Raw genomic sequence first — 57671 nt, forward strand, 5'->3', positions numbered from 1 at the left:
AGCGTGCTGGGCCACGACGGCTGGGCCGCCGCCGGCCTGCCGCCCATGCGCGGCTGGCGCGAGGCCCTCCACGCGGCCTGGCCCACCCTGCGTTGACTCGTGGCGGGGGCGCCCCCACGCCCCCGCCGCCGGGGGGGCCCCCCTTCTCCGTTACCTGCCCTTGGTCTGGAGGGCGGTCATCGGGCCGTAGAGGTCGACCAGGCGGTCGAACTCGGCGGGGTCGTGGAAGCGCGCGGCGCCGCGGCCGAAGTCCTTGGCGACCTCGACGCAGAAGCGCGCGGCGGCGTCGACGCTGTACAGGTCGGTGGCGCCGGTGGCCGATCCCGCGACGGGCGCGTCCGTGGTGATCGCGACGCCGACGACCGGGGCCTTGGTGGCGGTCGCGGGCTGCAGGATCGAGTTCACGTGGTACACGCCGTTGCCGTACGGGGTGATGTCCTGCATCGACAGCGGCAGCACGACCGGGGACCGGCCGGTGACCCGCTGCTGGACGGCGAGGAGGTCCTCGCTGATCCGCAGGATCCAGCCCTCCTTGACGGTCGGCGAGATCGCGAAGCCGACGTGGTTGACGACCCGGTTGCCCTTGGTGGTGTCGACCGCCAGGATCGCGTCGGCCGTGGCGTCGACCTCGTGGACGTTCATGTCCTCGATCTCGACGGGCGAGTCCATGAACGGGACGGGGTCGTGCGGCTGGGTGGGCGCGTCCGGGCAGATGTGCGTGCCGATCACGACGTCGCCGTCCAGGACGTCGCCGCGCCGCCGCATCTGGGCGAGCTTGGCGGCGACGGTCACGGCGGTGAGGGCGCCGTCCCCGTCGGAGACGAAGCCGATCTGCTCGGGCCTGGCGCCCAGGCCGCCGAGCCGGCCGACGACGCTGAGCGTGGGCGCGTCGCCGCCGGCGGCGCGGCCCCGGGAGCCGGGGATCACCGCGCGGACGAAGTCGGTCTTGCCCTTGTTCCCGGTGACCGGCGTGACGACCGGGTCCTGGACGCCGTGCCGGCGCAGGAACTCGGCGACGGCCTCGCCGTTCACCGCCGGGTCGTCCAGCAGGTCGAACGCCTCCAGCACGTGGGTCCAGCTCATCTATGCGTCTCCTTCTCTAAAGCGTGTACGAGGCCGTCAGCCCTGCGGCGAGCACGGCGTCCACGACCGGGACGCCGTCCCGGTGAACCCCGGGATCGTCGCTGGTGACGACGCGGACGATCCCGATCACCGGTGCACCTCCCCGGCGAGCCGGGCGACGACCGTGCGGGCGAGCAGGACGGGCACGCCCGCCGCCCGCGCCGCGGCCGCGCGCATCTCCTCCGTGTAGCCCATGCAGTCGAGGACGATCCACCGCGCGCCGCCCGCCGCGAGGCCCTCCGCGGCGGCCGCCACGGCGCCGGCCGCACCCCCGGCGTACGGGGTGGCGGCGGCGACGCGGACCTCCCCCGCGACGCCGGCCCATTTCGTCCGGCTCATCCCCTCCTGCTCGGGCAGCGGGCACACGATCCCGACCGCGTCGGCCGGGTCGCACAGGCCCGCGACGCCGTGCGTGAGGAGGCGTTCGGCGAACAGCAGCGGGCGCCGGTGCCGCAGCGGCGGGAACTCCCCCGTGCACACGACCAGCGTGGCGTCCACGCCGCGCTCTTCGAGCCACGCGACGGCCGCCTCGACGCGCCCGATCGTCCGGTCGTGGTCGAGGACGACCGAGGACCCGTCGGCGAGCCGCGTCGTGAGGACGTGCGCGGCGCCCGGGGCCGGGGCCAGCGCGGCGATCTCGCCGCCGCCCAGCCCGTCCAGGGCGCCGCGCTCGATCACCGAGGCCGGTCCCGCGCCCAGGTGGGGCAGCATCTCGGGCACCATGTCGTCGCGCGGCGACTGCCCGATCGTGACCAGTCCCAGCACCGTCAGCTCCCGTCCCGCGCGGCCATGTCCAGGAGCCGGCCGAGCACGGCGGGGCCCTCCTTGAGCCCGTCGTGCTCGTACTCGTTGGTGATCCACGGCGTGAGCCCGCGGACCGCCGCGGCCGTCTCCAGCGAGTACTCGCGCGGGACGAACATGTCGCCGTGGTACACCGCCGCGTACACGGGCACGTCGTTGCTCCGCAACCGGCCGAGGTCGTACAGCAGCGGCCAGTCGGCCTTCTCCGCGAGGAGGTGCGCCGCCTCGCGGAGCGGGACGAGCGCCGGGTCCTCGTCGAAGTGGAACGGGAAGAACATCTCGCCCGTGAACGCGAACGGCACGTCGCCGCTCAGCCCGAACTCCGGCCGCTCCCGGTAGGCGCGCTCGGCCGCCCACCGGGTCGCGCCGCCCTGGGCGTAGATCAGCTCCTGGAAGACCGCGTACAGGGGACGCGGCGCGACGCTCACGGCGTCCTGCACGCCCGCGAGGAACGTGTCGGACAGTTCCGGCCCGTTGGCCCCCGTCACGAACGCCTCCTCAAGGAGGAAGTGCAGGGAGTCGAAGCCGGAACGGGTGCCGAGGCCGAGGCCGAGCGACTGGAAGCGGCGCGGGCTGAGCCGTTCACCGGTCGGCAGCCGCACGTCGCGGTCGCGCAGGTGCTCGGCGATCCGCGCGCACAGCTCGCGGTCGCCGGGGTGGCGGGCGAAGTACGCCTCGTTCTTCTCCAGCGTCCGGTCGAACGTGAGCCTGTAGACGTCCTCGGCCGTGCCGGTGAGCGTCGGCAGCCCGCCGGTGACGAACGACCGCCGCAGGCCCTCGGGGGCCAGCGACAGGTACGTCATCGTGATGAAGCCGCCGTAGCTCTGCCCGAGCGTGGACCACGGCCGGCCGCCGTTGATCTCGTGCCGGAGCGCCTCCGCGTCCCGGACGATCGAGTCCGCGCGGAAGTGCGCCAGGTAGGCGGCCTGCTCGGCGGGGCCGCCGGCGGAGGCGAGCGTCTGCCGGTTGACCGGCGTCGAACGGCCCGTGCCGCGCTGGTCGAGCAGCACGACGCGGTGCTCCTCCAGCGCCCGGCCGATCCAGCCGCCCCGGCCCGGCGGCCGCAGCGCCTTCCCGCCCGGCCCGCCCTGGAGGAACAGCAGCCGGGGCAGGCCGGCGTCCGCCTTGGCCGCGGCCACGACCTCGCGCGCGAACACCTCGATCCGCGGCCCGTCGGGACGGTCGTGGTCGAGCGGGACCTCGATGACGTGGTCGGTGTAGACCAGGCCGTTCTGGCGGAACGTTCCAACGATCATCAGTAGCCCGGGATGCCGAGGCGGTGGCAGATCTCGACCAGCTCCGGATGCACGTACCGGCCCTCGATCTCGATCGCCTCGCCGTCCAGGTGGATGCTCGGGTTGAGCATGCTGCCGTCGGTGTGCGCGGGCGCGATGAACGGGGCGCCGCCGATCCAGGCGCCCTTGGTGCCGAGGCCCAGCTCGACGCAGCCGAAGATGCGCTCGTCCTCGACGATGCGGCCGGTCGGCCGCGTCACGCCGGGGTTGAACCCGAGCGACCAGTGCGCGATCCGGTACATGTTCCGGCCCTGCTCCTCGTCCTCGGCGTTGCGCGCCTGGTCCTCCATCCAGCGGCGGAAGACCGTCGCGTCGGTGCCGTCGCCCTCGATCGAGGTGACGGTGCCCTCGCTGACCTCCATCCGGATGGGGTCGCGGATCAGGCCGAGGTCGTTCGGCGGCCACACCGCGCCGTCGAAGACGAGCACGCCCTCCTGGGTCTCCTCCAGCGGGTTCCAGGAGATCTGGCCGGCCAGCATCACCGTCTCGCCGGGCTTCTCGGCCGGCTTGCCGCGCAGGTTGATCGGCCGGCCGCCGTTGCGTGCGCGCAGGTCGGTGCCCGCCGGGGTGGTGATCCGTACCTCGTCGGCGCTCTCCAGCAGCCGCACCAGCGCCTTGCCGAGGTCGATCGTGCCCTGGAAGTCGACCCGGGCGACGGTGTCGACGAGCATCTGCACGTCCATGCCGGTCAGGTTGGCGTAACGGGTGCCCTGCGCCATCGCCGCGCGGAACGCGTCGGAGTGCATGATGTACGCCAGCGCGTACTCGATCCACACCTGCGAGCGGGCCACCGCGCCCGCGACCGGCCCCGGCGGCTCCATCGCCGAGGACGGCCGGGTCGGGTACCAGACCACCGTCGGGGTCGCCCCGGCCGCCGCCACCGCCTGCGCGGTCAGCTCCACCACCCGGTGGTCGGTGGAGGTGTCACCGGTGATCACCACGTCCTCGCCCGGCTTGACGAGCATGATCTCCTCGACGAGCTTGCGGGCGCCGAGCGCCGCCTCGTACGAGAGGTATTCGGGCCGGGACTCGATCCGGCTGGTGACTTCCATTCAGTGCTATCCCTTCACTACGCGGCTGACATCGGTGAGCGAGCTTCCGGCGATCAGTCCGGAGCCGATCAGGTTGAGCTCCCCGCTCGCCTCCGGCCCGCGGACCCGGCCCCAGATGATCCGGAAGGCCAGCGCGCCGAGCACGAACCAGCAGGCGTACGGGGTGAGGATCAGCAGGCCGGTGGCCAGCAGGACGCCCATCTGGCGCTCCGGGCCGCCGATCAGCTGGATCAGCGCGCCGGGGATCGCCCAGATGAGGATGTTGGTGAGCGTGGAGGTGTCGGTGAGGCCCCCGGCGACGGTGTCGGCGTACACCTTCGACACCGGCGGGATCTCGTTGCCCTCGAAGTACGACCGCCAGGTCAGCGCGACCACGGCGAGCGCGACGCCGAAGCCGACCAGCTGGGCGATGTACTGCTGCTTGCGGCCGGCCTTCTCGACCAGCTTGTACGGGGTGCCGCCCTGGCGCAGGATCCAGCCGGCCTTGAGGTCGTACCCCATGTCGGCGAACGCGGGTCCGGTCGAGGCGACGTAGGCGACGAACAGCGCCAGCGGCACCGTCGGGATCCCGATGACCAGGCCCAGCACCATGAAGATCAGCGTGACGGCGAACGCCGGGAACCAGCCGGAGTGCATCGCGGCCAGGCCGACGATCAGCTGGTGGACGAGGGCCGCGAAGCCGGCCAGCACGCACCAGCCGATCAGCTGGATCACCGACAGCTCGCCGAGGATGCCGCCGGCCAGGCCGACGGTGAGCGCGCCGATGAAGAACAGCACGTACCCCTCGGTCAGCGCCCGGCGCAGCCCGCGCTCGTCGACGGTGCCCTCCATCGCCTCGGGCTGCTCGGCGCCCACGGCGGTCTCGCCCGCGGTCCTGCCCTTCTCCGGCGACCGGCGGAGCAGCAGGATGATCGCCTGAACCAGCGCGATCAGGCCGGCGCCGACCATGAAGCCGTGCGGGATGTACATGTCGTTCAGGTCGACGTCGAACCATTCCTTGCCGTACTGGTTGACGCCCAGCCCGACGCCGAACATGGCCAGCGCCCAGATGTTGCCGATCAGCGCGACACCGGCGGCCGAGAACGGCAGCGCGTGGCCCGCGAGCTTGACGAACGAGCCGAGGAAGCCGACCAGGCCGCCGATGCCGAGGACCACGGCCTTCCGGCCGCCCTCGTCGCCGGCCACGATCGTCTCGGCGGCGGCGACGCCGGGCGGCCAGGTGGACCGGGCCGGGAAGAGCTTGGAGTCGAAGATCCGGTACAGCACCCAGGAGTCGACGAACAGGCCGATCGCCGCGCCCAGCAGCATCGGCCACACCAGGTCGGAGCGGCCCAGGACGAACGGCACCGCGATCGGCACCAGCAGCGAGTTCGCGGCGGCGAACGTCGCGCCGGAGATCGCGCTCTGCACGAGGTTCTGCCGGTGCACCGACCGCATCTCGCGGAGCCTGCGCGCGGGCACCCGCGCGACCAGCATCGCGATCAGCGCGCCGATGACCGAGGTGTTGGCGGAGATGCCGAGCGTGGTCACCAGGTGCAGGCCGATGAACGCGCCGAGCACCGACAGCACGACGGTGAGGATGAGGGTGACCGGCTCGAACGCGCGCGGATGCGACTCCGCGCCGTGCAGCCCGGCCCCCTTCAGCGATGGCGTGATGGACAAGGTGCTTCCTCGCTACTCTTCGGCCCCGCCGTCGAGCAGGCGGCTCAGCGTCTCCGCTGTTCCCCGTACCCGCGAGACGGTGGTGTCGATCTTCTCGGTGACACTCTGGTGCGGGCCGATCACGACCAGCGAGCCGATCACCTGGCCGGCGGCGAACACCGGCGCCGCGACGGAGGTGACGTTCAGGTCGTACTCGCCGTGCGATACCGCGACCCGCTCCGCCCGGATCCGGGCGTACAGCTCGAACAGCTCAGCGGGGTCGACGATCGTCTCGTCGCTGAACCTCTCCAGCGGGCCGGCGCCGAGGAGGCGGCGGGCCTCCTCGTCCGGGTAGAACGCGAAGATCGCGTGCCCGGCGGCGCCGCCGTGCGCCGGGATCGTCTCGCCGACGGTGGCCGAGTAACGCATCGGCCCGTCGGCGTCGATCGCCAGCGCCGTCCGGTACGCGGCGCCGTGCGGAACGTTCAGGATGGCGCTCTCCCCCAGCTCCTGCGCCAGGGCGGTGAGCAGCGGCCGCGCGGCCGCCTCCAGGGACCCGCCCCGCTCGGCGGACCGGGCGAGCACGCCGATCGTGGCGCCGAGCCGGTACCGGCGGGTCTGCGGGTCGGCCAGGACGAAGCCGCGGTGCGCGAGCGTCGTCAGCAGCCGGTGCGTGACGGCCTTGTCCAGCTCCAGCTCGCGGGCCAGCTCGCTGACCCCCCACTCGGACCGGCGCCGGAACGCCAGCAGCACGAGCAGGCCCCGATCCAGCGTCTTGGCCGTACCGCGACCCGGCTCGCCCACGAGACCACCCCTCACGTTGCGATAATCGCAACACCGTTGCAAATTCTGAGCCGAGAATATCCCCCGTCATCCGAAATCGGTCAACCCTTACGGGCAAGGAAACCTGTTTTTTACACAGTCGACCTGCGGGACCTCAGCGCAGCAGCAGCGCCCGGCGCCCCGAGACCGGGTCCTCGGCGAGCAGCACGAACCTCGCCAGCACGGCCAGCGCGAGCAGGCACGCCCCCATCTCCAGGCCCTCCTCGACGCTCGTCCCGACCGCGTAGACGGCGTCCGCCCCCTGCCGCCGCGCCCACCCGTTGAACGCCTCGACAACGAGCGCCCCCGCCAGGTACGCCGCCAGCGCGCCGAGCATCCCGTACCGCAGATCACCGGGCAGGCGCCGCGCCCACAGCACCGCGCCGGCCACGCCGGCGGCCGCGCCCAGCGCCCCCGGCAGCACCCAGGCGTACGTCGGCAGGGCGATCCCGAGCCCGGCCGCCCACTCCCGACCCGGCCCGGCGAGCCGCTCGTGCACCTGCGCGGTCTCGTCGACGCTCAGCCAGGCCGCGGCCGCCGCGAGCGCCAGCCACGCGGCCCGCCCCGGCCGCGCGCCCCGGCCACTGAGACCCGCCGCGAGCAGCGCCGTCCCCGCCACCGAGAGCAGCAGCGCGCCGTTCCACCAGGTCGCCAGGTTGCCTTCCGCGCCGACGTTGAAGACCAGCCGGAGCGCCGGGACGGGCCGCACGTACTCGTGGTAGCTCCGGACCGCGAGATCCACGGCGACCAGGCACCCGGTGGCGGCGGCCGCGAGCGCCAGCGCCTTCCACACGCCCCGATGCTGCCGCACCGCCGGATACGCCGCCCCCGCCCGCAAGACGGAAATCTGCTGATCTGTCATGGCGCGCGAACCTAGGCCCGCGGCATGAGGACGCCCCGCCTCCAGACGCCGAGCACGCCCGCTCCCACCGACGGAACCGCACATCCGCGCCGCTAACGCGACCGCCCAGATGAAGCTTCTCTAATCCACCCTTAATCCACCCGCCCGCCACCCGCCCGGCGCCACCCCGCACGTTGACTCGTGGCGTGTCCGCCTCCGGCGGCCCCGCGGAAGGCGGGACACGCCACGAGTCAACACGGCGGGCGGCGGGCGGGGACGCGGCAGAGGCGGAAGCCGACGTTGGGGGTCTGGCGCCAGGTCGGGTCGCCGCTCCGGTGGTCGGTGGAGGTCGGGCGCGACATCCGGAACGAGACGGTGACGGCCTCGGCGCAGTCGGCCCAGGAGCCGCCGCGCAGCACCCGTTCGGGACCGGTGTCCGGGCCCGCCGGGTCGGCCTCGGGCGAGTGCCGGTAGTACTCGGCGTCGTAGCGGTCGGCCGTCCACTCCCAGACACAGCCCGCCATCGCGTACAGGCCGTACCCGTTGGGCGGCTTCTCCCGTACGGGCCGGATCGAGAACTCGTCGAAGCGGCCGAAGTCGCAGCGCTCAGGGGTCGGCGGCTCGTCGCCCCAGGGGTACCGGCGGCCGGGCAGCCCGCCGCGCGCGGCCCGTTCCCACTCGGCCTCGGTGGGCAGGCGGTAGCGGACCTCGGCGGTGGACAGCCTCTCGCCGAGGGCCACGGCGTCGTCCCAGGAGACGCTGACCATGGGCTTGCGCTCGTACCCCCAGGGATCGTCCGACTCCCGGGGCGGTTGGCCGAAGAAGCCGTGCCTCTCCTCCGCGGGCACGTGGGCATGCCAGTCGAGGGCGCGGGTGGTGGCGTCCTCGCAGTACTGGAGGCGGATCTTCAGCGAGTTGACGAGGCCGAAGTCGTTCGCGGGCGGCTCCTCCGGCATTCCCTTCGGGGGCGGGGACCAGCCCATGAGGGCGCAGTACGCCGACCAGCCGACCGGGGCGTCGGTGATCCAGTAGTCGCCGAGCCGGACGGGATGGACGGGGCGCTCGTCCGGGTCGCCGGTCTCCGAGCCCATCAGGAACGTCCCGGCCGGGACGTAGCGGAACGCCAGCCCGTGCTCGGTGATCGCCAGCCGGTCGAGGAGGGCCGCGCGGGCGGCGGCCACGTCCGCGTCGCCGGGATCGAGGGCGTACGCCCGGTCGTACTCCGCCGCGGCCGCGCGCAGGTCGCCCGCGTCCTCCAGCTCGCGGGCGGTACGGGCCGGGTCGCCGCTCACCGGCCGCACCCGCCGGCGTTGACGTCCAGGATGACCAGCGGGTTCCGGTCGCCGATCCCGGCGTGCTCGGTGATCCACGGGTCGGGCGCGTTGACCGAGCCGTTGAACGCCTGCGCGCGGGCCCGGCAGCCGCCCGCGAAGACGGCGCCGCCGGTCGGGTCGTCGGACGGCAGCGACCGGATCTCCCGGAAGCGCCGGCTGCGATGCCAGATCTCCGCGAGCGGCCGGTCCCGCACGTTCGCCGCCACGAACTCCGGGCCCAGGAAGCTGCACGGGTTGACCTCGCCGGACACCGAGATCGAGCAGACCGAGTTGCCCGCGCCGCAGCCGTGGTTCTTCTGCACGACCGACTGCGTCTCCCGGCGGGCGCGCGGGCTGAACGGGTCGATGTGGTGCAGCTCGACCGGCGCGTTCGCCTCCATCGAGGCCAGCTGGTTCAGCGCGGTGCTGTACTCGGCGAACGTCGGCATCAGCTCCCGGTGCCGTTCGGCGACGCCCACCGGGTACAGCGGCCGGAACACGGCGGTGTCGGCGCCGACCTCGTGCGCCAGCCGGGCGCAGTCCTCGATCTCGGCGAGGTTGCTCCGCATGATCGTGAACGCGAGCGTGAAGCGGGAGTGCTCGCGCAGCACCGCGAGCCGGTCCATGACCCTGTCGAACGTGCCCGCGCCGCGGACCCGGTCGTTCACCTCGGCGGTGGCGCCCTCCAGGCTGACGTTCAGCCAGACCAGCTCGCGCTCGCCGAACGCCCGCGCGATCTCCTCGGTGATCAGCAGCCCGTTGGTGGTGACGCACGGCGCGAGGCCGTGCTCCAGCGCCAGGTCGATGATCTGGAAGAGGTCCTTGCGCAGCAGCGGCTCGCCGCCGGTGAGGCCGAGCCGGAAGCTGCCGAGCGCGGCCATCTCGCCGAACAGCCGGTCGATCTCGGCCAGGCCCAGCCGCTTCTCCCGGCGCGGCAGGTCGCCCGCGAAGCAGTGGGTGCAGCCGAGGTTGCAGGCGGCCACGACCTCCAGGTGCACGGCCAGCGGCCCGGTCAGATGGTCGGCGGGCACCTCGACGTCGTGCAGGACGGTCCCGGCGAACCGGCCGTCCACCGTGAAGAAGCCCATGTCATAGAAGTGCTCGTAGAAGCGGACGAGCCGGTCGGCCTCGCCGTCGTCGGCGACGCCCGCGAGCACCCGGTCGATCGGGACGTCCCGCAGCCGGATGAGCAGGGCGGTGGTCTCCGCGTCGAACGGCAGGTAGCGCGAGGTGCGGCGGTCGAAGACGAGGCAGCCGAAGTACTGCGGGACCAGGACGAGCGGGGCGCGTTCAGGCATCGCCGCCCTCCCCGGTCCGGGTCTCGGGGCCGGTCAGCTCGAACTCCGTGCGGATCCAGGCGCGGGTGCCGCCCTCGATGCCGAGGGGCGCGGCGCCCAGCCGCTCCAGCCACTCGAACCGGTACCTGTCCATGTCGCGCTTCGGGTCCTCCGGCGGGCGCCGCTCCTCCCGCAGGTCCATCGGCGGCCAGCCCGCGTCGTCGAAGCCGGGGCGCGTCCAGGAGGCGTCCGCGGGCTCGTCGAGGGTGTACGTCCAGGAGGCGTCCGCGACGGTCAGCAGCGAGAACGGCGCCTCCCGCGGCCCCCGGGCGTTCACGGGCCCCCGCTCCTTCGGCGGCGGGTACAGCGCGGCGAAGCTCAGCACGGTGTACGCCGGATCGGTGCCGGTGACCGTGAAGCTCAGGACGTGCTTCCCGAACGGCACCAGCGGCCGCGCCGACGGCAGCGGCGCGCCGTCCAGCCGGATCTCGCACTCGCCGTTCACGTACATGTTCATGTGGAGGGGGATGCCGGCGCGCGGATCGCGCCACCGGAGCACGACCCCGCCGCATCCGGCGGGGATCTCGCAGTGGCCGTACTCTTCGAGGACGTACAGCGGTGAGGTCTTTGAGTAGCGGGCCAGCGAATTCAGCTTGAGCTCGCGTTCGTCCACCCGCCCACCCTAACGGCCGCGGAACGGGCGGATGATCAGGCTGATTCGGTGCGCAGGAGGCGCAGGAACGCCTTGATCCCGGAGATCACCTCCTGGTTGTCGGTCAGCTGGGAGACGGTGTCCTCGAAGCGGCGGCCGAGGGCGTCGATCCGGCGCTCCAGTTCGCGGGTCCCCTGGGACGCGGTGATGTCCACGGCCTCCAAGCGGTGCTCCAGGGTGCGGTCGGCCTCGTGGAGCTGCTCGGCCGCCAGGCGCATCGCTTCGAGGCGGCCTTCGGCGAACTCCAGCCGGGTGCGCAGCGCGAGGACGTCGTCGCGGGGGTGCCGCGCCTCGTGGTCCATGGTGCGCAGCCGGTCGCGGAGGTGGGCGAACCAGGCGTGCGACGGCCGGAAGAGCGTGCTGAGCAGGTAGAAGCCGGCGAAGTAGTAGCCGGTCGACTCGCCGGAGAAGTAGGTGACCGCGGCGACGGCCGCGGCGGTGACCAGGTGCGCGCCGATCGCGGCCGTCCGGGCGCGGGAGGCGATCCGCCGCGCCTCGGCCTCGTGGCCGTCCGGGATCTCCAGGCCGCGGTCCCTGCTGGTGCGGATGTCCTGGAGCACCCGGCGGGCGCGGAAGTGCACGTTCCACGGAACGGTCAGCAGGAGCAGCAGCCACGCGAGCCCGAGCCCCACGGCGGCGACCGAGAGCAGCACCGCGGCCGGGACGTCGGTCACGACGACGAGCGCGGCCGCGCCCACGGCGGCCGCGGCGAGCAGGGCGAAGGCGAGCAGGTCACGGAACATCGGCGGTTTCCTGTCGGAGGGGACGGGTGCGTCCCATCGTCGGGTCCGGCCCGGTGCCGCCGGATGGGTTCGGCTACTCGGTTCGGCGTGAGTACGGGGTGAGTAGCCGTTCGGCGGCGAGGCGCTCCTTGGGCCCGCCCCATCGAGGGCCCCCGCCGCGCCGACCGAGGCACCTGCGCGGTCTCCTCCTGGGTACGACCGGCCCGCCGGCCGCCGTGTTGACTCGTGGCGTGTCCATCTTCCGCGCGCCCGCCGGGGGGTGGACACGCCACGAGTCAACGGGGGCCGGCCTGCGCGGGCCTGTTTCAGAAGGCCAGGTCTCGCCTGCGGAAGGTGGTCAGGCCGGCCGCCGCCAGGACTACCGCGGCGGCGGTGAGGGCGGCGATCGGGAGGAGGGCCGGGTCGGCGGCCGGAAGCGCCGGGGTGTGGCTGAACGGCGAGAGGTTCGTGACCCACTGCGGGAGCTCCAGGATCGGGCCGAGCTGGCCGATCAGCAGGCAGAGCCCGAGGGCCGCCCAGGAGATCGCGGCCGAGCGGTGCGGCAGCAGCCCGATCATCGCCACGACGAAACCCGCCAGGGACAGCGTCGCGGGCAGCTGGACGAGGGCGGCCCCGGTCAGGGCCCCGACGCGGTCCGGGGAACCGGCCGCCGCCGCGTACGCCAGGCCGTTCGCCAGCCCGGTGACCAGCAGGACCGCGGCGGTGCCGAGCACGGCGCAGGTGATGTGGGCGAGCATCCAGCGGTGGCGGCTCACGGCGCCGGCCAGCACCGACTCCAGCGGCCCGGTCTCCTCGGCGCGCATCCGCAGCAGCGCCTGGACGGTGTACCCCGCGATGATCACGCCGGTGAGTCCCATCATGGCGGCGAAGAACGCGTCGACCAGGTCCCCGCTGCCGCCCAGGCGGCCGACGACGTCCGCCAGTTCGGCGCTGCTGCCCAGCACCTCCTCGGCCTCGGCGCCGACCGCGCCCAGGGCCAGGCCCATGACCAGCATCCCGGCCGCCCAGCCGTACAGGACCCCGCGCTGCAGCCGCCACGCCAGGCCGAGCGGGCTCAGCAGGGCGCGGGCGGCGGTGGCCGGGCCGCGGCGGACCGGCAGCATGCCGGTGCCCACGTCGCGGTGGTCGGTGAGCGCGAACGCGGTCCGTACCAGGACGGCCAGGAGCACGGCCTGCATGGCCAGCGGCCACAGGTCGTCGGCGGCGAACGGCCGCACCCGCTGCGCCCAGCCGATCGGCGACAGCCAGGACGGCCACAGGCTGGTGACGGTGCCGTTCTCCACCGGCGCGAGCCCGTCGCCGGCGGCGCGCAGCAGGAACGCCAGGCCGAGGACGGCGGCCGCGGTGCCGCCGGCGGCGCGGGCGCTCTCGGCGATCTGCGCGGTCACGGCCGCGACGCCCGCGAACACCGCGCCGGTCGACCCGACGGCCGCGCCGAGGACGAGCGATCCGGCGAGCGGGACGCCCGCCGCAGCCGTACCGGCGGCGAGCAGGACCGCCAGCAGCACGTCGGCGCCCAGCGTGACCAGGAGGGCCGCGGTCAGGCCCGCGTGCCGGCCGACGACGGCGGAGCCGATCATCTCGGCGCGGCCGGTCTCCTCGTTCTGCCGGGTGTGCCGGACGACCGCGAAGACGCTCATCAGCGCGGCGAGCACGGCGAGGATGCTGAACGTCTCGGCGACGACGATGCCGCCCACGCTCGCCTCGGGGATGATGCCGTTGAAGACGCGGGAGACGGCGCTGGTGATGTTCGTCCGCGCGTACGCCGCCTGCTCGCTCTCGCTCTTGTAGAGGCCGGCGACGCTGGACGCGGACACGCCCGCGACCGCCGTCAGCCCGAGCAGCCACAGCGGCAGCCGGACGCGGTCGCGGCGCAGCGCCAGCCGGGCCAGCCGGAGCGTTCCGGTGAACGTGCTCATCGCGCCGCCTCCACCGGCTCGCGGCCCGGCTCCCCGTAGTGGCGCATGAACAGCTCCTCCAGCGTCGGCGGATTGCTGGTCAGCGCGCGGACGCCGAACCCGGCCAGGTGCCGGTGCACCTCCGCCATCGCCGCCGCCTCCACCTCGAAGCTCGCCGCGGTGCCGTCGGTGCTCAGGCCGTGGACGCCGGGCAGCCCGTCCAGCCCGGTGACGGGGCGCTCGGTCTCGACCGTCACCGCGGTACGGGTCAGGTGGCGCAGCTCGTCCAGCGTGCCGGACTCGACCGTGTAGCCGTCCCGGATGATCGAGACGCGGTCGCAGAGCTTCTCCACCTCGGCGAGGATGTGGCTGGACAGCAGCACCGTGCCGCCCTTCTCCCTGGCCTCGGCGACGCAGTCCTGGAAGACCGACTCCATCAGCGGGTCGAGGCCGGAGGTGGGCTCGTCCAGGACGTACAGCTCCACGTCGGACGCGAACGCCGCCACCAGCGCGACCTTCTGCCGGTTGCCCTTGGAGTAGGTGCGGCACCGCTTCGTCGGGTCGAGCCGGAAGCGGTCGAGGAGCTCGTCGCGGCGGGCGCGGTCGAGGCCGCCGCGCAGCGCGCCGAGCAGGTCGATCGCCTCGCCGCCGGACAGGTTGCCCCAGAGGTTGACCTCGCCCGGCACGTACGCCAGGTGCCGGTGCAGCGCCACGGCGTCCTTCCAGGGGTCGCCGCCGAGCAGCCTGACCGTGCCGGAGTCGCGGCGCAGCAGCCCCAGCAGGACCCGGATCGTGGTGGACTTGCCGGCGCCGTTCGGGCCGAGGAAGCCGTGCACCTCGCCGGTGCGGACGGTGAGGTCCAGCCGGTCGAGCGCCCGGACGTCGCCGAAGCTCTTGCTCAGATCGATGATGCGGATCGCGTCGGACATGGCGGTGGTCCCCGTCGCCCTTCTCGCTCGTCCCCTGGCCTTCCCCGGGAGGCCCCGGTCCTGACCGTCGGTCAGGACCTCGATCGTAGGACATGTCCGTCGCGCCGCCAAGGGCCCCCGGCCCCGCGGCCCGGCCGGTCTAGGCTGGACGGGTGGACGACAAGAGGTCCCCGGACACCCGCGCCCGCATCCTGGAGACGGCCCTGGACCTGTTCTCCGAGCGCGGCTACCAGGACAGTTCGATGCAGGAGATCGCGCTCCGGCTGGAGATCACGAAGGCCACCGTCTTCTACCACTTCCCGTCCAAGGCGCTGCTGCTGGCGACGCTGTGCGAGCCGCTGGCCGAGGAGCTGGAGGAGGTCGTCGGGAAGGCCGCGGCGCTGGACGACCTGGTGGCGACCCGCCGCCACCTGATCGAGGGGATGCTGGACGTCTACATCCGGCACCGCCGGGTGCTGCGCCTCCTGCTGCAGGACCTGACGCTGATCGCGCACGAGCACGCGTTCGCCAAGATGGTGAAGGTCGTCCAGCGGATGCACCAGGTGTTCGCGGGGCCGTCCGAGGACGTCAGCGTCCGGGTGCGGGCCGTGCAGATCTTCGCGATGCTGAGCGACCCGGTGATGTTCTTCGACGAGCTGCCGGCCGAGCGGCTGCGCGCGGAGATCCTGGCCGGGGTGTGGACGCTGCTCGACGATCCGTACACGTCGGGCCTGGTCACGCGGGAGGAGGCCGGCCTCGGCGGCGGCGACGGCCGTCCCGGCGGCCGCGCGCCCCGGCGGGCCGGCCGGCCGAGAGTGATGGACGAGGCGAAGGCGGCCCGGGCCCGGCGCATGTACGCCGAGGGCACCCACAGCGTCGGCGCGATCGCCGAGCACCTGGGCGTGTCCCGGGCCACCGTGTACCGCCACCTTCAGGACGGGCCCCGATCGCCCTGAGTTTCGCGACACTTATGAGACACTTTATTGAGACGGATTCTGCGACAGCCGTCCCGCGCGCCCGCCCGCCCCGTGCCGCGACGGGCCGGCGCTCAGACCGGTGAGGCCGCCGGGGGCTGGGCCGAGTGCCGCTCGGGCGCGCGCCGGACCGTGAAGAACCCGACCAGCGCGGCCAGCGCGGCGATGCCCTCGCCCACCAGGCTGATCGTCTTCTCCCCGTACCAGGCCGGATCGTGCATCTTCGGGATCGGCCCGATCTGCCCGGGGTCGACGAAGTAGTAGAGCAGGAGCGCCCCGACGGCGCTCGCGGCGACCAGGAAGGCCACCGCGTACGTCCACCGGCGCGCCCAGCACAGCACCAGCAGGCCCGCGGCCGCCGCCACGACCGCCTGCGCCCGGAACAGGTCGTCCCCGGCGATGGTCCCCGGCGCGGCGCCGCCACCGGGTGCCATGTCGGGCGCGAACCGCCAGTGGACGATCGCGTCGGCCGCCAGCCCGGCGGCCACGAGCACACGAAGCAGAATCCCCATACCCCTTGCACGGACGCGCGCCCCGAACGGATCAAAACGGCCGCGAGAAAGCATGGAGGATCCGCGAGCGCGGCGAGCGGCCCCGCTCGACGAGGACCGGCTCGAGAAGCTCCCTCATGACGCTCTCCTGAGAGCCGGGACGCCGCACCGGCAGTGCGTCCGACGCCACAGACGGAACGGGCCGCGCAGCCGCATCCTGAAACGGATGCGGAATCTGACACGGCGGGAACGCGAGCTGCGCGAGGCGTTCCAGGACGGCCGCCGGCTCGTCCTCGGGGCCGAGAACGCCGAGCACGGGTCCAGCTGGGGCCCCGACCGCGTGATCAGGGCCGAAGTGATCAGGGAGCTGCTGACCGCGACGCCGGCCGCGCGCGGCGGCGGAGTGCCCGCGGTACGGCTCGTCGGCGCGCGGGTCACGGGCCGGCTCGACCTGAGGTTCGCGACCGTCGCGCATCCGCTGAGCCTGCGGTCCTGCTACTTCGACTCCAAGCTCGACCTGCACGGCGTCCGCTGCCGCGAGATCGACCTGACCGGCTCGCACCTGCCCGGCGGGCTGCGGCTGTCGACGGCCGAGATCGACGGGCATCTGCTGCTCAAGGACGCCTGGATCGACAGGTCCGTGCGGATGATCGCCACGCATGTGGCGGGCGCGCTGTTCATGAACGGCGCGCGGCTGAGCGGCGGCCGGACGCGGTCGACCGAGCCGGCGTTCGAGGCCGACATGCTCCGCCTGGACGCCGACATGCTGTGCAAGGACGGCTTCCGGGCCCGCGGTGAGGTGCGGCTGCCCGGGGCGACGATCGGCGACACGATCCGCTTCGACGGCGCGCGGCTCCGGAACGGCGACGGCTGCGCCCTCAACCTCGCCCGCGTCACGGTCGGCGGCGACCTGCTCGGGCAGGGGTCGTTCGACGTGAAGGGCGAGGTCGACCTCGAAGGCGCGCAGGTCCAGGGACGCCTGTGCCTGGAGGGCGCCCGGATCCGGCGCCGCCGCGGGCACGCCCTGGCCGCCGACCGGGTGGTCGTGCGCGGCGAGCTGCGGCTGGCGCGGCTCCGCGCCGAAGGCGGGGTACGGCTCCTCAACGCCCAGGTCAGCGGTCCGGTCAACCTCGACATGGCCGACATCAGGAACCCGGGCGGGGTGGCCGTCCACGCCAGCGGCATCACGGCCGACGGGATGTACTGCCGCACGGGCTTCACCACGGAGGGCGAGATCCGGCTCTCCGGCGCGCGCATCACCGGGCCGCTCGACTTCCGCGGCGCGGTCCTGGACGACGGCGGCGGGCTGAGCCTCGGCTGCTGGTACGTGCGCGCCCGCGAGCTGATCCTGCTGCTCGACAGGCGGGTGAACGGCCGCGTCGACCTGCGCTACGCCGAACTGGGCCTGTTCAACTACTCCCCCAGGGCGCTGCCCGCCGAGCTGCGGCTGGACGGGCTCGCGTACAACGCGATCGCGCCCGCCGGGCAGGTCCGCGACGGCCTCGGCCTGCTCGCCCTCGAACCCTTCGGGTTCCGCCCCCAGCCGTACGAGCAGCTCGCGCGGACGTACCGGGCGATGGGGCACGACGCGTACGCCCGCGAGGTCCTGCTCGCCAAGGAGCGGCGCCGCCGGTCCGGGCTGCCCCGCCCGGCGCGGCTGTGGGGCCACCTCCAGGACGCCGTCATCGGCTACGGCTACAAGCCCGTCCGCGCCGCGGCCTGGCTCGCCGCCCTGGTCATCGTCGGCACGGTCCTGTTCCAGGCGTCGCCGCCCCGCGCGGTGGACCCGAACCGGGCGCCGGCGTTCAGCGCGTTCGTCTACACGATCGACCTGATGGTGCCGGTCATCGACTTCGGCCAGCGCAAGGCGTACCTGTCCCCCAGCGGCTGGCAGCAGGCCGTCACCTACGGCCTCGTCGCCCTCGGCTGGATCCTCGCCACGACCATCGCCGCCGGCCTGACCCGCGCCCTGAGGCGCCAGTGACGCCCCCGGGACGAGCCGGCCGGGGCCGCCGAGCAGGTCGACGGGCGCGGCCGGCCCGTGCGGCTCAGAGGGCGCCGAGCCGGGTGACGGCCGGGCGGGATTCGAGGTGGAGGCGGGCGATGTCGAGCCCCTCGTCGCCCAGCACCACCAGGAGCCTGCCGGCGGAGACCGCGTAGACGACGATGTGCCCGCGCTGGCAGCGGGTCACGACCTCGCGCAGCTCGCCCATGCCGACCTCGTTCCCGGTGCTCTTGCCGAGCCCCAGCGCCGCGGCGGCGAGCGCGGCCAGGACGTCCGGGCGCACCTCGGCGGTGTCGGACGCGATCAGCATCCCGTCGACCGTCGCGACCGCGCTGTCGGTCACCCCCGTGACCTTGTCGCGCAGCGCGTGGAGCTCCGCGAGCACCGCTTCCCTGCTCATCCCCGATCTCTTCCTTCTCTTCGCCGGCCGCGGCTTTCCTAGAGGGCCAGATGGGCGTCGACGTTGCGGAGCGTGTGCCGCGCGAGCGCGAGATTCGAGCGGGAACGGTCCAGCGCGAGATACAGGAACAGCCGGCTCGCCCCCCGGTCGAGCAGCCTGATCAGGTGGTACTGCCGCTCCAGCGTGATCAGCACGTCCTCGATGGAGTCCTCGATCCGCAGCGCCTCCAGCGCCCGCGCCTTGGCCCGCAGCACCTCGGTGTTCGCCGCCGCGGCGATCTCCAGGTCGAGCTCGCGGCCGCCCCCGACCGAGCCGAGCGACATGCCGCTCTCGTAGTCGACCAGCGCGGCCCCGATCGCCCCGTCGATGGTCATGGCCTCGCTGAGCGCAGCTTCGATGTTCACCCGGACCCTCTCGCCATGATGGGTACGCCCGCGTTCCCCGGAATCCCAATGCGGACGATCTTGCTGATCAGGGTCAACATACCGGTACAACTAAGGGCGACGGAACGCTGACCATCGGCCCCCCGGCCCCGGTTTGGACGGACGACGTGACCGCACCTTCCCCGCCCCCGGCCTCCCCCGCCGCGGCGCCGTCCGGGCGCACGGGCGTACTCGACTCGGCGCTGCTGCGGCGCGGCCAGGAACGCTTCACCGGAACGCTCCTGATCGAGGGCGGGCAGAACGGGACCGTCACGATGCGGGACGGCCTGGTCGTGGCGGCCGGCACGCCCGCCGCGCCCGGCCCCGAATCGCTGCTGCTGCGGTCCGGGCGGATCTCCGAGGCGGACTGGACGGCCGCGTTCGACGCCGCCGCCCCGCGCGGCCGCCTGCCCGCCGAACTCGTCGAGCGCGGCCTGCTCGGCGACGCGGGGCTCCAGGTCCTGACCCAGGTCGCCGTCGTGGACGCCGCCTTCGCGATGGCCCTGTGCGGCGTGCGCACCTGCACCGCCCGCCCGGACACCGGCCCCGGCGGCGGCACGCCCGGTCCGGTGCTGCCGGCCGAGCCGGGCCTGGACACCGGCCGCCTCGTACGCGAGATCGCCCGGCGGCTGGGCGCGGCCGTCCACTGGCGGGACCTCGGCGTGGAGATCCACACGCGCCCGCACCCGGCGGCCGAACCCGGGGCCCCGTCCGCGGACGCGCCCGTGGAGCAGGGCGGGCCGCGAGGCGCCGTGCTGGCCAAGGTCAACGGGCGCCGCACCGCACGCGACATCGCCTTCACCCTGGGCCGCGGCCTCTACCCGGTGATGGCCGACCTGGCGACGCTCGCGGAGGACGGCCTGATCCGCTACGGGACCCCGCGGGCCGCCGCCTCCCTCACCCTGGCCGGACACCTCGTACCGGAGCCGGAAGAGGCCCCGCCGCCGGAAGCGGAGCCGACGCCAGGAGGGCTGCCGCGGCGGCTCCGCGGTACGAGCGGCATCCACCTCGTCCTGCCCTGGAACGGCGACGAGGCGGCCCGCCCCTAGAGGCCGGCCGCTCCGGCCTCACAGCCTGCCGCGGCGCCTCCGCGTCAGCCATCGCGCGAGCCCGTGCGTCGCGCCGAGTGCCGCCGCGGTGAGCGCGATGCCCGCGACGGCGTCGTACGGCCGGGCGGGGCGCAGCACCCCGGCCCGCCGCAGCCTGCCGCGGGCCCACAGCGTGAACGGGATGACGATGAGCGGCGAGGTGGCGGCGCCGGGGGTGTAGCCGCGGACGGCGGCGGACTGGGCGAGATGCCCGGCCCCGTGCAGCCCGAACGCGAGCAGGACGCCCTGGTACGCGGCCGACCGCCCGCCGGTGCGGTGGCCGGCGGCGGCCGCCGCGGCGATCAGGACGCCCATCCCCGAGACGGCGATCGCGAACTCGCGGCCGTCGATGGACTCCAGCCGGTCCCAGACCCGCGCGGGGACCTCCGGATGCTGTTCCCGGAGTTCGGGCACCCGGGAACGCACCCAGCGCGGCACCATGATCACTTCTTCGGCGTCGTGGAGGGCCCAGGCCGCGAGGAGGCCGTAGGTGACGCGGCGGTCGACGTCGCTCATGCCCGGGAGTGTGCCAGTACGGGGTGGTCAGGGCCGGTGATCCGGAAGGACTGGACGGGCGGGGCGGTGCCACGGTCGCCCACCGGCCGGACGGCACGAACGATCACCGGGGACTCCGGGTCCGGGGACCCCGGTGCGGGCGGGGCGGGGTGACAGGACGGGCCGGGTCGTCCACACTGGCTTGCCGGTGGGCGCCGCTGGACCGGTAGATTTCAGGGGCCGGTCTTCTTTGCCCTGTTTTTCACAGCCTCCTTAGGTCCGCAGTGGCAGGGTGTGACTTTTCGTGGTGTCGTCGAGCCCGGAGCGAGTGAGGAAACATGTCCGAGGATGACAAGCCCCGGGGTGAGCGCGCGGTCAAGGCCAAGCTGCCGGCCGCCAAGAACATCCGCAGCCCGGAGTTCAAGCCGCACGGGATCAGCGGCGGCAACCGCAGCCGCGGTCCGCGCCCCTCGGGCAAGACCGCCGCGCAGGCCAAGAAGCAGCGGCGGATCGTCATCGCGCTGACGGTGGTGGCCGTGCTCGCGATCGCCGGGGGCACCACGTACTACCTGACCCGGCCCAGGCCCGTCCCCACGGCCACCGGCGCGTTCGGCCAGGCGCCCAAGGTCACCTTCCCGGACGACCTGGAGCCCACCGGCAAGCTGGAGGTCCACACCACGATCCGGGGCAAGGGCCCCAAGGTCGCCAATGGCGACACCGCGATGGTGAAGTTCGCCTTCTACAAGATGCCTCCGGGCGGCGACCAGTCCAGCGCCAGCCCGAGCGCGGAGCCCAGCGAGAGCCCCGCGGCCAAGAAGGACGGGGGCGCCGAGACCCCGATCAACTCGTCCTACCAGCAGCCGGCCGGCCAGCAGGCGGTGCCGATGACCGTCGGCAAGACCGACCTCAAGGGCCTGGACAGGGCGCTGGTCGGCGCGGCCACCGGCAGCCGGCTGGTCGTGGAGATCCCGCCGAAGGAGGGCTTCGGCGACAAGGGCCAGCAGATCGGCCTCGGCCCGAACGACGCGATCGTCTTCGTGGTGGACGTCCTGGCCAACTACGCCAAGGACGCGCAGGCCCAGGGCGCCGCGAAGAAGCCCGAGGGCAAGGACCTCCCCGAGGTCGGCGCCGTGGAGGCCGGCAAGGGCCCGAAGGTCACCATCCCCAAGGCCGACCCGCCGGAGAAGATGCGGGTCGAGACCCTGGTCGAGGGCACCGGCCCGGAGACCACCAAGAACGACACCGCGATCGTCAAGTACAAGGGCCTGCTCTGGCGCAACGGCAAGGAGTTCGACTCGAACTGGAACTCCGCGCCCACGCCGTTCCCGCTCAACTCCACCGAGGGGATGACGGGCTTCTTCAAGGGCCTGCAAGGCAAGAAGGTCGGCAGCCGGGTGATGCTGATCCTGCCGCCCAAGGACGGGTACGGCAAGGAAGGCAACCCGCAGGCCGGGATCAAGGGCGACGACTACACCGTCTTCGTGGTGGACATCCTCGGCACCATGCCCAAGTGACGGGTCTCTGACGGCGTACGGACGGCGGGGCATCCACCCGGATGGCCCGCCGTTCGGCATTCCGGCTCGCGAACCGTTCACTTCGCGATATCGATGACGACAACCGTTCGGGCGTCCAGTTCGTCCTTCTAATGGGGAGCCATGGGAGTGTGCATTGACCCGCCGAAACCATCGAACCCCTCGGGTATCGTCGGTCACGGAACAATCACGGGGGGCTTGTGAGCAGTAGCGACGACGAGCCGGAGGGCCGCGTGCCCGACGGGACACGGGAGGCCGGTTCCGCGGTCGAGACCGGTGACGCGCCGCCCCCGTTGAATGGAACCACCCCAGATTCCGACAAATCCCATCAATCTGAGAATGACGGCAGCGCCGCGAACATGAACGAGAACGGCGTCCCGAGCGCCAGCGAAACCGACGACGAAACGCCCCGAACGGAGAACGCCGAGGTCGAGGCCGCCGAGACCGAACGGGCCGAGACCGAAGAGGCCGAGGAGGCAGAGGCCGAGACCGCCGAGGTCGAGGCCGCCGCGCCCGCGACCCCGGAGCCCGCCGCCACGGAGCCGGTGGCCGCCGAGGCAGAGCCGGCGGCAGACGAGGCGGACGGCACCGAGCCCGCGAGCACAGCGGCCGCAGGCGCCGAATCCCCGGACGCCGAGCCCGCGAGCGCCGAGGTGGCGGACGGCGAGCCCGGCGGCGCGGAGGTCCTGAGCGCCGAGGCCGGACGCGTCGAGCCCGCCGGCGCCGGATCCGCGGACGCCGAGCCCGTGCCCGACTCCCCCGCCGCACCCCTCGCCGCCGGGACCGTCCCCTCCGAGACGGTCCCCGCCGGGAACGTCCCGTCCGAGAGCGCCTCCCCCGAGGCCGCGTCCCCCGACACCGGCGCGTCTGTGATCACCCGCGCCGAGAGCGTCCTCCCCGAGGACGGGAGCCCCGCCGCGAAGGCCGACGAGACCGCCGCCCTCCCGGCGGCGGCAGCGGCGGCCGCCGGGACCGGCACCGCCAAGGCCGGCGGCAAGCACGGCGGCGGTGGCGGCGGGAAGTCGTCCAACGGCAGGGGCAAGGGGAAGAAGGAGCGCAGCAGGCCCGCACGGTACGCGCGGCGGGCGCTGTTCGTCCTGCTCGGGTTCATCGGGTTCTGCGTGGTCGGGTTCGGGGTGGCGTACCTCTTCACGCCGGTCCCCTCCCCCCAGGAGGAGGCCGTAGCGCAGGGGCCGACGTTCTACTACGCCGACGGCAAGACGGTGATCGCCAAGACCGGTGTCAACCGGGACGCGGTGCCGATCAAGCAGATCCCCGAGGGCGTCCGGGAGGCGGTGATCGCCGCCGAGAACAAGAGCTTCTACGAGGACCCGGGCGTCTCGGTCCGCGGCACGATGCGGGCGTTCTGGTCCACGGCCACCGGCGAGCAGCTGCAGGGCGGGTCGACCATCACCCAGCAGATGGTCCGCAACTACTACGGCGGCATCGGCAAGGAGCGCTCGGTCACCCGCAAGCTCAAGGAGATCATGGTCTCCCTGAAGGTCGGCCGGGAGAAGCCCAAGGACTGGATCCTGGAGCAGTACCTCAACACGATCTACTTCGGCCGTGACGCGTACGGCGTCCAGGCCGCCGCGCGGGCGTACTACGGCCAGGACGTCAGCCAGCTGACCCCCGCGCAGGGCGCCTACCTGGCCGCCGCGATCCAGCAGCCGAGCAACTTCGCCGAGCCGCGCAGCGACAACCGCGCCTACGTGGAGCAGCGGTGGCGCTCGGTGGTCGGCAACATGGTCGAGAACGGCGCGCTCACCCAGGCCGAGGCGTCCAGGATGGCGTTCCCGCTGCCCGTCAAGCAGAAGATCACCGACGTGCTCAAGGGCCAGAAGGGCTACATGGTCAATGTGGCCAAGAAGGAGCTGATCGAGCGCCGCGGCTACAGCGAGGACGAGATCAACCGCAGCGGGCTGAAGATCACCACCACGTTCGACAAGCGGCTGATGGACGCGGCCAAGGACGCCGTCACCTCCAGCGTCCCGGCCGGGATGAGCAAGAAGATCCGTACCGGGATGGTGTCGGTCGATCCCAAGTCCGGGCAGGTGGTGGCCTTCTACGGCGGCCGCGACTACCTCCAGGAGGCGCTGAGCAGCACGTTCGGCGACTGGGCGCAGGCCGGGTCCGGGTTCAAGCCGATCGTGCTGGCCGCCGCGCTCGACGACGGCATGAAGCTGTACGACACCGTCGACGGCTCCTCGCCGCAGTACTACAACGGCGCGCGGGTGCCCAACGACGGCGGCCGCAGCTACGGCTACGTCAACCTGGTCGGCGCCACGCAGAACTCGGTCAACACCGCCTACGTCAACATCGGCCAGAAGATCGGCCTCGACAAGGTGTCGGCGATGGCCGAGAAGCTCGGCTACACCAAGAAGCAGCTCACGGCCAACGGCGCGAACACCGCGGTCACGTTCCCGCTGGGCGTCGTGTCGGCGCACCCGATCCAGCAGGCCGGCGTGTACGCGACGTTCGCGTCCGAGGGGATCTACCACGAGCCGTACGTGGTGAAGCAGGTCACCGACGGCGAGGACCACACCCGGAAGTTCAGCGAGAAGGGCGAGCGCGTCTTCAGCCCGCAGGTGGCCAGGGACGCCTCGTACGCGATGTCGCAGGTGGTCCGCGCGGGCACCGGTACGGGCGCGCAGCTGCCGGACGGCCGCGACGTGGCCGGCAAGACCGGTACGACCGACGAGGGCCGCGCGATCTGGTTCAACGGGTTCATCCCGCAGATGGCGACGACGGTGGCGATGTTCCGCAGCGACGGCAAGCCGCTCAACATCCCCGGGTACGGCTCGTACGGCGGGCAGCTCCCGGCGCAGATGTGGCGCGGCTTCATGTCGCAGGCGGTCAACATCGAGAACCTGTCGCCCGAGTCGTTCGGGTCGCCGTCGTCGACGCCCGGCGGCTACAGCGGCCGGCAGCCCGGCCAGACCGGCGACGCGACGCCGACGCGGCCGGGGCCGCAGCGGCCGCCGGACTCCGACGAGCCGGAGACGCCGAGCAACCCGCCTCCCGGGGACGGGCCGGACGATCCGGAGATCCCGCTGCCGCCCGACCCGGGCGACCCGGGCGACCCCGGTGACGGGGGCGGCGGAGGCGACGGTCCGCCCGGCGGCGGCGGCGGAGGCGGCGGCAACGGTGGCGGTGGCGGCGGCGGCAACGGCTGAGCCGCCCGCCCGGCCACGCCGAACCGCCGGCCGGTAGGAGAGCGAGAAGGAGAAAGGGGAAGGGCTCGGCGAGATCGCCGGGCCCTTCCCCTTCCCTTTGGCCTGTGCCCCGCCGCCGCCCTTGCCCGGCGTCAGGCGCAGGCTTTGCCGATGCGCTGCGGCGTACCGGTCATCACGCCGTTGAGTTGCGCGGCGTCGCCCGTACCGATGCTCGCGGCGGCCTTGCGCAGGCCGTCCGCCTCGGACTTGAGCGCCTTCTTCAGGGCGGCGTCCTCGGCCTTGCCCGCCAGCCCGTCGATGCGTCCGGCCAGCTGCTCGGTCGGCTGCTTCCACTGCCCGGGGTCGGCCGCCGAGACGCTCCGCACCTGCGTCATGTACTGCTGGAACGCCTTCTTGGTGTCGGCGCAGATCTGGTCGGTGTTGCCCCCGCCCAGCAGCCCGCAGCCGGTCAGCAGCCCCGAGGCGCCGAGCACCACCACACCCGCGGCAAGCACCCGAACCGCCCGGACGGCCCCGTGTCGCATCGCACCCTCCCATTTCGTCCCCGTCGGTCTTGGCATATGATTCCGCACTAGGTCATGAGCGCCAGCGTCAAGCCCCGGCTTGCTGGCCGGCAACCCTTCGTCCGCGATGGGGTGCCCCGGGTGAGGACCTGGCCGGGCGCGACCGCGTACCGGCAAGCGCGGATCCCGCCTTCCTGCCGGCCGCAGGCCGCACGGGATCCCTGGATCCCCGAGGAGGGCCACGCATGTCTCCCGCCGGTACCGCATCGCTCACCACCACCCGTCCCGCGACCACGCACGCGGCCGTTCCCGCGCCCGGCTCCGCATCGACCGCCGCGCCCGTACGGCCGCGGCGGAACGCCGACGCTACCGCCCCGCGCGATCTCCCGCGCGTGATCGGCGCGGGCGCCGCCGTCCCGCTCGACGGCGGCGGCAGCGTCCCGTACGCGAACTTCGACTACGCCGCGAGCGCGCCCTGTCTGGAGTCGGTGCAGGAAGCCGTCACGCGCGCGCTGCCGTACTACAGCAGCGTGCACCGCGGCGCGGGGTACGCATCGCAGGTCACCACCGAGGCGTACGAGAACGCGCGCGAGACCGTGCGCGGTTTCCTCGGCGCGTGGAAGCGCGACGCGGTCGTGTTCACGCGCAACACCACCGACGCGATGAACCTCCTCGCGCACGCCGCGCCGCCCGGGACCACCGCCGTCGTCTTCGAGACCGAGCACCACGCGTCCCTGCTGCCGTGGAAGCGCGCCGTGCGGCTGCCCGCCCCCGCGAGCCCGCAGGAGGCCGTCGCCGCCGCGGACCGCGCGCTGCGCGAGGCGCCGGCCGGGCCGCGGCTGCTCGTCGTCACCGCCGCGTCCAACGTCACCGGCGAGATCTGGCCGATCGCGGAGCTGGCCGCCACCGCCCGCGCGCACGGCGCCCGCATCGCCGTCGACGCGGCGCAGCTCGTCCCGCACCGGCCGCTGGACATGGACGCACTGGGCCTGGACTACGTCGCGTTCTCCGGGCACAAGCTGTACGCGCCGTTCGGCGCGGGCGTGCTCGCCGGCCGGTCCGACTGGCTGCGCGCGGCCGGCCCGTACCTCAAGGGCGGCGGCGCGAGCGCGGCGGTCACCGGGCGCGGCGCCGCGACCCGCTGGTCCGCCGACGCGCAGCAGCGGCACGAGGCCGGAACCCCGAACGTGCTCGGCGCGCTGGCCGTCGCCGCCGCCTGCGAGACCTTGGCCGGAACCGGCTGGGACGCGCTCGTCCGGCACGAGGAGCGCCTGCTCGCCAAGCTGCGCGAAGGCGTCGCCGCCATCCCGGGAGTGCGCGAACTCACCCTCTGGGGCGAGGGTGTCCCGCGAGTGGGAATCCTGTCGTTCGTCGTGGACGGCTGGAACGCGCGGGACGCTGCGCTTACCCTGTCGGGGACCTACGGCATCGGCGTCCGGGACGGCAGGTTCTGCGCCCACCCCTTCGTCCGGCACCTGCTCGGCGGCGCCGGGCGGGAGGCGGAGTCGGCGGTGCGCGCGAGCTTCGGTATCGGGACGGAGGACGAGCACGTCGACCGGCTGCTGGACGCGCTCCGGCGGCTGGCCGGAGCGGCGGGCGAGCGGCGGGCAGGGTAGCGGCCGCGGTCACGGTCCCCTCGTGGACGGGCCGCCGGTGGGGGCACTTTGGCCCTGTTCGCCCATGTAGCGTAGGCCGGGTCCGTAACTTGCAAGTCAAGAGCCCGGTCACCGGGCCCGGGACGGGCAGGATGGGCTCCGCCGGGTTCACCGGCGGACCCGGGATGAAGGCGGCACGGGATGAAACAGGGGGTGGCGACCGTGGCCGACGCGTGGCGACCCACGTCGGAACTCGAGCGCCGGCTGCAGGAGGCGGTTCGGAGCGGGGACCAGGAGGCGTACTTCCGCCTCCTCGCCGGCAGCGAGCTGGTGATCCCCGTACCGCCCGCCCAGGCCGACGAGGTCCTCGCCGACCAGGCGCGGCCGAGCTGGCCGGTCCAGGAGGAGGACGGCCGCACGCACGTGCTGGCCTACACCTCGGCGGCCGCGATGCGCGACTGCCTCGGCCCGGCGTACCGGCACTACCTGCGGCTCAGGTTCACCGACCTGGCCGAGACCTGGCCGGACGCCCGGTGGTGGCTGGCCGTCGACGTGCCCATGCCCGGCACCGGCGGCGCCGTGCTGCCGATCGAGGCGCGGCTGCCGGCGTGGTTCATCAGGCAGGTCGCGGACGGCGACGCCCGTCCCCCGATGGCCGGCCGCCGTACCCCGGACGCGCCGGACCACGGCGTGCAGCCGCCCGTATCCGCGTACCCGCAGGCCCAGGCCCCGGCGTACGGCGGCGCTCCGCAGCAGCCGTCCGCGAACTCCACGGGCCCGTTCCCCGCCGCCGCACCCCAGCCGTCATCGAACGCGACCGGCCCGCTCCCCGCCGACCCGCCGCAGCCGCCGCCGAACGCGATCGGCCCGCTGCCCGCCGACTCTTCGCGGCCGTCGCCGAACGCCGCGGGCCCGCTGCCGGCCGGCCCGTCTCAGCCGCCGCCGTCGCCGAACGCGACGGGCGCGCTCCCGGCCGGCGCACCGGAGCCGGCGCCGAACGCCACCGGCCCGCTGCCCGGCGGCCCGCCGCAGCAGCCGCCGAACGCCGCGGGCCCGCCGCCCGCGGGTCCGCCCCAGCACCCGCACGAGGCGCCCGCCCCCGGCGGCGCGCACCCGTACCAGGACGCGTCCCCGGGCGGTGCGCCGTACCCGCCGTCGGACGCGACGGGTGCCCTGCCCGGCGCGCCGCGGCACGAGCACGAGACCCCCGGCGTCCCGGAACCCGCCGCACCAGGCGACCCGCGACTCCCCCACCAGCCGCCCGCGGATTTCGGGGGCCCGCCGCCCGTCCAGGACGTGCCCCCCGGCATCCCCGACCACGGGCTGGGGGCCCCGCAGCCGCAGCCCCTCCAAGACGCGCCGCCCAACGTCCCCGACCACGGGCTGGGCGCCCCGCAGGCACCCGGAGACTTCCAAGGCCCGCCGTCCGCAGGCCCGCAGCCTGTGCAGGACGGGCCTTCGCCCCTCCCCGACAACGGCCCGGGCGGCCCGCAGCCACCCGCTGACTTCCAAGGTCCGGGGGCCACGGGCCCGCGGCCCGTCCAGGACGCGCCCGCGAACCTCCCCGACAACGGCCCAGGCGCCGCGCAGCCGCAGCCTCTCCAGGACGCGCCGCCCAACGTTCCCGACCACGGGCCGGGTGGGCCGCAGGTGCCCTCGGACGAGCGGGGTGCCGTGCCGGGGGCGCCGCAGCCGTTCCCGGAAGCGCCGCCGAACGCCGCCGGCGCCGGGGCGGGCGATCCCTCGGTGACCGCGAGCGACCTGCCCGCCGTGCCGGGCGTCCCGGACGGGCCGCCGCCGGACGCCACGCGCGGCATGCCGCTGCCGTCCGCGCCGCACGACGACCGGCCCGGCAGGCACGCGGCGTCGCAGGCTCAGCCGGACACCGACGTGCCGGTCGCGCCGCGCCCGCCGGCCGACGGCGGGTCGCGGCCGCCCGAGGGCGGGGTCGCCGCCGCGCTCGGCGCCGACACCTCGACGCCGCCCAAGGCCGACGTCACGCGCCTGGACAACCCGGCCCCGCCGGACGAGCCGGCGCAGTGGGAGGAGCTCCACGGCCAGCACAAGGAGCTGCCTCGCAAGGAGGAGCGCCGGCCCGAGTTCCAGCCGGCGAACGACGTCGAGCGCGCCCTGCTGCGCGCCGCCGCCAACAACGACCACGACCTATTCCTCCAGTCGCTGGCCGACGCCGAGGTGCTGCTGCCGGTGCCGGAGGAGATGGACTACACGCTGCGTCCCGGCCGGCCCGGCTTCCCGTGGCAGACCCGGGAGGTGGACGGCACGACGGTGATCCCGGTGTTCACCTCGCCGGAACGCCTGGTCGAGGCCGCGGCCACCACCGGCGCCGGGACCGACTTCATCAAGCTGCCGTTCACCGTGGTGCTGCGCTACTGGCCGGGCGACGGCCGGGCGCTGGCGATCAACTCCGGTTCGCCCGCGGGCGGCACGATCCTGGCCGAGCAGCTGCCCGGCCTGGCCACCTGGGCCGACCAGCGCGCCGCCCGCCGGATGTCGGACGGCTTCGAGCCGCAGAACGACGTCGAGCAGCGCCTGTTCGAGGCGGCGCTGCGCCGCGACACCGACGGGTTCGCCCAGATCCTGCTGGGCTCGCAGGTCCTCGTCCCGGCCGAGCAGGAGACGCCGTGGGGCATCGCCCCCGACGACCCCGAGTTCCCGTGGCGGCCGGTCCCCGTGCAGGGCACCGTCGCGATCCAGCTGTTCACGTCGCTGAAGTGGATGAACGAGGCGATCGGGTCGTCGCGGTTCGTCATGCCCAGCCTCCAGGAGATCGCGGCCGCCTGGCCGGACGCCGAGTGGACGCTGGTCCTCAACCCCGGCACGCCGATCGACGCGACGATGCCGGGCGAGCAGGTCCGGTCGCTCGCCGCCGCAGCCCGTACCGCCGAGGCCCCCGCGCCACCGGCACCCGCCGCGCCACCCGCGCCACCCGCGCCCGCACCGCCGACGCCCACGGAGCCGATCCGCGCCGACGAGCCCGCCGCCCCGGCCCCCGAACCGGCCTCCGCACCGGTCGCCGGGCCCGTCCCGGAACGGCCGGAGCCCGCGCCGGAACGTCCCGCCGACGCCGAGTTCGAGCCCGGTAACCGCATCGACCAGGAGCTGTACGAGGCGGCGCTCGCCGGCGACTCCGACGCGTTCCTGCGCGTGCTGCTCGCGGCCAACGTCCTGGTGCCCATCCCGGAGGACGCGCCGCTGGAGGTCACCCCGGTCCAGCGCGAGTTCCGCTGGGAGGCGGCGCTGCGCGGCGAGCACGCCGTGCAGGTCTTCACCTCGCTCGTCCGGCTGCGCGAGGTGCTGCCGGAGTCGCGGTTCGTGTACGCGGACTTCCGCGAGCTCATCGGCTCCTGGCCGCACGCCGACTGGGCGATGCTGCTCAACCCCGGCACCCGCATCGGCGCCTCGCTGCGCGGCGACCAGGTGCTGGCGCTCAGCGAGTGGGCCGTCCGGGTCGGGCTGGTGCAGCCGCGGCCCGAGGTGCCGACGCCGCCGCCGTCCCAGCGTCCCGCGCCCGCTCCCGCAGCGGACGCGACGGTCACCGACCTCCCGCCGGTCCCGCCGCAGGACGACCGGCCCGCGCCGGGCCTCGTCGCGGAACCGCACCTGGAACCGGAGGCCGAGCCGGAGACGCGGCCCGAGTCCGCCGAGCCGCTCCGGCACATGCGCCCGCCCGACCGCCCCGAACCGGTCGCGCCGCTGCCGGAGCCCGACGGCGACCGGGTCGCCCAGCCCACGATCATGCAGAAGGTGGTCCCGCACCACCACGTCGCCTGGTACCTGGAGCAGGGCTACGACCGCGTCGGCGGCTTCGTCCACCCGACGTCCGACGTCGCCGAGCTCCAGACGCCGATGCAGCTGTACGAGACGCTCGGCCTGCTGTACGAGGACGCGCCGTTCCAGCCCGGCGACGAGGGCGTGCACGTGATCCGCTGGCCCGCGTACTGCCCGAGCCTCTACCGCGTGCCGTTCGGCGGCCAGACCGAGGAGGAGCTGGCGGCCTGGGGCGAGTCCGGCTGGGTGATCGAGCGCGCGCCGTTCCACGGGAGCGGGTTCGCGCCGGGCAGCGCCGGCTCGATCCGGGAGTACAAGGTCGACAGCGTCCGGCTGCCGTTCGGCGCCGAGATGTACTACCTCGCCCTCGACGGCACCGAGCGCTTCGTGGCGATGTACGACCCGGACCGGCTCGCCTGGCTGCGCCCCGAGACCGGTGGCGGGCGGCAGGACGACTGGGACGGCCAGGAGGTGGCGAAGTGATCCGGGACGGCTACGTGGCGCGCTGGCTCGGCCGCGATTTCGAGGCGTCCCCCGGAGCGGACGGCGAGATCCGGCTGTACACGCCGGAGCCGACCGACGGCTTCGAGGAACTGCGCCCGGGCCGCTTCCGGCGCGTCGTCCCCGCCTCCGAGGTGGAGAGCCTCCGCTACATCCGTACGACGTGCTCCTGGCGCGGCGAGCCGTTCGCCATCGTGGGCGAGCACGAAGGCTGGCTGCGCGTCGAGTACACCGGCGGCCGCGCCCCCGTCGCCGAACGCCTCGGCCTCGACCGCATCGACCAGGGCGTCTGGCAGACGTGGGCGCCGCGAACCGAGATCGAAGATCTACAGGAACGGTTCATGTGATCACGTAGGATCCTGGCGATGGGGTTGCTTTGCCCCACGGATCCGTGTTCGCATGATTTCTGCGACGATCCCGGGGTACACGTGCCCCGGCGCTCAACGATGACGCGAACGGCGCGACGGAGGTGCTGGGGCTGTGCTCTCCCGATCGGCAGGCAAACCGATCTTCATCGGTCTCAGCACGGCGGCGATCCTCGCCGCCGGAGCGGCCCAGGTCCAGGCCGACCCCGTCGAGGGGGAGATCAAACCTGCCCTGGAGCTGACCGTCCCGGCCGCCAAGACGGTCAAGGCCGGTACCCGCGTCGAGATCGCGGCGAGCGTCCAGGCCCTCAACGGCGCCGTCGCGGCCGTGAAGGTGAAGGACATCCAGGTCACCGTCGATCCCGCGGGCGCCGACGTCCAGTACTCCGGCAGTTGCCTGGAAGGCTGCTCGCTCGATGAGGAGCTCGTCAAGGACGAGACCGCGGCGGTGCCCGTCACGACCGTGAAGGTGTCCGACACGATCAAGGCGAAGGCCACGGTGACGGTGAAGTTCACGATCGTCTCCGAGCTCCCGGAGCAGAAGGTCGCCACCAGCTCGGTGACCTACACGCCGCTGAAGACGGAGCCGACTCCGAGTCCGACGCCGACCAAGCCCAAGCCCACGCCGACGAAGACGAAGTCGCCGGACAAGAAGGACGACGACAAGAAGTCCGGGTCGGGCTCCGGGTCCTCGGGCAGCGGGTCGTCCGGCAGTGGTTCGTCCGGGTCGTCCGGGTCGTCGGGTAGTTCTTACACGCCGCCTTCGCCGAACGGGTCGTTCAATCCGCCGGCCGCGGCGCAGAGTCCGCAGGTGGCGCTGCCGCCGATCGCGACGCCTTCGGTGGCGCCGCAGTCGGTGCCGACTCCCGAGAGCCGGTTGCAGAACAACAAGGCTCCGGTGGCGCAGGATCTGACGTTCGAGCGGATGGCCAGCACGCAGATCGCGTGGCTGGCGGCGCTGCTGGTGGCGTTCTCGCTGCTGCTCACGCAGCTGCGGCTCGGCCGGCGGCCGGCCCCGGCGGTACGGGGGCGCGGGCGGGCCGGCGCGGCCACGCGGACGGGCCGTCCCAAGGGCGAGCACCGCCGCCCGCGCAAGGGCCTGTTCAGCAAGTGATCGGCAAGTAGGCGGGCGAGGTCAGCCGCGCATCAGTCCGTGGCAGGCGATGGCCGCGGCGGCGACGACGTTCAGGGAGTCGACGCCGTTGGCCATGGCGCGGCCGCTCATCGGGATGCAGACGCGTTCGTCGGCCTCGTTCAGCCAGCGGGAGGACAGGCCATCGCCCTCGGCGCCGAGGAGCAGCGCGACGCGGTCGCCGAGGGTCGCCTTGTCCAGCGGTACGGCGGACTGGTCGGGTGTCAGGGCCAGCAGCGTGAAGCCGCCCTCGTCGCGCAGTTCGCCGAGTCCGGCGCGCCAGTCGGCCATCCGGGCGTACGGGATGGCGAAGACGGCGCCCATGGAGACCTTGATGGCCCTCCGGTAGAGGGGGTCGGCGCAGCGCGGGGAGAGGACGACGGCGTCGATGCCGAGCGCGGCGGCGCAGCGGAAGATCGACCCGACGTTGGCGTGGTCGACGAGGTCCTCGAGGACGAGGATGCGGCGCGCGCCGGCGACGGTGTCCCGTACGGACGGTACGGGCAGCCGCCGCATGGACGCGAGCGCGCCGCGGTGGACCTGGAATCCGGCGACGGCCTCCACGACGGCGTCGTCGGCGACGTACACGGGAGCGTCGACGGTGTCCAGGAGGTCGGACAGCGGTTCGACCCAGCGCCGGGCCATCAGGAACGAGCGGGCCGGGTAGCCGGTGCCGGCGGCGCGGCGGATGACCTTCTCGCCCTCGGCGATGAACAGCCCGTGCTCGGCCTCCAGGCTCTTGCGCAGGTTGACCTCGCGCAGCCGGACGTAGTCGGCGAGGCGCGGATCGCCGGGATCGGCGACGGGAACGATTCGGGCCATCCCCCGATTCTGCCGTGACCAGGGCGGACCCGCGTGTCAGGGCAGCCGGATCGCGGCGAACACCGCCCGGTGGTCGGAACCGGCGAGGTCGTGGACGGCGTACGCGGTGGCGGCGCCGCGCCGGTCGAACAGCACGTGGTCGATGGTGAGGGGCGGGCCGGCGCCGCCGGGGCCCCAGGTCGGGGCCAGGCCGTTCCCGGTGCGGTCGGCGGCGTCGGCGTAGCCGCGGCCGATCAGCGCCCGGAGGGTGGCGTGGTCGAGGGTGGCGTTGAAGTCGCCCGCCAGGATCCGGACGGGCGCGCCGTCCGCGGGCCGCGGCGTGGCCGCCGCGGTCCGCCGGCCGGCGGGGCGCGGCGCGGCGGCGCGGGCGGACGGCAGCGCGGCGATGTCGTGCCGCCAGGCGTCGTACGCGGGGGACGCGATCGGCGGCGTGGGGTGGACGGCCGTCACTTCCACGCGGCGGCCGCCCGGGAGCGTGAACTCGGCCTGCGGGGTGGCCATCCGCATTCCGGCGAGCGGGGGGAGGCCGCGCAGGGGGAGGCGGGAGTAAAGGCCAGATCCGGCCGCGCCGCTGCGCGTGTCCAGGAACTTGTGGGGCAGCAGGTCCGTCAGCCCGGCGCGCTCGTACCTCCGGGCGCCTTCGGTGGTGAGTTCCTGGAGGCTGAGCACGTCGGGACGGGTGCGGCGGACGAGGCCGACGAGTTCGGCCGCGCCGGCCTCACTGAAGAAGACGTTGGCGGTGAGCACCCGTACCGCCGGTCCGCGGGCCGCGGGCTGGCCGTCGCCGATCTCCCGCGGCACCACCGTGACCAGCAGTGACACCATGATCACAGCGGCCGCGGCGGCGGCCAGGGGGCGGCGCAGCAGCAGCGCGGCGGCGAGCGGTACGGGCGCGGCGGCGGCCACGTACGGGGTCAGCGCGAGCAGCGGCGCGCCGAGCGCGCCGATCCCCGGGATCCGGTCGCCGCCGGCCAGCCGCAGCGCGGCCCACGCGCCCCAGCCCGCGACGCCGGCCCACGCCAGTGCGGAGCGGCCGCGGCCGGTCGCCCGCGCCTCGGCGGCCGGCCGGTTCGGCTCGGGCACGACCTGGCCGGTCGTATCCTCGGGCCTGTTCTCGGCACCGGCTCCGGCCCCGGCCGGCGGCGCGTCCTCGTCGCTCACGGCATCCCCTCGCAGGCCCCGGTGTCCCCTGCCCTACAGACGATCGATGGGGGTGGCGAGTTGCCGCACCGACGCGTGACGCTACGAGCACGGACGGCGACGAAGCACGCCACAGCCGCCGGATCCTACCGCTGCAAGCGCATGACCTGCAGCATTAACCGAAATGAGTCCTTTGTAACCTCTCGTTCGTACTACTACAGTGCCGGGGAACATCGTGGGTTTCTGGTGAATCGAGGGCAGTCGTGAGCGGTCGTCATCGCAATGACATCCCGGAGGGCTCGCCGGGTGACGGTGGGAACGACCCTTCGGGGGGCGGGGCCGGCACCCCCGTCTTCGGCCCCGCGAACGACGGTTCCTCCGACTGGTTCGGGCCGCGGCAGGGCCAGGGGCCCGCACCCCAGCCCGGCGCCGGCGCGCCCGAATGGCTCGTGCCGCGGCCGCAGTCGCCGTCCGCGCCCTCCCCGGCGCCCGAAGAGCCCGCGTACGGCGCGGGCGGGTTCACCGGCGCGTCCGACGCGGGCGGCTACGGCCTCGGCCGGCCCGCCGGCGGCGCGGCCGCGGGCGGGGCTGCCGCCGGTGCGGGCGGTTACGGCCCCGGCTCCGGCCCCCTCGGCGCGCCCACGCCCGGCGAGTCGCCCGGCGCGGCCGGCCCCGGCCGGTACGGCGCCGCCTCCAGCCCCGGTTCCGGGTACGGCGAGTACGACTCGATCCGCAGCTCCGACGGCGGCCCCGTCGGCCCGTACCGCGGCGGCTCCGGCTCGTACGGGGCGGGCGGCTCCGGCGGCTCCGGCGGTTACGGCGGCGGCTCCGGCGGGTCCGGCCCGTACGGTGGCGGCGGCTCCGGCGACTACGGCCCGGGCGACTACGGCAGCGGCGGGTACGGCTCGCGCCGCAAGAAGAAGCGCAGCGCGACCGCGCTCATCGGCCCGATGGCCGGCGCCGTGGGCCTGGCGGTGCTGCTGGGCGTCGGCGTGTACGCGTTCGCCGGTACGGGCGGCGGCTGCGGCGGCGACGACGCGATCACGCTGAACGTGGCGACGGCCCCCGACATCCACCCGGCCATCGTCAAGGCCGCGACCCGCTTCAACGACTCCAAGCAGGAGTCGGACGGCAAGTGCGTGAAGGCCAACATCACCAAGTCCGAGCCCGCGTCGGTGGCGACGCTGCTGTCCGGGCAGGGCGTGGCGACGGGCGGCAACCAGCGGCCGGACGTGTGGATCCCGGACACCTCGCTGTGGACGTCCATGGTCACCAGTTCCGACAAGGGCGGCCAGGCGATCCAGGCGACCAAGACCTCGGTGGCCAGCAGCCCGATCGTCGTGGGCCTGCCGCAGACGCTGGCCGTCCAGCTCAAGCGGCAGGGCGTCACCGCCACGCCGTCCTGGGACAACCTGCTGAAGGCGGCCGGCGGCACCGCGGGCGGCGGCGTCACCAAGAACCAGATGATCTCGCCGGGCACGGTCCGGCTGATGACCCCGGACCCGGTCCGCAACGGCGCGGGGATGGGCGCGCTGATGGTCACCAGCACGCTGCTGACCAACGACCCCAACCGCGAGTCGATCTTCACCGGGATCGTCCGTACCGTGCGGGAGAGCACGACGCCGACGGTCGAGGCGCAGTTCGACCTGTTCCGCAAGGGCCGTACCGGCAAGCAGCCGATCTCGCTGTCGTCGGAGCAGGCGCTCTGGTCGTACAACAAGCGGGGCCCGGCCGAGCCGGCGGTGGCGCTGTACCCGGTCGAGGGCACGCTCTCGATGGACTACCCGGTGAACATCACCGCCGGCGACGCCGCCAAGAAGAAGGCCGCCCGGCTGTTCGAGCGGGCGATGGGCACCGAGGCGACGCGCAACGACGTGCGCGCCCAGGGCTTCCGCTCGCCCGACGGCAGGGCCCCGGACGGGTTCAACGAGAAGCTCGGGGTGAGCGCGTCGCGGCCGCGGCAGCTGCCCGCGCCGAAGGCGACCCAGGTCGAGCAGGTCATGCAGTCGTGGGCGAAGCTGTCGCTGGGCCTGCGCATCCTGACGCTGATCGACGTGTCCGGGTCCATGGCCGAGCGGGTCGGCCCGAACACCAACCGGCTCCAGGCGATCGCCCAGGTGTCGCAGGGCGGGCTGAGCATGATGTCGGACGACACCGAGCTCGGCCAGTGGCTGTTCTCCACGAAGATGCAGGGCGACATCGACTACAAGGAGTCGGTGTCGATCGGCCCGCTCGGCGAGCGGATCGGCTCCATCACCCGCCGCAACCTGGTGCTGTCCCAGTTGCAGCGGATGCAGCCGAAGATGGACGGCGACACCGGCCTGTACGACGTCACGCTGGCCGCGTACAAGAAGATGAGCGACACCTACAAGCCGGAGTTCGTCAACTCGATCCTGCTGCTCACCGACGGCAAGAACGACGACACGAACGGGCCGACGCTGAAGCAGACGCTGGCCCGGCTGAAGCGGATGCAGGACCCGAACAAGCCGATCCAGGTCAACATGATCGGATTCGGCCCCGGCGTCGACCGCAACGAGCTGGAGCAGATCGGCAAGGCCACCGGCGGCGGCACCGCGGTCGCGCAGACCCCGCAGGAGATCTCCAAGATCTTCCTGCAGATGCTGTCGCGGCGCATCAGCAACTAGCCCGATCCGGGCCGCCGGCACCCCTCTGACCTGCGCGTTCACAGCTCGCACCGGCGGCCCGGAAAACTCCGAGAATTCTTGTCCCATCCGTGTCAACCGGACGCGGGGGCCGATCGTCTTTCTTGTGGAGGCCCGACGGGGAGCGGGGCCGTCGGGCCTCCGATCCCATCCCCGGGGATCCGTTCCGGGGCAGTCCCCGATCAGGGGCACCGCACGACGAGGAACCCGCGGCACCCTCCCGGATTCTCGCTCCCTCGGCCGGTGGACGGCCGACGTTCCCAGCCCGCAGGAGGACCATGTGTCCGGTCGGTCCAGTTCCGGTTGGCCCAGTCCCGATCGCGCCGACGACGAGCGCCTGGCCAGGTCGCTGACCGCCGGCGACGACACCGAGGCGCTCATCCAGCTCCTCGACCGCTACGCGGCCCGGCTGTACGACTACTGCCACGCGCTGCTCCGCGACCAGGAGCAGGCCGCCGGGGCGCTGCACGACTCCATGCTCGCCGCGTACCTGCACGCGGGCCGGCTGCGCGAGCAGGACCGCTTCCGCTCGTGGCTGTACGCCCTCGTCCGCAACGAGTGCATGCGCCGGCTGCGCGACCCGGACCGCCCGGCCGAGCGCTACGAGGCGCCGGAGGTCGAGGACATCTTCGCCGGCGCCGAGGAGCGGGAGCGGCGGCTGGAGACGCGGCAGCTGGTCCACAACGCCCTGGCGGGGCTGCGCGGCCGCGAGCGCGAGACCCTCGACCTGCTCCTGCGGCACGGCCTGGACGCCGGCGAGATCGCCGGGGTGCTCGGGATCGACGCGCAGGCGGCGACCGAGCTGGCCGGCGAGTCCCGGCGGCGGCTGGACGGCGCGCTCGCGGCCGTCATCATCGCCAGGACCGGGCGCGCCGGCTGCCCGCACGTGGCCCAGCTCGCACCCGACGGCGACGCGCCGCTGCCGCCCGCGGCCGCCCGCCGGCTGCTGCACCACATCGAGACCTGCGCGGCCTGCACCGAGCGCCGCCACCGCACGGTCTCCACCGCCGGGCTCCTCCAGGCGCTGCCGGTCGCGCTGATGCCCGCCGACCTGCGCGGCCACATCCTCGCCACCGTCTCCGACCCGGCCTACGCCGATGAGCTGGTCGCGATCGCGCGGGCCGCCGAGCCGTTCGACACCTGGGGCTGGCCGGTCCCGGTGGACCGCCAGGACGCGGGCGCTGGCGCGGGCTCCGGCGGCGGCCGCGGGCGCCGGTCGGGCTCGCCCCGCCTGTGGCCGGCCGTCGCCGCCGCGGCGGCCGTGGTGCTGCTCGCGCTGGGCGCGTTCCTCATCGTGCCCGGCGACGGCGAGCGGACGGGCGCCCAGGGCCCGCCGGCCACCAGCGCCGCGCCGGACCCGTCCGCGGACCCGAGCGACCCGGCGGATCCGAGCGAGTCGCCGACGCCCACTCCCACGCGCACCACCGCGACTCCCACGCCCACCCCGACGCCGACGCGGACGCGCGCGACCCGGACGCCCACCCCGACGAAGACGACCAGGCGACCCGTACGGGGCACCCTGTCGGTCGGCAGCTGCACCATCGCCGAAGGCGCGTCCTCCTGTTCCCTGCCGATCCAGGCCGTGGGCGGGAGCGTGACCTGGGCCGTCACGGGCAGCGGCGGGCTCGGCGTCGCGCCGCGGGCCGGGCGGCTCGGGCGCGGGGCCGCGGGCAGCGTGACGGTGGCGCGGCCGAGCGCGTGCCCGCCGGGCGACACCGGCAGCCGCACCGTCAGCTTCGCTCCGAGCGGCGCCGGACGGGTCTCCTGGACCTGTCCCGGGGCCGACGAATCAGGCGACTGACCCGGTTCTACACCGTCAATGTGACATTCATCCCCTTCTTAAGTTTTCGACCACCAAAACCCGTTATGACGTGCCGTTATACGGTCACGTCCTGTACCTCACCGATCACACGAATCCCGCAACCCTCAGCGATGACCGTCCTTTGGTGGCAAGATCTGGCAACCGGAGCGCTCCAACGTGCGTCGGACGCTCCATGGGGGCAGCCAGATCACGACTCCAGGGAGGTTCCACGTGTCCGCTGGGCCAGGTCCCGGTCAGTTCGACGATCCTCGGCTGGCGGATGCGTTGCGTGCAGGCGACGTCATCGCGCTCACCGAGGTGTACGACACCTACGCGCCGTTCCTCTTCGACTACTGCCACGGCCTGCTGCGCGACCGGGTGGAGGCGGCGGGGGCGCTGCGCAACACCCTCATCATGGCGCGCGAGCACGTCGACAGGCTCGGCGAGCCGGAACGGCTGCGCGGCTGGCTGTACGCGCTGGCCCGCAAGGAGTGCATGCGCCGGCGGGAGAGCCCGAACCGGCACACCGGGCAGGAGGCGCCCGAGGCCGGCGACGACGAGCTTGACGAGGAGCAGCACGCTCGCCGCGAGGAGCGCCGCGCGCTGGCGTTCAGCGCCCTGGCCGCGCTCAGCGGCCGCCAGCGCGAGGCGATCGACCTGGCCGCCCGGCACGAGCTGGACGCGGTCGACCTGGCCGGGCTGTTCGGCATCCCGCCGGAGGAGGCCGCCCGGCTGCTGGACGAGACCGAAGAGGACCTCGCCAACGCGCTGAACGCGGCGCTGATCGCCCAGAACCACTGGGAGGACTGCCCCAGCGTCCCCGCGCTGACCGAGTCCTGGCCGCTGACCACGCAGGCGGCCCGCTCCCTGACCCGGCACGTGGCGAGCTGCGCGATCTGCGGCTCCCGCGACACGCCGCCGCTGCCGGCCGACCGGCTGCTGGCCGTGCTGCCGATCGCGGCGATCCCCGGCGACCTGCGGCTGGACGTCCTCACCGCCGCCACCGCCGCCGACCGGGCCGACAACCGGCACGCGATCGCCGCGTACGCCGAGCCGTTCACCATGCGCGGCTGGCCCGAGCCGTACGAGTCGGGCTCGCCGCGCAGCCGGGAGCGCGCGGCGCCCAAGAAGCGCAAGGGCGGGCTGCTGGTCGCGGTGGGCGGCGCGGCCGCGGCCATCGCGCTCGCGGCGGTGGGGATGACCGTCATCGGCGGCTCCGGCGACGAGAGCAGCGCCGTCGTCGCCCCGGAGAGCCCGACCGCGGCGGGCGACCCGTCCGGCAGCGGCACGCAGGGGCCGCCACCGGTCAGCGACTCGCCGAGCGCGTCGCCGTCGGCGTCCAAGAGCCCGTCCAAGAGCCCGTCGCCGTCCAGGACGCCGACGACCAGGCGGCCGACCACCCAGCCGCCGAGGAGCGACCACGACGACCCGCCGCGCCCGCCGCGCCCGCAGCATCCGGGCACGCTGCAGATCAACGGCTGCGACATGGACCGGGACGACGCCTGCACGATCACCCTCACGGCGGTGGGCGGCCCGGTGAGCTGGCGCGTCACCGGCGCGTCCGACGGGCTGTGGGCGCGCGGGTCCGGGCGCCTCGGCCAGGGCCAGTCGACCGGGGTCAGGGTCAGCCGGGACGGCGGCTGCTGGCTGGTGAACCAGGAGGGTTCGGTGTCGTTCTCGCCCGGCGGGGCGGCGTCGGTCGAGTACTGCTGAGGCATGCTCCCCGTCCCGGCGCCTCCCCGGGCACCGGAACGGGACGAGCGGGCCCGCCCTACCAGACGGAACCGGCGTCGAGCGTGCGGTGCGCGCGTTCCAGCAGCACCGGGACGCCGGCGCCGACGCTCTCGAAGCCCTCGCCGACGGTGGCCTTCTGCAGGAAGCGGGCGTGGATGCCCTCAAGGATCACCGCGAGCTTGAAGCAGGCGAACGCCACGTAGAAGTCGAGGTCGGCCAGGTCGAACCCGGTCAGCTCGGCGTACCGCTCGGCGAACTCGCGGCGGCTGTGGAAGCCGGGCGCCGCGGTGATCGTCGCGCCGACCGGCAGCTTGTCGCCGTCGGTGGCCTCGGCCCAGTAGACGAGGGTGAGCCCGAGGTCCGACAGCGGGTCGCCGAGGGTGGACATCTCCCAGTCGACGACGGCCGCGATCTCGGGTTCCGGCTCGATCCGGGCGAGCGCGTTGTCGAGCCGGAAGTCGCCGTGCACGAGCCGGGCCGGGCCGTCCGCGGGGAGCCGCTCGCCCAGCCGGGCCGCGAGCCGGTCGTACTCGGGCAGGTCGCGCTCGGCGCCGGTGGCGAGGATCGCCTCCCGGGAGCTGTCCCACTGCTTGCCCCACCGCCTGAGCTGGCGCTCCATGTAGCCGGCCGGGCGGCCGAAGTCGCCCAGCCCGGCCGCCTCGACGTCGGTCAGGTGGATGGCGGCCAGTGCCCGCGCCAGCGCCTCGCTGAGGCCGCGCGCCTGCTCGGCGGTGAGCCCGGCGGCGTCCTCGGTGGTGCGGAGCACCCGCCCGTCGACGAAGTCCATCAGGTAGAAGCGCGCCCCGATGACCTCCTCGTCGTCGCAGAAGGCCAGCGTCGTGGGCACCGGGACGTCGCCGCCCTTGCCCAGCGCCGACAGCACCCGGTACTCGCGGCCCATGTCGTGCGCCGTGGGCAGCACGTGGCCGAGCGGCGGGCGGCGCAGCACGATGCGCCGGCCGCCGTCGAGCGTGATCCCGTACGTGAGGTTGGAGCGGCCGCCCGAGATCACGTCGATCGCGGTGATCCGGCCGGAACCGGGCAGCGCGCGGGCCAGCCAGTCCGCCAGGCGGGGGACGTCGATGCCGGGGACCCCGGCCGGAAGTTCAGCGTCAACGGTCATGACCCACTATTAGAACGCGGCTCGGTGGGCCGCGTGAACCCCACCCCCCGCTTGCCCCGCATCCCGGTCCGGGCGCTGGCGGAGCGTAACAACTCGGCCACAACTGGCCGTTTGACCACCGGGCGACGCGGCCCGCCGCCGCCTCACGCTACCTGCGGAAAGACACTCCGCACCGGGTCAAGGCGACCGGTCCTGGAAGGGGCATTCGGGTGTCGGCAGGGTGATTCGGCATGCTCGGAGGGTACGCATTCCCGGCGACCGTAGATCAGAATGAGGTCCGCCGGTCGGAACCACCGGGCCCGCCACCGCAGCCCTCGGCGGCAGGCTGGACTTATCGGTTCGGCTGGGCTACGAACGAGGAACTAACACCATTCGGGGCCAGACCGCCCGATTGGGGGGGACACACCGTGGCAGACGCATGGCTGCCGGGAGTCGGCCGCATGCCGGTAGGACGGGACGGTGGAGCGTTGCGAGGGGGGGCTCCCCGCGTCGTCTGGTTCAGCAGCGAGTCCGACCCGCGCATCTTCTCGGCCCGTTCCGTGGCCGCCGATCTCGTCCGGGAGGGAACTCCGGCCCATCTGGTCTGGAACCCGTGCTCCGGCGAGATCGTCCAGATGATCCCGATCACCCGGGCCGGCGGCCTGCTTGAAGGCCCCGCCCGGCACGAGGGACGCGCGTGCGTGCAGGTGATGGTCGTGGGGTACGCCCTCGACCCGTTCACCGGCACCCTGCTCAGCGGGCTGGAGGTGATCATGGCGTGGCTGGACGCCTGGGGCGTCGGCCGGCGCTGGCCGGCCGGCCCGCCGCTGCCGCCGCCGCAGTCCTACGCCGCGAGCCGCGCGCGCCGCGACTGGGCCCGCGGCGGGCACTTCGGCGCCTCCCAGGTGCCCGGGCCGCTCCGGTTCGACCCCGGCGGCATCGACATCCGGCGGATCACCGGGCCCGACACCCCGGTCACCGCCGTCCCGAGGCAGCGCCCCATCCCCGCCCAGGAGACCGGGGCCGGCCCCGGGGCGGACGTCCCGCGGGAGACGCCGCTGGACGCGCCGCGCACGCTCCAGCCGCCGGCCATGGAACCGGCGGCCGCGGCGGCGGGCGCGGGCGGCAACGGCGGCGCGCGGCTGGCGGTACCGCTGCCGCGCCCCGCCGATCCGGACGCGTGCCGCACCGGGAACGGCCGCCCGGCCGCGCCCCCCGCGCCTCCCGCGTCCCCGCCTACGCCGGTCCGACCAGTTCCCGAACCAGCGAGCTTGCGGTCCTGAGGGCGCTCAGGCTCGGGGCCGCCCCGTAGCCGATCACGAGACCGGAGACGCGCGGCGGGCCGGCGTGGTGCCGTTCCAGGGTGTCCAGCAGCACGCCTCGCCGCGCGGCCTCCCGCACGGCGCGGGCGGCGTGCCCGGGCGGCGTCTCGACCACGAGGTGCAGCCCGGCGGTGTCGCCGCGCAGGGGCAGCCCGGCGAGCGCCCCGGCGACGGTGGCGCGGCGCCGGGCGTACTCGCCGCGCATCCGCCGCACGTACCGGTCGAGGTCGCCGCGCGCCAGCAGCACCCGCAGGGCCTCCTGCGGGACGACGGCCGTACGGTCGCTGAGATCGGCCCGGCGCGCCGCCACCGCCTCCACCACGTCGGGCCGGGCCACCAGCCAGCCGACGCCCACGTCCGCGGTGAGGATCTTCGCCGCGGTGCCCAGGTAGACGACGACGCCGGGGTCCAGGCCGTACAGGGCCGGGAGCGGGGCCACGTCGTACCGGAACTCCCCGTCGTAGTCGTCCTCCGCGATCAGCGCGCCCGCCCGCCGCGCCCACGCCAGCAGCGCCTGCCGCCGCGGCACGGGCAGCACGCCGCCGAGCGGGTACTGGTGGGACGGCGTCGTGTAGACCAGGCGCAGGTCACCGGGGAGCGCGTCCACGATGAGCCCGTGCTCGTCGACGGGGCACGGCACCAGCTCCATGCCGCGCGCCGCCAGGACGTTGCGGGCCTTGCCGTACCCCGGCTCCTCGACACCGACCCGGTCGCCCGGCCGCAGCACGGCCGCGGCGAGCAGGTCCAGCCCGTTCGTGGCGCCGCGCGTGACCAGGAGCCGGTCCGGCGGGCACGCCACGCCGCGGCTGCGCCGCACGTAGTCGGCCAGCTCCGCGCGCAGCCCCGGCAGCCCGCGCGGATCCGGCCGCATCGCCGGGGCGACGGTCGCCGCCAGCCGCCAGGCGCGGCGCCACGCGGGCGTGTCCAGGCGGCCGATGAACGGGACGCCGGGACGCAGGTCGATCGCCTCCGGCGCGTCCCCGTCCGGTGCCGCGGCGGCGCTCCCGCCCGCCTCCGGAACGGGCGGGACATCGGTGGCGATGTCGGTCACGTACGTGCCCGAGCCGTGCCTGCCCTCCAGCCAGCCCTCCGCGTAGAGCTGCTCGTACGCTTCGGTCACGACCGTGCGGCTCACCCCAAGGGACGCGGCCAGCGTCCTGCTGGCAGGGAGCCGCTCCCCCGCGACCAGCCGCCCCTCGCGCATCGCGGCGCGGAGCTGGCTCGCGAGCTGCTCGTTCATCGGCTCGCCGCCCGACCTGGTGACCGTCAGGGGCAGATCGAACGAGGCACGCAAAGTGGTCTCCGGCTATCGACTTCAAGTGGCCCTACAGACCAGGCCACTTGCTCTCTAGCGTAATGCCCATGAACAGCACGTCCCTGTCCCCGACCGCCCGCACCAGCCTCCAGCGCGGCAAGAAGCGCGCCGTCACCGACCGTTCCGCGCTCTACGAGATCCTGGACGACGGCCGCATCTGCCACCTCGGCGTGGTCGTGGACGGCTCCCCGATGGTCATCCCGACCGGCTACGGGCGCCTCGGCGACACCCTCTACCTGCACGGATCGACCGGGGCGCGCAGCCTCCGGGCGGGCTCCTCCCAGGAGGTGTGCGTCACCGTCACGCACCTGGACGGCATCGTCCTCGCCCGTTCGGTGTTCCACCACTCGGTGAACTACCGCAGCGCCGTCATCTACGGCACTCCCCGCACGGTCACCGAGGACGGCGAGAAGCTCGCCGGACTGGAGGCCATCACCGAGAACCTCGCCCCCGGCCAGTGGAGCACCGCGCGGCAGCCCACCCGCAAGGAACTGGCCGCCACCGCCGTCCTGGCCCTCTCCCTGGAGGAGGCGTCCGTCAAGGTGCGGCAGGGCCCGCCGGTCGACGACGAGGAGGACTACGCCATGAGCCTCTGGGCGGGCGTGCTCCCCGTACGGCAGGTGTTCGGCGATCCCGTACCGGACCCGCGCCTCCGTCCCGGCACCCCGGTGCCGCCGCACGTGCTGGCCCAGGTCCCTGGGTGACCCGCCGGGCCGCGCTTGGTCGTAGGGTGAACCCATGAACGAGCGCCTGGTCTGGATTGATTGCGAGATGACGGGACTCGACCTGCGCAACGACGCGCTGATCGAGATAGCCGCGCTGGTGACCGACAGCGAGCTGAACATCCTGGACGCGGGCGTCGATATCGTGATCAAACCCCCGGAAGAGGCCCTCACCCAGATGTCGAACGTGGTGCGCGACATGCACACCACGTCGGGCCTGCTGGAGGTGCTGGCCGGCGGGATCACCCTGGCCGAGGCCGAGGAGACCGTGCTCGCCTACGTCCGCGAGCACGTCAAGGACCCCAAGAAGGCGCCGCTGTGCGGCAACTCGATCGCCACGGACCGCTCGTTCCTGGCCCGCGACATGCCCGCCCTGGACGCCCACCTGCACTACCGCATGGTGGACGTCTCCAGCATCAAGGAGCTCGCCCGCCGCTGGTACCCCCGGGTCTACTTCGCCAGCCCGGAGAAGAAGGGCGGCCACCGCGCCCTGGCCGACATCACCGAGAGCATCCAGGAGCTGCGCTACTACCGCGCCGCCCTCTTCGTCCCCCAGCCCGGCCCCGACTCCGAGACGGCCCGCGCCCTGGCCGCCGAGATCGCCGGAAACGGGTGACCGAGCACCCTCCGGAAACCGCTACACTTCTTGGAGCCGGGATCGCGTCCCGGCCTTGGTGGGTGTAGCTCAGTCGGCAGAGCACCAGGTTGTGGTCCTGGGTGTCGGGGGTTCAAGTCCCCTCACTCACCCCAAGGTAGAAACGAGAAAGGGCCTGGTCACCGGGGACGGTGGCCAGGCCCTTTCTCATTGCGCCACGCGCTCCCGCCCCCGGATGTCCGATTCTGGGAGCGATTTGGGAGTGATCTTGCCTTCAGAGCCCCCTGTGGGGCGCCAGCAGCTCGTCCAGGATCGCGACTCCGGACCGTGGCGCGAGCCCAGCGCGAGCGGCCAGGGCTGGACGGGCGTGCCCGGCCAGGGCCCCCATGTCCACCAGCACCGGCATGGCCGGCTTGCCGTGCTTGCCGCTCCGCTTGGGATACCAGCCGCCGGCGGGCCGGAAGACCCGCTCGCTGTAGTCGGACCGCCGGAAGTGCGCCCCTGACGGGCTGAGGAAGACGTGGCGCCCTCCCGAGCACCACGGTTCTTCGGTCCCCCGGCAGGTACAGGAACGAGCCTTCCGCCCTCCCATCTGGTGGGCCGGCAGCACGTCCAGGAACGGCGGCGAGTCGATCGTCCGCATGGAGCCCTGGAGATCAGCCCCGAACGCACCGTCACCGGGATCACCCGCATCACCGTGGGCGACCTGGTGGCCTTCTCCATGTCCGGCGCCTACGCCTGGAACATCTCCCACCACGACTTCCTCATGCACCCAGCCCTCGTTCCGCTTTCTCGGCGCGTAACCCACAGCATTGAGTGGGTGCTCTCTTGAGCACGGTGACCTCGGTCATGAGGCGGGTTCCACCATTGTCCCATCGCAGTCGTCCGAGACGTACGGGTCGCAGGTCAGGCAGCGCGGCGTACCGCAGGTGACGCATTGGGTCATGCTCCTCCGCAATGGCGGGGCAAGGCTTGTCCATTCGTCGCGCGGGCAGGGGAGATCGACACGCGGCTCACTTCCTTGAGCGTGCTGAACGGGGCCTCGCGTGTGACTGTGCGGCGTTGTCGGCGTTTCGCAGGCGGATGGGCCGACAAAAATTTGGAAGATGCTGTCCACGGCCCCGGAGCGCGTCGGCCCGCACCGCCTGGTTTCGTCCTACATCCACCGATTTGATCGGGCTTCACCCGCCGGGCGGGTTTTGGGGCTATTGATCAACCTCGATCACAGGCGCTATAACTTGCCGTGCCTCGATCAGCCGCCCGGCGGGCTCCGGCCCGACCCTGCCTCCAGGAGGACCCGACGTCGTATTCGCCTTTCACGGCGGCTTGGGTCATGTGCCGTTACCAGGCCGGATGCGGCCGGACCCTGCAATGATTCATGAAGGGACGTACATGAAACTCCCGATCAAGGTCGCCATCGCGACCGCCGTGGTGACCGTGGGGATGGGAGCGCTCGCCGTTCCCGCGAATGCCGAATGGAAGAGGGGTACGACCGGATGCTTCGGTTACTCCTATGACACCGACCCCGATCACAAAGAAACGGTGTACTGGAGCAACAGGTGCAAGACCAAGAAGTATATAAAGATCACCATCAACCGCGGTTCGGACGGCTGCTTCGGTGTCGGGGGCAAGAAGAAGGGCCACAAGCAATTCCTGCCCTACACGGCCTTCACCAACGCGACTTTCCAGAAGGCGCAGCAGGTCAAAAAGTGCTAGCCCGCCGTCCCATGATCTGAAACGCCGGCCTTCGAGCGTCGAAATCACCGATGACCGGCGCCGTTCACCGGCGGTCGATCAACCGTGATCGCCGCGTCATGGGGCTGGCCTGTCAGGGCCGGTGTGAGTTTCAGGACGGGACACCAAGGAATGGCAGAAGGCCGGTCGTCCGCGGTACGGGCGACCGGCCTTCTGTGCGGCTTCTTTGTTTCGCGCCTCTCAAGTATATGCAGAGGACTCTTGGGCGAGAACGCTCCCTTAAAGGTGGATCGGTCACCAACGACTGGGCCGCCCCTGGAGAGGCCACTCTTACAGAGTGGATGCATGAACACGCTCAGGTCTGCTGGATCGAGCACCCCGAGCCGTGGACAGTCGAGTCAGCCCTGATGACAGAACTGGACCTGTCGCTGAACCTAGACCAGAACCGGCACAACGCCTTCCATGCTCGACTCACGGCGCTGCGTGCAGAGGGCGCGCCAGCGAGCACGGGAGTTGCCCATCGCCAGGTGAGCGGCCCCGACGGCGAGAGCGGAAGCGGACGGCCACCTACGGCGGCTCGGTCTCCGGCGTATCGCCTGACGTCCGCGGGGCCCCCGGATGTTTCCGGTGGCCCCCGCGGGCATAACGGAGCGTGATCAACAGCGCACCGGAAGGCGGCCCCATGAAGATCGGCTACAAGCTCTTCGCCGAGGCGTACGACCCCAAGGAGATCGTCCGCCAGGCCCGGAAGGCCGAAGAGGCCGGCTTCGACTTCGTGGAGATCAGCGACCACTACCACCCCTGGCTCTACAGCCACGGCCACAGCGGCTTCGTCTGGTCCATGCTGGCCGCCATCGCCGCCCAGACCACCACGCTCCGCCTCGCCACGGGCGTGACCTGCCCGTTCATCCGCTACCACCCGGCGATCATCGCCCAGGCCGCCGCCACCACCGCGATCCTGTCCGACGGCCGCTTCACCCTCGGCGTCGGCTCCGGCGAGCGCCTCAACGAGCACGTCGTCGGCGGTGGCTGGCCCTCGGTCACCGTCCGCCACGAGATGCTCCGCGAGGCCCTGGAGATCATCCGCCTCCTGTGGTCCGGCGGCTACCACTCGTACGAGGGCAAGCACCTCGACCTGGAGGACGCCCGCGTCTTCGACCTCCCCGACGAGCTCCCGCCCATCATCGTCGCCGCCTCGGGCGACCGTTCCGCCGAGATCGCCGCCACCCAGGACGGCCTCTTCGCCACCGAACCGAGCCGCGAGGTCGTCCAGACCTTCGAGAACCACAACGGCTCAGGGCCCCGCTACTGCGAGATCCCCCTCGCGTACGCCGAGGACGAGCGGTCCGGCGCCGCGTCCGCCCACAACCTCATGCGCTTCGGCCTGACCGGCTGGAAGGTCCAGGCCGAACTCCCCAACCCGATCAACTTCGAGGCCGCCACCGCGCTGATCACCGAGGACGACATCCGGCGGAACTTCCCCTGCGGCCCCGACCCCGACCGGCACGTGGAGGCCGTCCGCCCGTACATCGACGCGGGCTTCGACCACCTCACGCTGATGAACGCCGGCACCTCCCCGGACGCCTTCTTCGACTTCTACGCCGACGAACTCGCCGGTCGCCTCATTGGCTCCGGATGATCGGGCCGTTATGCTCCGAACCCTACAACCGACAATGACACCCCACCGGAGACGGGATGAGTGTCGACGAAACGGCCCCCCTGCGCGTCCTCGTGGTGGACACCGATCCCCACGCCCGCGCCGCCGTCATCACGCGCCTGACCGCCGAACCCCAGCTCCAGATCGTCGCCGAATCCGACGGCCACGACGCGATCCCCCTCGCGGAGCGCCTCCACCCCGACATCGCCCTCCTCACACCCCCCACCGCCTCCCTCACCCCCGCCCTCACGGCCATCGCCCGCGTCTTCATCCTCACCACCACCGACACCCCGCCCCCCGACGGCGCCTGCGGCACCCTCCCGCCGTCCCTCACGGGCATCGACCTCCTCCGCAACGTCCGCGACGCCAGCCGCGTCTCCCACGGCCTCTCCGCCCGCGAGGCCGAGGTCATGGACCTCATCGCCACCGGCCGCTCCAACGGCGAGATCGCCCGCCAGCTCTTCCTCAGCGAGAAGACCGTCAAGAACCACGTCAACCGCATCTACGCCAAGCTGGGCGTCAGCTCCCGCGCCACCGCCATCGCCCTCTGGCGCGGCCTGATGAGCGCCCTCCCCGCCAAGGATTAACCGATTCGCACTGCTCCCGACCTCCTGCTAACCTTCTACATGTCGCCAGGGAGGCCCCGCCGGCCCCCAGACCGACAAGCGCCGTTAGCTCAATTGGCAGAGCAGCGGACTCTTAATCCGCGGGTTCGGGGTTCAAGTCCCTGACGGCGCACCCGCTCTGACCTGGGCATTCGCGATTATGTCGCGAATGCCCATAGGTGTTTATGGGCCGTTTTGCCCGCCCGCGCTGCTCGATGTTCGCTCGCCAGACACCAACAGCGCCAATGGCCGTACTGACGGCCGTTTCACCAGCACTTGTCATGGCCCATGGGCCGCCGAAGCGGCCCGTGCCCGTCAGAGGCGCGCACAGCTGCTCCCGCCCGACACGGCCTCCACGTTGCCGACAACATCACCGCGCCGCTCTTTGCCATCCAGGGCGCCCACGCCCCCCGCATTCCCAGACCGAGTCCGACCAGAACGTCCACCGCCTACGCGAACGCGGCACTGAAATCCGCTACGACGTCCACCCTGACAAGGGCAACGGCTTCACCCACTGCGAGGCCTAGAGCAACCTCGCCGATCTCCTCATCACCCACCTCCAATGAGGTACAGCCAGAGCGACGCACGAAGGCTCGTGCTCGCGCCAGGATCGCCTGTCGGTCTGTCTTGATCCCCGCCTTGACGAAGGCACCGCCGGGTAGCGTGATGCCTCTCAGATTCGCTCCTGGCAAGAGCCTCAGCACCTGACCGACGTAGACGGGGGATATCGTGCCAATTCCGGACTACCAAACGCTCATGGCACCAGTTCTCGAACTCCTGGCAGACGGCCAGGAGTTGAGACTCCAGGACGTACGCGACCGCCTCGCCCCCAAGCTCGGGATCAGCGAGGAGGACCGTCAGGAACGCATTAACAGCGGAACCCCTCGGTTCGACAACCGGGTCCACTGGGCCATCACCTACCTGTACCAGGCAGGTCTGCTCCAGCGCCCCCGCCGCGGCGTCGTCCAGATCACCGACCGCGGTGTCGAGGTGCTCAAGGCGAATCCGGAACGAGTCGACAACGAAGTGCTGGACCAGTTCGAGGAGTTTCGAGCGTTCAAGAGCCGCACCCGCCCCGCCCGTTCGACACCGACCTCCCCCGGAGTCGAAGACCAAAGCACACCCCAGGAGAAGATCTCCAGCGCGATCGACGAGGCCAACGAGGTCGTCGCGGCCGAGATCCTGGAGCGCGTCCAGCAAGCCGACTTCGTCTTCCTTGAACGCCTGGTTCTGCGCGTCCTGGCCGCCATGGGGTACGGAGGACCGACCGGCTCGATCCGCCACCTCGGCGGCCCCGGAGACGGTGGCGTGGACGGTGTGATCCGCCAAGACCCCCTCGGCCTGGACGAGATCTACGTCCAGGCCAAACGCTTCGCCACCCACCGCACCATCGGACGTCCGGAGATCCAGGCCTTCGTCGGCGCCCTGCACGGAGCCCAGGCCGACCGCGGAATCTTCGTCACGACCAGCACCTTCACCGCCGACGCCACCGAATACGCCGAACGGGTCAACGCCCGCGTCGTCCTCATCGACGGCCCCGCCCTCGCCCGCCTCATGGTCCAGCACAACATCGGCGTACAGGACCAGCAGCGCTACGTCCTCAAGCGCGTCGACGAGGACTTCTTCGAGGAGCTCTGACCCACAGGGGCAGCCTCGCGTCGAGGTGCAGTACGTGCCGCGACATAGAGGATGCAGGCGGGTCGCCACTTACAGCGGCGGTCGGCGGTGCCCACGAACGGAGTAGCCGGCCAGGGAGCCACGCCACGCCGCGCACAACCGCCAGGCACCCCCGGCCTTGGATGGTCTTACTCCGGTTCCCTCACTCAGGGAAGTCGTCCAGGAGCACCAGACCAGTGAAGGTTGCCGATCCGGCGTCTCCCGGAGCAAGGAACGCCCGCACCCGGTAACCCGCACCCGCCCGCCGTACCGACCAGCGGGAGGCGACGGAAGCCACGATGAACAGGCCACGGCCGTTAGTGCCACCGGTACCGGCGAGCCTGAGGTGGGGAGCCGTACCCGGTCCCCGGCCGGTGTCGACAACGGTGATGACGACGCGAGACCGCGGGAGCCGTCTGATCGTCAGTCGTACGAGATCGCCCGGAGCACAACCGTGAATGACGGCATTCGCGAAGAGTTCGCTCGCCACCAGTTCCGCGCTGTCGGCGCACCTGTGATCTGGCCCCAAGGCCACCCGAAGCCGCTTGCGTACGACCGTCGCCTGTGACGGATCAGCCGGCACCGTGAACGCTTCAGCGATCAGGAGCGTCCGTGCCCGGCGGTTTCCCTCGTCGCTGTTCTGGCGTCCTCTAACGAATCGCGCAGGAACGCGGACGGCGAGCTGACGCATCGAGCGGGAGGCATCCATGGGCGAATCACCTTAAGCCGAGTCCAGAGGGAAGTCTTGCAAGTCGCCATCATGTAGTCACTCACTGTGACGGCTCTCATCACTCTGATCGACGCTTCCCACAGTGCCCAGGCCAGCAAGACGTGAAGGCCGTGATGCTCCTCGAAGGCTGCGTGAACGTCGTGAAGGTAGCGCTGGAGCTGCCGTTCACGCCCGTGTCGCCAGCTTGCGAGTTACGGTGCCAGCAGCTTCCAGCGGCATGGAGACCACGTGAACGCGACAAAATCGCTCCTGGGCGAACACCTTGCTCGACTCAAGTGGACGCCCCGCGAACTCGCCCGTGCGATCAACTCCTGGCTTGAAGTCCGCGGTAGATCGGCCGAGCGGATCCACCCGACGACGCCGTACCACTGGATCAGCAAGGGTTTCTGCCCCTATGCGCCCTATCCCCAGATCGTCGCCGAAGTCCTGTCCGCGGCATTCGGGCATGCGATCACCGCGCACGTCCTGTGGCCGGACAAAGCAGCCACGGTAGCCAACTCACCGAAGACTGCGGCCAACGGCCTGTCAGCGACGTGGAACGCCGATGACGTCATCGCGCAGATCTCCGAGCTCGCGCGTGAACACCCGGACGGCATGGCCACGGTCAACGGCCCCGACCTCGTCACCCCAGCACTCGACGGGATTCATCACTCCCCAGGCAAGACGGCGGCCGGGACGGTGGGCGGCGATCGGGTGCGGCCCGCGTTGATGACCCTGATCACTCGGCATATCGCGGAACTGCGCCTGCTCGACGACCGCGCAGGCGGCGGCGCGCTTAATCTCCGCTACGTCCACAATGAGCTGCACACCGTCCTGGACCTGCTGCGCAACGCGGCCTGCGAGGCCGACGTGCACGAGCGGCTCTTGCTGGCCACGGCCGATCTCGCCCAGCTCTCCGGCTGGATGCACTGGGACGCCGGCAACCACGGCATTGGACAGCGCTACCTCCTGCTGGCCATCCGCGCCGCCCGAGCCGCCGCCGAATCACGAAGACTCGAACTACGCACTACTGCCACCGAAAGCACCACCAACACGCTCGGCATGCTCGCCTACCAGTGCGCTCACACCGGCCGCCCAGCCGATGCCGTCCGCCTGGCCGAAGCGGCCACCCGGCTCGGACGCGCCACCTCGTCCGCAACGCGAGCACGTCTCGCCGGACGCCTGGCCACCGCGCACGCCGCCGCAGGCGACATCCACGCGTTCCGGGACGCAGCCGAACAGGCTCGGCGGCACCTCGACGACCACCGCCCGGACGACGCCCCACCGTTCCTCTACTACCTCAACACCGAGCAGCTGGACGCCGAAGCCGGTCAGGCACTCGTCGACCTGGCTCGCCATCGGCCCGCCGAGTCCGGCAAGCTACTCAGCGAGTCCGTCGACCTCCTCACCCCGCTGACATCCACGGGGCTGCGCACCGAGTACCAACGTTCGGCTCTCCTGCACGGCTGCTACCTCGTTCAGGCGCACCTGCACCAGCACGACCTCGAAGCGGCCGTCGCCGCCACCCGTAAAGTCACCGAGCGCCTGGCGGGCGTCCAGTCGGTCCGCTGCCAGGTACTGGTCAGGCGCCTGCTCAGAACTTTCGCGCGTCGTGCCCGCAACCCCTACGTCGCCGACCTGCTCCCCGAGTTGAATGACGCACTCAATACTGCGTGACCATGGAGACATGGCGCACGGCCCCTCCCCCTGCAACCACAGCACCCCGCACGTCGTCCGACCACGCTCCTACGACCATCCCGACGCCCGCCGACTCACCCACGAGCTGTACCTGGAACAGCTGGCTCGTTATGGTGCCGCCGACGCCCCCGTCGACGCGGTCGACGATTTCGCGCCCCCGGCCGGCCTTTTCCTCATCGCCTACGTCAACGGCCTCGCATGCGCCTGCGGCGGAATCCGTACCTACGAACCGGGAGTAGCGGAAATCAAGAAGATGTACGTCGCCCCAGACTTCCGCGGGCACGGGCTAGGGCGACTCATCCTCGCCGCGCTGGAGCGAGCAGGTCAGGCCAACGGCGCCGTTCGATTCGTTCTGGAAACAGGTTCTCGCAACACCGAAGCCCTCTCGCTCTACGCGCACGCCGGCTACCAGCCCATCCCCGCCTACCGCGACCGCGACTCCACCATCAACCGCGCCCTCGCCAAGAACGTCTCCGTCTCCCAGTAGAACGCCGCCTGTTACCTCTCACCTCTGAAGTCCCGGGCAAGCGTTCCTTACTGCCATGAGGCCGGCTCACGAATGAGTGTGAACCCTGGTGAACGATCCGCGCCCAGCGGATCAGAGCGGGGCATGATGGGCCACTATGCCGCCCTCTCCATCGTCGTCAGCTCAAGCGGCGCGCGAGCGCCTGGGAGGACAACTCCGGGCTCTCCGCCAGGCCGGAGGCATCTCCGGCCGGGCCTTCGCAGCATCGGCAGGGTGGAAGTCCGCGTCCCAAGTCTCGATGATCGAGATGGGCCGCCGGACGATCTCGGCGGAGCATGTGCGGTTGTGGTGCTCGATCTGTGGAGCGTCCGAGCGCCGAACCGAGGAACTCCTCGCCGAGCAGGCGGCGGTGGCGGGGATGTGGGTCCCGTACGAGCAGCTGAACCGCGGAGGACTATCGGCAGCGCAGAGATCGATCCGGCAGCAGTACGAGGAACTGGTACTGGCCCGGTCGTACCAGCCGAAGGTGTTTCCCGGCATGCTGCAAACCCCGGCCTACACCCGCGCGGCGCTGACCGGGGTGATCGTGGAGCAGGCGGTGCAAACACCGGATCCGGACGGCGAGGTCGAGCTGGCGGTGGCCGAGCGGATGGATCGGCAGAGTCTTCTCAGCCGGCCGGATGCCCGCTGGTACTTCCTGCTGGAGGAGCCGGTGCTGTGGTACCGGCCGTATCCGACCGGCGTGCATCGCGATCAGCTACGGCACCTCCTGGAGGTGCGGCGGCGGCCGAACGTGTTCCTGGGAATCATCCCGGTCAGCACCTACCGGCAAGGCGTTCATCCGGAGGAGGCGTTCGACATCACCGACGGCCACCTGGTGACCGTTGAACTCGTGTCGGGCTACCTGTCGGTGACGCAGCCGGCGGAAGTCGCGCTCTACGTGTCCATGTGGAAGCGGCTGTGGGCGCTCGCGGAAACAGGCGAGGCGGCGACGGGGCGGGTCCGCGCCGCGCTCGCCCGGCTGGAAGATCAGGATGGGGTGTAGTCGTCGTGCGGGATGCCGCGTTCCCACAGCATCTCGAACATGCCGACGATGGGCAGGACCTTGCGTGGGTCGGCCACGTACTCCATCCGGCCCGTGTCGGTGCCGTCGCCTGCGGTGAAGTTGTAGGCGATGAGGCGCTGGTCGTACATGAAGAAGTCAGCGACGGAGTGCGGCAGGTCGTAGGCCAGGTGGCGAGGCAGCCAGCGCAGCTCCTCTCCGGCTTTGAGGTTGCCGTAGCTGATGGCGTGTTCCCAGCGGATGTAGTCGCTGACCGGCTCGGATACGATCCGCAGTCGGCGGAACCGGACACCGCGGGCGACAGCGCCGCCGACCAGGTCGATCCAGCCGTCCCATTGGTAGGTGGTGTCGCCGTCCTCCAGCCATTTCTGGAAGGCCGGGTCCGCCGTGTCGTAGGTGTCGCGGGCTTCGAGGTGGACGACGGAGCGTTCGGTTCCGGCGAGTAGTTCCTCGAAGGACGGTTCGCCGGGGCCGTCCCTGTCCGGCTCGTGGCTGCCGCTGAGGGCTTCGAGGAGGCTCGGCTTGAGGTTCGCCGGCGTCCAGATCGCGACTTCGTCGTCAGCGATCGACGTGTGCCGGCCCAGTTGGGCGAGGGTAGCGGGATCGGTGACCCTGCGGCCGACTTGAAGTACGTCGCCGGTGCCGGGGACCACGAGGACCGCCGGGCATTTGTTGGCGGGCGAGTCGTCGTCGATCCCGACGAAGTCGACGTCGCCGGAGTGCGGTTTGTTGGGCTTTTCGGCTGGTTCGGGCATGAATGGGCTCCCAGCTGACGTGCGCTTCCTCTGGTCCTCCTGACCCTGACCGCCGCCCCGGGCGACGGTCAACCCTGCCGGACGGCCCGCGGGTGTGAAGGTGTGTGAACTTCCTGGCGCCTGCGAGAGCTGTCGGCGAATGTCCTTCCCATGGCCGCTGGGCCGACAGTGAGGAGCCGTGGGGCTCCGGAAGGGTGTGGAGGGTCGATGACCATGCGAGAGCCCTTGGAAGCCGACGAGTTCGACCTGGACATCAGTGTCCTGGAGTCCGGCGACGCATCAGCCGACCTCATCGTGCTCACCGACGACGGGTGTGGCAGTACCTGCGCCAGCCCGTGCGCGACCAACGTCGTCTGACCGCGCTCTGACGTCGAACGCCCAGCTTCGGCCCATGCCCCGGAAGGTCGTTCGGGGCATGGGCCGAAGCCCGGCAGAACGCTCCCCCGGAGGCAAGACGATGGCATCAAGAGACGGCAGGCGCCCGTACCGGTGCGGCGATACGGCGATGGTCCGTGCCACTCCCCACTCCACCTTGGAGTTGCCGGAATGGCCGGACCTCACCGGCAACTCAGCGGAACACGTCGCCGACTGGCGTGCATGGCTCCAGGAGATCTGGACGCTGGACGAGATCGCCGAAGCCATCGAGCAGGCCAGTCCGGCGCTGGCGCGGCAGCGGTGTGCTCGGCCTCGCCTCCGGACGCCCGACGGGTGCGGCGCGCGGTGCTGTCGGTCGTACGTTACGTGCTCCGGCTGTCGGGCAGAGCGACGCCCTTCGGCCTGTTCGCGGGGATCGCCCCGGCCGGCTTCAGTGCTCAGCCGACGGTCGAGTGGGGTAAAGATCATCGGGTCGTCGCGCGCGCCGACGCGCGTTGGATCAGTGAGGTCATTGCCCAGCTCGAAGGCATCCCAGAACTGTTGCGGCGGTTGCCGGTGATGGCCAACTCTTTGGCCTTCGTGCGGGGCGGCCGCCTGGTCGTGCCTTACCCGCCCGGACGGCGAGCAGGTCAACGCTCCCCGGCAGAGGTGTCACTGCGGTACACCAGCCCTGTACGGATCGCGATGGAGACGGCTCGTACTCCCGTCCCGTTCGACGCGGTCGTTACCGCGGTCGCCGCCGCATTCCCGGCCGTACCGCATCCCAAGATCGAGGAGCTGATCACCCGGCTGGTGGAGCAGGGCGCTCTCATCAGCAGCCTGCACGCTCCTTCCACCACGGTGCATGCCTTCGAGCATGTCGTGAAGCAGTTGGAGAAGGTTA

General features: G+C 72.6%; 50 protein-coding genes, 2 tRNA genes and 1 riboswitch (1 of these 53 only partly in view). Of the genes, 27 read left to right on the plus strand and 25 right to left on the minus strand.

The window, feature by feature from the left end; genetic code table 11:
• Window positions 1-150: 150 nt before the first annotated feature.
• The 13 genes from ACA361_RS13375 to ACA361_RS13435 all read right to left on the minus strand — a co-directional run bounded on the left by ACA361_RS13375 (window position 151) and on the right by ACA361_RS13435 (window position 14446).
• Complete coding sequence (locus tag ACA361_RS13375; RefSeq protein WP_375012234.1) at window positions 151-1083, minus strand: DUF1177 domain-containing protein; 933 nt, start codon at window positions 1081-1083, stop codon at window positions 151-153.
• A 126-nt stretch (window positions 1084-1209) separates the two neighbouring features.
• Entirely contained in the window at window positions 1210-1887 is a 678-nt protein-coding gene (locus ACA361_RS13380) for an AroM family protein (RefSeq protein ID WP_375012235.1), read from the minus strand.
• A gap of 2 nt (window positions 1888-1889) precedes the next feature.
• Complete coding sequence (locus tag ACA361_RS13385) at window positions 1890-3179, minus strand: alpha/beta fold hydrolase (RefSeq protein WP_375012236.1); 1290 nt, start codon at window positions 3177-3179, stop codon at window positions 1890-1892.
• The gene (locus tag ACA361_RS13390; RefSeq protein WP_375012237.1) at window positions 3179-4270 is read right to left on the minus strand and encodes a hypothetical protein; all 1092 of its coding nucleotides are present in this window, start codon (window positions 4268-4270) and stop codon (window positions 3179-3181) included. Before ACA361_RS13390 ends, ACA361_RS13385 begins: the two co-directional genes overlap by 1 nt.
• Before the next feature lie 6 nt (window positions 4271-4276).
• The gene (locus ACA361_RS13395) at window positions 4277-5932 is read right to left on the minus strand and encodes an OPT/YSL family transporter (protein WP_375012238.1); all 1656 of its coding nucleotides are present in this window, start codon (window positions 5930-5932) and stop codon (window positions 4277-4279) included.
• A 12-nt stretch (window positions 5933-5944) separates the two neighbouring features.
• On the minus strand, window positions 5945-6715 hold the full coding sequence (locus tag ACA361_RS13400; RefSeq protein ID WP_375012239.1) for an IclR family transcriptional regulator: 771 nt from the start codon (window positions 6713-6715) through the stop codon (window positions 5945-5947).
• 133 nt (window positions 6716-6848) lie between these two features.
• Window positions 6849-7526 (minus strand): hypothetical protein, encoded by a 678-nt coding sequence (locus ACA361_RS13405; RefSeq protein ID WP_375012240.1) that lies wholly within the window; start codon window positions 7524-7526, stop codon window positions 6849-6851.
• A gap of 299 nt (window positions 7527-7825) precedes the next feature.
• The gene (locus ACA361_RS13410) at window positions 7826-8866 is read right to left on the minus strand and encodes a formylglycine-generating enzyme family protein (RefSeq protein WP_375012241.1); all 1041 of its coding nucleotides are present in this window, start codon (window positions 8864-8866) and stop codon (window positions 7826-7828) included.
• Window positions 8863-10185, minus strand: coding sequence for a radical SAM/SPASM domain-containing protein (locus ACA361_RS13415; RefSeq protein ID WP_375012242.1), 1323 nt, complete (start codon window positions 10183-10185; stop codon window positions 8863-8865). The genes ACA361_RS13410 and ACA361_RS13415 overlap by 4 nt, the downstream gene beginning before the upstream one ends.
• Window positions 10178-10837, minus strand: a complete 660-nt coding sequence (locus ACA361_RS13420; protein ID WP_375012243.1) for a hypothetical protein — start codon at window positions 10835-10837, stop codon at window positions 10178-10180. Before ACA361_RS13420 ends, ACA361_RS13415 begins: the two co-directional genes overlap by 8 nt.
• Window positions 10838-10872: 35 nt before the next feature.
• Entirely contained in the window at window positions 10873-11619 is a 747-nt protein-coding gene (locus ACA361_RS13425) for a hypothetical protein (RefSeq protein WP_375012244.1), read from the minus strand.
• A 305-nt stretch (window positions 11620-11924) separates the two neighbouring features.
• The gene (locus tag ACA361_RS13430; protein WP_375012245.1) at window positions 11925-13538 is read right to left on the minus strand and encodes an ABC transporter permease; all 1614 of its coding nucleotides are present in this window, start codon (window positions 13536-13538) and stop codon (window positions 11925-11927) included.
• Complete coding sequence (locus tag ACA361_RS13435) at window positions 13535-14446, minus strand: ATP-binding cassette domain-containing protein (protein ID WP_375012246.1); 912 nt, start codon at window positions 14444-14446, stop codon at window positions 13535-13537. Before ACA361_RS13435 ends, ACA361_RS13430 begins: the two co-directional genes overlap by 4 nt.
• A gap of 152 nt (window positions 14447-14598) precedes the next feature.
• Between ACA361_RS13435 and ACA361_RS13440 the strand changes: the two genes are divergently transcribed.
• Window positions 14599-15381, plus strand: a complete 783-nt coding sequence (locus ACA361_RS13440) for a TetR family transcriptional regulator (protein ID WP_375012247.1) — start codon at window positions 14599-14601, stop codon at window positions 15379-15381.
• Between the two features lie 92 nt (window positions 15382-15473).
• Here the strand turns inward: ACA361_RS13440 and ACA361_RS13445 are convergent, their stop codons facing one another.
• Window positions 15474-15893 (minus strand): hypothetical protein, encoded by a 420-nt coding sequence (locus ACA361_RS13445; protein ID WP_375012248.1) that lies wholly within the window; start codon window positions 15891-15893, stop codon window positions 15474-15476.
• A gap of 223 nt (window positions 15894-16116) precedes the next feature.
• Here ACA361_RS13445 and ACA361_RS13450 point away from each other — a divergent pair, with 223 nt between their 5' ends.
• Complete coding sequence (locus ACA361_RS13450; protein ID WP_375012249.1) at window positions 16117-17874, plus strand: hypothetical protein; 1758 nt, start codon at window positions 16117-16119, stop codon at window positions 17872-17874.
• Window positions 17875-17938: 64 nt separating this feature from the next.
• On the opposite strand, the gene ACA361_RS13455 is transcribed toward ACA361_RS13450, so the two are convergent.
• Both ACA361_RS13455 and ACA361_RS13460 read right to left on the minus strand, forming a co-directional pair.
• Window positions 17939-18295, minus strand: coding sequence for a roadblock/LC7 domain-containing protein (locus ACA361_RS13455; RefSeq protein WP_375012250.1), 357 nt, complete (start codon window positions 18293-18295; stop codon window positions 17939-17941).
• 38 nt (window positions 18296-18333) lie between these two features.
• Window positions 18334-18699 (minus strand): hypothetical protein, encoded by a 366-nt coding sequence (locus tag ACA361_RS13460; RefSeq protein WP_375012251.1) that lies wholly within the window; start codon window positions 18697-18699, stop codon window positions 18334-18336.
• A gap of 146 nt (window positions 18700-18845) precedes the next feature.
• Between ACA361_RS13460 and ACA361_RS13465 the strand changes: the two genes are divergently transcribed.
• Window positions 18846-19766, plus strand: coding sequence for a hypothetical protein (locus ACA361_RS13465; protein WP_375012252.1), 921 nt, complete (start codon window positions 18846-18848; stop codon window positions 19764-19766).
• Between the two features lie 18 nt (window positions 19767-19784).
• On the opposite strand, the gene ACA361_RS13470 is transcribed toward ACA361_RS13465, so the two are convergent.
• On the minus strand, window positions 19785-20321 hold the full coding sequence (locus ACA361_RS13470; protein ID WP_375012253.1) for an HXXEE domain-containing protein: 537 nt from the start codon (window positions 20319-20321) through the stop codon (window positions 19785-19787).
• Between the two features lie 317 nt (window positions 20322-20638).
• Between ACA361_RS13470 and ACA361_RS13475 the strand changes: the two genes are divergently transcribed.
• Together ACA361_RS13475 and ACA361_RS13480 are read left to right on the plus strand one after the other, a co-directional pair.
• Window positions 20639-21814, plus strand: a complete 1176-nt coding sequence (locus ACA361_RS13475; RefSeq protein ID WP_375012254.1) for an FKBP-type peptidyl-prolyl cis-trans isomerase — start codon at window positions 20639-20641, stop codon at window positions 21812-21814.
• A 377-nt stretch (window positions 21815-22191) separates the two neighbouring features.
• Window positions 22192-25008, plus strand: a complete 2817-nt coding sequence (locus tag ACA361_RS13480) for a transglycosylase domain-containing protein (RefSeq protein WP_375012255.1) — start codon at window positions 22192-22194, stop codon at window positions 25006-25008.
• Between the two features lie 131 nt (window positions 25009-25139).
• Here the strand turns inward: ACA361_RS13480 and ACA361_RS13485 are convergent, their stop codons facing one another.
• Window positions 25140-25532 (minus strand): hypothetical protein, encoded by a 393-nt coding sequence (locus ACA361_RS13485; protein WP_375012256.1) that lies wholly within the window; start codon window positions 25530-25532, stop codon window positions 25140-25142.
• A gap of 50 nt (window positions 25533-25582) precedes the next feature.
• Window positions 25583-25697: riboswitch (SAM riboswitch) on the plus strand.
• Between the two features lie 59 nt (window positions 25698-25756).
• On the opposite strand from ACA361_RS13485, the gene ACA361_RS13490 reads away from it, so the two are divergent.
• The 4 genes from ACA361_RS13490 to ACA361_RS13505 all read left to right on the plus strand — a co-directional run bounded on the left by ACA361_RS13490 (window position 25757) and on the right by ACA361_RS13505 (window position 32875).
• The gene (locus ACA361_RS13490) at window positions 25757-27127 is read left to right on the plus strand and encodes an aminotransferase class V-fold PLP-dependent enzyme (RefSeq protein WP_375012257.1); all 1371 of its coding nucleotides are present in this window, start codon (window positions 25757-25759) and stop codon (window positions 27125-27127) included.
• A 180-nt stretch (window positions 27128-27307) separates the two neighbouring features.
• Entirely contained in the window at window positions 27308-31378 is a 4071-nt protein-coding gene (locus ACA361_RS13495) for an SseB family protein (protein WP_375012258.1), read from the plus strand.
• A complete protein-coding gene (locus ACA361_RS13500) occupies window positions 31375-31743 on the plus strand; it encodes a hypothetical protein (RefSeq protein ID WP_375012259.1) in 369 nt (122 codons plus the stop codon). The genes ACA361_RS13495 and ACA361_RS13500 overlap by 4 nt, the downstream gene beginning before the upstream one ends.
• A gap of 133 nt (window positions 31744-31876) precedes the next feature.
• Entirely contained in the window at window positions 31877-32875 is a 999-nt protein-coding gene (locus ACA361_RS13505) for a hypothetical protein (protein WP_375012260.1), read from the plus strand.
• Between the two features lie 21 nt (window positions 32876-32896).
• Here the strand turns inward: ACA361_RS13505 and ACA361_RS13510 are convergent, their stop codons facing one another.
• Both ACA361_RS13510 and ACA361_RS13515 read right to left on the minus strand, forming a co-directional pair.
• Window positions 32897-33715: a TrmH family RNA methyltransferase gene (locus tag ACA361_RS13510; protein ID WP_375012261.1), complete on the minus strand. Its 819-nt coding sequence runs from the start codon at window positions 33713-33715 to the stop codon at window positions 32897-32899.
• Window positions 33716-33751: 36 nt separating this feature from the next.
• Entirely contained in the window at window positions 33752-34876 is a 1125-nt protein-coding gene (locus ACA361_RS13515; RefSeq protein WP_375012262.1) for an endonuclease/exonuclease/phosphatase family protein, read from the minus strand.
• 242 nt (window positions 34877-35118) lie between these two features.
• On the opposite strand from ACA361_RS13515, the gene ACA361_RS13520 reads away from it, so the two are divergent.
• The 3 genes from ACA361_RS13520 to ACA361_RS13530 all read left to right on the plus strand — a co-directional run bounded on the left by ACA361_RS13520 (window position 35119) and on the right by ACA361_RS13530 (window position 41032).
• A complete protein-coding gene (locus tag ACA361_RS13520) occupies window positions 35119-37500 on the plus strand; it encodes a substrate-binding domain-containing protein (RefSeq protein WP_375012263.1) in 2382 nt (793 codons plus the stop codon).
• Window positions 37501-37798: 298 nt separating this feature from the next.
• Window positions 37799-39319: an RNA polymerase sigma factor gene (locus ACA361_RS13525; RefSeq protein ID WP_375012264.1), complete on the plus strand. Its 1521-nt coding sequence runs from the start codon at window positions 37799-37801 to the stop codon at window positions 39317-39319.
• A 285-nt stretch (window positions 39320-39604) separates the two neighbouring features.
• Window positions 39605-41032, plus strand: coding sequence for an RNA polymerase sigma factor (locus tag ACA361_RS13530; protein ID WP_375012265.1), 1428 nt, complete (start codon window positions 39605-39607; stop codon window positions 41030-41032).
• A 58-nt stretch (window positions 41033-41090) separates the two neighbouring features.
• Here ACA361_RS13530 and ACA361_RS13535 read toward each other — a convergent pair whose 3' ends face one another.
• Window positions 41091-42176, minus strand: a complete 1086-nt coding sequence (locus tag ACA361_RS13535; protein WP_375012266.1) for a phosphotransferase family protein — start codon at window positions 42174-42176, stop codon at window positions 41091-41093.
• A gap of 467 nt (window positions 42177-42643) precedes the next feature.
• Between ACA361_RS13535 and ACA361_RS13540 the strand changes: the two genes are divergently transcribed.
• Window positions 42644-43438: a hypothetical protein gene (locus tag ACA361_RS13540; protein ID WP_375012267.1), complete on the plus strand. Its 795-nt coding sequence runs from the start codon at window positions 42644-42646 to the stop codon at window positions 43436-43438.
• Here the strand turns inward: ACA361_RS13540 and ACA361_RS13545 are convergent.
• Window positions 43392-44771 carry a PLP-dependent aminotransferase family protein gene (locus ACA361_RS13545; protein WP_375012268.1) on the minus strand — a complete coding sequence of 460 codons (1380 nt, stop codon included), beginning with the start codon at window positions 44769-44771 and terminating at the stop codon, window positions 43392-43394. The two genes, ACA361_RS13540 and ACA361_RS13545, sit on opposite strands and share 47 nt — an antisense overlap.
• A 68-nt stretch (window positions 44772-44839) precedes the next feature.
• Between ACA361_RS13545 and ACA361_RS13550 the strand changes: the two genes are divergently transcribed.
• The 3 genes from ACA361_RS13550 (at window position 44840) to ACA361_RS13560 (ending at window position 46264) form a co-directional block, all read left to right on the plus strand.
• Window positions 44840-45496 (plus strand): pyridoxamine 5'-phosphate oxidase family protein, encoded by a 657-nt coding sequence (locus ACA361_RS13550; protein WP_375012269.1) that lies wholly within the window; start codon window positions 44840-44842, stop codon window positions 45494-45496.
• Between the two features lie 34 nt (window positions 45497-45530).
• The gene (gene orn / locus ACA361_RS13555; RefSeq protein WP_375012270.1) at window positions 45531-46130 is read left to right on the plus strand and encodes an oligoribonuclease; all 600 of its coding nucleotides are present in this window, start codon (window positions 45531-45533) and stop codon (window positions 46128-46130) included.
• A 58-nt stretch (window positions 46131-46188) separates the two neighbouring features.
• A tRNA-His gene (locus tag ACA361_RS13560) sits at window positions 46189-46264 on the plus strand.
• 119 nt (window positions 46265-46383) lie between these two features.
• Here ACA361_RS13560 and ACA361_RS13565 read toward each other — a convergent pair.
• Window positions 46384-46752 (minus strand): hypothetical protein, encoded by a 369-nt coding sequence (locus ACA361_RS13565; protein WP_375012271.1) that lies wholly within the window; start codon window positions 46750-46752, stop codon window positions 46384-46386.
• 749 nt (window positions 46753-47501) lie between these two features.
• Between ACA361_RS13565 and ACA361_RS13570 the strand changes: the two genes are divergently transcribed.
• From ACA361_RS13570 to ACA361_RS13595, 6 genes are all read left to right on the plus strand, one after another.
• Window positions 47502-47825, plus strand: coding sequence for a hypothetical protein (locus ACA361_RS13570; protein WP_375012272.1), 324 nt, complete (start codon window positions 47502-47504; stop codon window positions 47823-47825).
• 227 nt (window positions 47826-48052) lie between these two features.
• Window positions 48053-48460, plus strand: a complete 408-nt coding sequence (locus tag ACA361_RS13575) for a GIY-YIG nuclease family protein (RefSeq protein ID WP_375012273.1) — start codon at window positions 48053-48055, stop codon at window positions 48458-48460.
• A 26-nt stretch (window positions 48461-48486) separates the two neighbouring features.
• On the plus strand, window positions 48487-49443 hold the full coding sequence (locus ACA361_RS13580; protein ID WP_375012274.1) for a TIGR03557 family F420-dependent LLM class oxidoreductase: 957 nt from the start codon (window positions 48487-48489) through the stop codon (window positions 49441-49443).
• A 56-nt stretch (window positions 49444-49499) separates the two neighbouring features.
• Window positions 49500-50048 (plus strand): response regulator transcription factor, encoded by a 549-nt coding sequence (locus tag ACA361_RS13585; RefSeq protein WP_375012275.1) that lies wholly within the window; start codon window positions 49500-49502, stop codon window positions 50046-50048.
• A 78-nt stretch (window positions 50049-50126) separates the two neighbouring features.
• A tRNA-Lys gene (locus ACA361_RS13590) sits at window positions 50127-50199 on the plus strand.
• A gap of 623 nt (window positions 50200-50822) precedes the next feature.
• Window positions 50823-51704, plus strand: coding sequence for a restriction endonuclease (locus ACA361_RS13595; RefSeq protein ID WP_375012276.1), 882 nt, complete (start codon window positions 50823-50825; stop codon window positions 51702-51704).
• Between the two features lie 181 nt (window positions 51705-51885).
• Here ACA361_RS13595 and ACA361_RS13600 read toward each other — a convergent pair whose 3' ends face one another.
• Window positions 51886-52431, minus strand: coding sequence for an ATP-binding protein (locus tag ACA361_RS13600; RefSeq protein ID WP_375012277.1), 546 nt, complete (start codon window positions 52429-52431; stop codon window positions 51886-51888).
• A gap of 249 nt (window positions 52432-52680) precedes the next feature.
• Between ACA361_RS13600 and ACA361_RS13605 the strand changes: the two genes are divergently transcribed.
• The 3 genes from ACA361_RS13605 to ACA361_RS13615 all read left to right on the plus strand — a co-directional run bounded on the left by ACA361_RS13605 (window position 52681) and on the right by ACA361_RS13615 (window position 55640).
• Window positions 52681-54108: a hypothetical protein gene (locus ACA361_RS13605; protein WP_375012278.1), complete on the plus strand. Its 1428-nt coding sequence runs from the start codon at window positions 52681-52683 to the stop codon at window positions 54106-54108.
• Between the two features lie 10 nt (window positions 54109-54118).
• Window positions 54119-54616, plus strand: a complete 498-nt coding sequence (locus tag ACA361_RS13610; RefSeq protein ID WP_375012279.1) for a GNAT family N-acetyltransferase — start codon at window positions 54119-54121, stop codon at window positions 54614-54616.
• 136 nt (window positions 54617-54752) lie between these two features.
• Window positions 54753-55640, plus strand: a complete 888-nt coding sequence (locus ACA361_RS13615) for a helix-turn-helix domain-containing protein (RefSeq protein ID WP_375012280.1) — start codon at window positions 54753-54755, stop codon at window positions 55638-55640.
• On the opposite strand, the gene ACA361_RS13620 is transcribed toward ACA361_RS13615, so the two are convergent.
• A complete protein-coding gene (locus ACA361_RS13620) occupies window positions 55625-56413 on the minus strand; it encodes a DUF6879 family protein (RefSeq protein ID WP_375012281.1) in 789 nt (262 codons plus the stop codon). The genes ACA361_RS13615 and ACA361_RS13620 overlap by 16 nt on opposite strands.
• Before the next feature lie 207 nt (window positions 56414-56620).
• On the opposite strand from ACA361_RS13620, the gene ACA361_RS13625 reads away from it, so the two are divergent.
• A complete protein-coding gene (locus ACA361_RS13625; protein ID WP_375012283.1) occupies window positions 56621-56770 on the plus strand; it encodes an FxLD family lanthipeptide in 150 nt (49 codons plus the stop codon).
• A 240-nt stretch (window positions 56771-57010) separates the two neighbouring features.
• Window positions 57011-57671: the start of a lantibiotic dehydratase gene (locus ACA361_RS13630; protein WP_375012284.1), read on the plus strand. Its footprint extends 2297 nt past the window's final position; the window shows 661 of its 2958 coding nt (coding positions 1-661); it begins with the start codon at window positions 57011-57013; the stop codon falls past the right edge of the window.

It is taken from the genome of Actinomadura sp. 21ATH, from assembly GCF_041951345.1.
Lineage (GTDB): Bacteria > Actinomycetota > Actinomycetes > Streptosporangiales > Streptosporangiaceae > Spirillospora.

Excerpts from the sequence above, each read along its gene's own strand:
- ACA361_RS13375 (WP_375012234.1), bottom strand. The coding sequence starts at position 1,083 with ATGAGCTGGACCCACGTGCTGGAGGCGTTCGACCTGCTGGACGACCCG.
- ACA361_RS13385 (WP_375012236.1), bottom strand. The coding sequence starts at position 3,179 with ATGATCGTTGGAACGTTCCGCCAGAACGGCCTGGTCTACACCGACCAC.
- ACA361_RS13390 (WP_375012237.1), bottom strand. The coding sequence starts at position 4,270 with ATGGAAGTCACCAGCCGGATCGAGTCCCGGCCCGAATACCTCTCGTAC.
- ACA361_RS13415 (WP_375012242.1), bottom strand. The coding sequence starts at position 10,185 with ATGCCTGAACGCGCCCCGCTCGTCCTGGTCCCGCAGTACTTCGGCTGC.
- ACA361_RS13425 (WP_375012244.1), bottom strand. The coding sequence starts at position 11,619 with ATGTTCCGTGACCTGCTCGCCTTCGCCCTGCTCGCCGCGGCCGCCGTG.
- ACA361_RS13430 (WP_375012245.1), bottom strand. The coding sequence starts at position 13,538 with ATGAGCACGTTCACCGGAACGCTCCGGCTGGCCCGGCTGGCGCTGCGC.
- ACA361_RS13435 (WP_375012246.1), bottom strand. The coding sequence starts at position 14,446 with ATGTCCGACGCGATCCGCATCATCGATCTGAGCAAGAGCTTCGGCGAC.
- ACA361_RS13450 (WP_375012249.1), top strand. The coding sequence starts at position 16,117 with ATGCGGAATCTGACACGGCGGGAACGCGAGCTGCGCGAGGCGTTCCAG.
- ACA361_RS13455 (WP_375012250.1), bottom strand. The coding sequence starts at position 18,295 with ATGAGCAGGGAAGCGGTGCTCGCGGAGCTCCACGCGCTGCGCGACAAG.
- ACA361_RS13470 (WP_375012253.1), bottom strand. The coding sequence starts at position 20,321 with ATGAGCGACGTCGACCGCCGCGTCACCTACGGCCTCCTCGCGGCCTGG.
- ACA361_RS13475 (WP_375012254.1), top strand. The coding sequence starts at position 20,639 with ATGTCCGAGGATGACAAGCCCCGGGGTGAGCGCGCGGTCAAGGCCAAG.
- ACA361_RS13480 (WP_375012255.1), top strand. The coding sequence starts at position 22,192 with ATGAACGAGAACGGCGTCCCGAGCGCCAGCGAAACCGACGACGAAACG.
- ACA361_RS13485 (WP_375012256.1), bottom strand. The coding sequence starts at position 25,532 with ATGCGACACGGGGCCGTCCGGGCGGTTCGGGTGCTTGCCGCGGGTGTG.
- ACA361_RS13490 (WP_375012257.1), top strand. The coding sequence starts at position 25,757 with ATGTCTCCCGCCGGTACCGCATCGCTCACCACCACCCGTCCCGCGACC.
- ACA361_RS13495 (WP_375012258.1), top strand. The coding sequence starts at position 27,308 with ATGAAACAGGGGGTGGCGACCGTGGCCGACGCGTGGCGACCCACGTCG.
- ACA361_RS13510 (WP_375012261.1), bottom strand. The coding sequence starts at position 33,715 with ATGGCCCGAATCGTTCCCGTCGCCGATCCCGGCGATCCGCGCCTCGCC.
- ACA361_RS13535 (WP_375012266.1), bottom strand. The coding sequence starts at position 42,176 with ATGACCGTTGACGCTGAACTTCCGGCCGGGGTCCCCGGCATCGACGTC.
- ACA361_RS13550 (WP_375012269.1), top strand. The coding sequence starts at position 44,840 with ATGAACAGCACGTCCCTGTCCCCGACCGCCCGCACCAGCCTCCAGCGC.
- orn (WP_375012270.1), top strand. The coding sequence starts at position 45,531 with ATGAACGAGCGCCTGGTCTGGATTGATTGCGAGATGACGGGACTCGAC.
- ACA361_RS13565 (WP_375012271.1), bottom strand. The coding sequence starts at position 46,752 with ATGCGGACGATCGACTCGCCGCCGTTCCTGGACGTGCTGCCGGCCCAC.
- ACA361_RS13570 (WP_375012272.1), top strand. The coding sequence starts at position 47,502 with ATGAAACTCCCGATCAAGGTCGCCATCGCGACCGCCGTGGTGACCGTG.
- ACA361_RS13575 (WP_375012273.1), top strand. The coding sequence starts at position 48,053 with ATGCAGAGGACTCTTGGGCGAGAACGCTCCCTTAAAGGTGGATCGGTC.
- ACA361_RS13580 (WP_375012274.1), top strand. The coding sequence starts at position 48,487 with ATGAAGATCGGCTACAAGCTCTTCGCCGAGGCGTACGACCCCAAGGAG.
- ACA361_RS13585 (WP_375012275.1), top strand. The coding sequence starts at position 49,500 with ATGAGTGTCGACGAAACGGCCCCCCTGCGCGTCCTCGTGGTGGACACC.
- ACA361_RS13595 (WP_375012276.1), top strand. The coding sequence starts at position 50,823 with ATGGCACCAGTTCTCGAACTCCTGGCAGACGGCCAGGAGTTGAGACTC.
- ACA361_RS13600 (WP_375012277.1), bottom strand. The coding sequence starts at position 52,431 with ATGGATGCCTCCCGCTCGATGCGTCAGCTCGCCGTCCGCGTTCCTGCG.
- ACA361_RS13610 (WP_375012279.1), top strand. The coding sequence starts at position 54,119 with ATGGCGCACGGCCCCTCCCCCTGCAACCACAGCACCCCGCACGTCGTC.
- ACA361_RS13615 (WP_375012280.1), top strand. The coding sequence starts at position 54,753 with ATGCCGCCCTCTCCATCGTCGTCAGCTCAAGCGGCGCGCGAGCGCCTG.
- ACA361_RS13620 (WP_375012281.1), bottom strand. The coding sequence starts at position 56,413 with ATGCCCGAACCAGCCGAAAAGCCCAACAAACCGCACTCCGGCGACGTC.
- ACA361_RS13625 (WP_375012283.1), top strand. The coding sequence starts at position 56,621 with ATGACCATGCGAGAGCCCTTGGAAGCCGACGAGTTCGACCTGGACATC.